Origin of the sequence: Bradyrhizobium sp. USDA 4532 (assembly GCF_024171315.1) — a bacterium.
Taxonomy (GTDB): domain Bacteria; phylum Pseudomonadota; class Alphaproteobacteria; order Rhizobiales; family Xanthobacteraceae; genus Bradyrhizobium; species Bradyrhizobium australafricanum.
Genome location: NZ_JALJZN010000001.1, coordinates 3,396,205 through 3,451,223 on the forward strand (window position 1 = coordinate 3,396,205; position 55,019 = coordinate 3,451,223).

55 protein-coding genes and 1 tRNA gene (1 of these 56 running past the window's edge) are annotated in these 55,019 nt (G+C 64.9%); 31 read left to right on the plus strand and 25 right to left on the minus strand.

Going from position 1 to position 55,019, the window contains the following annotated elements; genetic code table 11:
* The 3 genes from J2R76_RS16060 to J2R76_RS16070 are packed head-to-tail and all read left to right on the plus strand — an operon-like array spanning position 1 to position 3,775.
* Complete coding sequence (locus tag J2R76_RS16060) at positions 1-1,347, plus strand: MFS transporter (protein ID WP_076824407.1); 1,347 nt, start codon at positions 1-3, stop codon at positions 1,345-1,347.
* 3 nt (positions 1,348-1,350) lie between these two features.
* Complete coding sequence (locus J2R76_RS16065) at positions 1,351-2,211, plus strand: sugar phosphate isomerase/epimerase (protein WP_253624163.1); 861 nt, start codon at positions 1,351-1,353, stop codon at positions 2,209-2,211.
* 58 nt (positions 2,212-2,269) lie between these two features.
* Positions 2,270-3,775 carry a hypothetical protein gene (locus tag J2R76_RS16070; RefSeq protein WP_253624164.1) on the plus strand — a complete coding sequence of 502 codons (1,506 nt, stop codon included), beginning with the start codon at positions 2,270-2,272 and terminating at the stop codon, positions 3,773-3,775.
* A 15-nt stretch (positions 3,776-3,790) separates the two neighbouring features.
* On the opposite strand, the gene J2R76_RS16075 is transcribed toward J2R76_RS16070, so the two are convergent.
* Positions 3,791-4,576 carry a division plane positioning ATPase MipZ gene (locus J2R76_RS16075; protein ID WP_253624165.1) on the minus strand — a complete coding sequence of 262 codons (786 nt, stop codon included), beginning with the start codon at positions 4,574-4,576 and terminating at the stop codon, positions 3,791-3,793.
* On the opposite strand from J2R76_RS16075, the gene J2R76_RS16080 reads away from it, so the two are divergent.
* A complete protein-coding gene (locus tag J2R76_RS16080; protein ID WP_168857948.1) occupies positions 4,575-4,811 on the plus strand; it encodes a hypothetical protein in 237 nt (78 codons plus the stop codon). The genes J2R76_RS16075 and J2R76_RS16080 overlap by 2 nt on opposite strands.
* A 6-nt stretch (positions 4,812-4,817) precedes the next feature.
* Here J2R76_RS16080 and J2R76_RS16085 read toward each other — a convergent pair whose 3' ends face one another.
* Complete coding sequence (locus J2R76_RS16085; protein ID WP_253624166.1) at positions 4,818-5,606, minus strand: crotonase/enoyl-CoA hydratase family protein; 789 nt, start codon at positions 5,604-5,606, stop codon at positions 4,818-4,820.
* 104 nt (positions 5,607-5,710) lie between these two features.
* Here J2R76_RS16085 and J2R76_RS16090 point away from each other — a divergent pair, with 104 nt between their 5' ends.
* The 4 genes from J2R76_RS16090 to J2R76_RS16105 all read left to right on the plus strand — a co-directional run bounded on the left by J2R76_RS16090 (position 5,711) and on the right by J2R76_RS16105 (position 9,357).
* Positions 5,711-6,280, plus strand: a complete 570-nt coding sequence (locus J2R76_RS16090) for a TetR/AcrR family transcriptional regulator (RefSeq protein ID WP_057015234.1) — start codon at positions 5,711-5,713, stop codon at positions 6,278-6,280.
* A gap of 37 nt (positions 6,281-6,317) precedes the next feature.
* Entirely contained in the window at positions 6,318-7,076 is a 759-nt protein-coding gene (locus J2R76_RS16095; protein ID WP_057015277.1) for an SDR family NAD(P)-dependent oxidoreductase, read from the plus strand.
* Positions 7,077-7,185: 109 nt separating this feature from the next.
* Complete coding sequence (locus J2R76_RS16100) at positions 7,186-8,109, plus strand: glutathione S-transferase family protein (protein ID WP_253624167.1); 924 nt, start codon at positions 7,186-7,188, stop codon at positions 8,107-8,109.
* A 213-nt stretch (positions 8,110-8,322) separates the two neighbouring features.
* Positions 8,323-9,357: an LLM class flavin-dependent oxidoreductase gene (locus J2R76_RS16105; RefSeq protein WP_253624168.1), complete on the plus strand. Its 1,035-nt coding sequence runs from the start codon at positions 8,323-8,325 to the stop codon at positions 9,355-9,357.
* A gap of 84 nt (positions 9,358-9,441) precedes the next feature.
* On the opposite strand, the gene J2R76_RS16110 is transcribed toward J2R76_RS16105, so the two are convergent.
* The 3 genes from J2R76_RS16110 to J2R76_RS16120 all read right to left on the minus strand — a co-directional run bounded on the left by J2R76_RS16110 (position 9,442) and on the right by J2R76_RS16120 (position 15,220).
* Positions 9,442-11,013: a porin gene (locus J2R76_RS16110; protein WP_057015232.1), complete on the minus strand. Its 1,572-nt coding sequence runs from the start codon at positions 11,011-11,013 to the stop codon at positions 9,442-9,444.
* A 737-nt stretch (positions 11,014-11,750) separates the two neighbouring features.
* Positions 11,751-14,855, minus strand: a complete 3,105-nt coding sequence (locus J2R76_RS16115) for a DEAD/DEAH box helicase (RefSeq protein WP_253626012.1) — start codon at positions 14,853-14,855, stop codon at positions 11,751-11,753.
* A 290-nt stretch (positions 14,856-15,145) separates the two neighbouring features.
* Positions 15,146-15,220, minus strand: a tRNA-Gln gene (locus tag J2R76_RS16120).
* A 220-nt stretch (positions 15,221-15,440) separates the two neighbouring features.
* On the opposite strand from J2R76_RS16120, the gene J2R76_RS16125 reads away from it, so the two are divergent.
* Both J2R76_RS16125 and J2R76_RS16130 read left to right on the plus strand, forming a co-directional pair.
* Positions 15,441-17,219 (plus strand): acyl-CoA dehydrogenase, encoded by a 1,779-nt coding sequence (locus tag J2R76_RS16125; protein WP_057015231.1) that lies wholly within the window; start codon positions 15,441-15,443, stop codon positions 17,217-17,219.
* A gap of 373 nt (positions 17,220-17,592) precedes the next feature.
* A complete protein-coding gene (locus J2R76_RS16130; protein ID WP_253624169.1) occupies positions 17,593-18,810 on the plus strand; it encodes an IS4 family transposase in 1,218 nt (405 codons plus the stop codon).
* Between the two features lie 169 nt (positions 18,811-18,979).
* Here J2R76_RS16130 and J2R76_RS40640 read toward each other — a convergent pair whose 3' ends face one another.
* Together J2R76_RS40640 and rpsU are read right to left on the minus strand one after the other, a co-directional pair.
* A complete protein-coding gene (locus J2R76_RS40640; protein ID WP_256520744.1) occupies positions 18,980-19,102 on the minus strand; it encodes a hypothetical protein in 123 nt (40 codons plus the stop codon).
* Positions 19,103-19,264: 162 nt separating this feature from the next.
* On the minus strand, positions 19,265-19,570 hold the full coding sequence (rpsU, locus tag J2R76_RS16135; RefSeq protein ID WP_076829105.1) for a 30S ribosomal protein S21: 306 nt from the start codon (positions 19,568-19,570) through the stop codon (positions 19,265-19,267).
* A gap of 498 nt (positions 19,571-20,068) precedes the next feature.
* Here rpsU and J2R76_RS16140 point away from each other — a divergent pair, with 498 nt between their 5' ends.
* Complete coding sequence (locus J2R76_RS16140; RefSeq protein WP_057015230.1) at positions 20,069-20,302, plus strand: DUF6894 family protein; 234 nt, start codon at positions 20,069-20,071, stop codon at positions 20,300-20,302.
* Between the two features lie 62 nt (positions 20,303-20,364).
* On the opposite strand, the gene J2R76_RS16145 is transcribed toward J2R76_RS16140, so the two are convergent.
* A complete protein-coding gene (locus J2R76_RS16145) occupies positions 20,365-20,568 on the minus strand; it encodes a DUF6894 family protein (RefSeq protein WP_253624170.1) in 204 nt (67 codons plus the stop codon).
* Between the two features lie 89 nt (positions 20,569-20,657).
* Here J2R76_RS16145 and J2R76_RS16150 point away from each other — a divergent pair, with 89 nt between their 5' ends.
* The gene (locus J2R76_RS16150) at positions 20,658-21,029 is read left to right on the plus strand and encodes a hypothetical protein (RefSeq protein ID WP_253624171.1); all 372 of its coding nucleotides are present in this window, start codon (positions 20,658-20,660) and stop codon (positions 21,027-21,029) included.
* Here J2R76_RS16150 and J2R76_RS16155 read toward each other — a convergent pair.
* From J2R76_RS16155 to J2R76_RS16165, 3 genes are all read right to left on the minus strand, one after another.
* On the minus strand, positions 21,010-21,270 hold the full coding sequence (locus J2R76_RS16155) for a hypothetical protein (RefSeq protein WP_057015228.1): 261 nt from the start codon (positions 21,268-21,270) through the stop codon (positions 21,010-21,012). The two genes, J2R76_RS16150 and J2R76_RS16155, sit on opposite strands and share 20 nt — an antisense overlap.
* A 104-nt stretch (positions 21,271-21,374) precedes the next feature.
* Positions 21,375-21,584: a cold-shock protein gene (locus tag J2R76_RS16160; protein WP_028339489.1), complete on the minus strand. Its 210-nt coding sequence runs from the start codon at positions 21,582-21,584 to the stop codon at positions 21,375-21,377.
* A gap of 291 nt (positions 21,585-21,875) precedes the next feature.
* A complete protein-coding gene (locus tag J2R76_RS16165) occupies positions 21,876-22,868 on the minus strand; it encodes a LysR family transcriptional regulator (protein ID WP_057015227.1) in 993 nt (330 codons plus the stop codon).
* Positions 22,869-22,994: 126 nt separating this feature from the next.
* Between J2R76_RS16165 and J2R76_RS16170 the strand changes: the two genes are divergently transcribed.
* Positions 22,995-23,399 (plus strand): DUF1330 domain-containing protein, encoded by a 405-nt coding sequence (locus J2R76_RS16170; RefSeq protein WP_253624172.1) that lies wholly within the window; start codon positions 22,995-22,997, stop codon positions 23,397-23,399.
* 44 nt (positions 23,400-23,443) lie between these two features.
* Here the strand turns inward: J2R76_RS16170 and J2R76_RS16175 are convergent, their stop codons facing one another.
* Positions 23,444-24,514, minus strand: coding sequence for a lytic transglycosylase domain-containing protein (locus J2R76_RS16175; RefSeq protein ID WP_253624173.1), 1,071 nt, complete (start codon positions 24,512-24,514; stop codon positions 23,444-23,446).
* 75 nt (positions 24,515-24,589) lie between these two features.
* Entirely contained in the window at positions 24,590-25,282 is a 693-nt protein-coding gene (locus tag J2R76_RS16180; RefSeq protein WP_057015224.1) for a VOC family protein, read from the minus strand.
* A gap of 136 nt (positions 25,283-25,418) precedes the next feature.
* On the opposite strand from J2R76_RS16180, the gene J2R76_RS16185 reads away from it, so the two are divergent.
* Together J2R76_RS16185 and J2R76_RS16190 are read left to right on the plus strand one after the other, a co-directional pair.
* Positions 25,419-25,982, plus strand: coding sequence for a DinB family protein (locus J2R76_RS16185; RefSeq protein ID WP_253624174.1), 564 nt, complete (start codon positions 25,419-25,421; stop codon positions 25,980-25,982).
* 103 nt (positions 25,983-26,085) lie between these two features.
* Positions 26,086-26,814, plus strand: coding sequence for an alpha/beta fold hydrolase (locus J2R76_RS16190; RefSeq protein ID WP_028334486.1), 729 nt, complete (start codon positions 26,086-26,088; stop codon positions 26,812-26,814).
* Between the two features lie 89 nt (positions 26,815-26,903).
* Here the strand turns inward: J2R76_RS16190 and paoC are convergent, their stop codons facing one another.
* From paoC to paoA, 3 genes are read right to left on the minus strand one after another with little or no spacing between them, the layout of a single operon-like run.
* On the minus strand, positions 26,904-29,111 hold the full coding sequence (paoC, locus tag J2R76_RS16195; RefSeq protein WP_253624175.1) for an aldehyde oxidoreductase molybdenum-binding subunit PaoC: 2,208 nt from the start codon (positions 29,109-29,111) through the stop codon (positions 26,904-26,906).
* Between the two features lie 45 nt (positions 29,112-29,156).
* A complete protein-coding gene (locus J2R76_RS16200) occupies positions 29,157-30,107 on the minus strand; it encodes a xanthine dehydrogenase family protein subunit M (protein ID WP_229191169.1) in 951 nt (316 codons plus the stop codon).
* Entirely contained in the window at positions 30,104-30,745 is a 642-nt protein-coding gene (gene paoA / locus J2R76_RS16205; protein ID WP_057015220.1) for an aldehyde dehydrogenase iron-sulfur subunit PaoA, read from the minus strand. Before paoA ends, J2R76_RS16200 begins: the two co-directional genes overlap by 4 nt.
* A gap of 394 nt (positions 30,746-31,139) precedes the next feature.
* Here paoA and J2R76_RS16210 point away from each other — a divergent pair, with 394 nt between their 5' ends.
* The 9 genes from J2R76_RS16210 (at position 31,140) to J2R76_RS16250 (ending at position 41,243) form a co-directional block, all read left to right on the plus strand.
* Positions 31,140-31,901 (plus strand): crotonase/enoyl-CoA hydratase family protein, encoded by a 762-nt coding sequence (locus tag J2R76_RS16210; protein ID WP_050387826.1) that lies wholly within the window; start codon positions 31,140-31,142, stop codon positions 31,899-31,901.
* 61 nt (positions 31,902-31,962) lie between these two features.
* Positions 31,963-33,633, plus strand: coding sequence for a bifunctional UDP-sugar hydrolase/5'-nucleotidase (locus tag J2R76_RS16215; RefSeq protein ID WP_253624176.1), 1,671 nt, complete (start codon positions 31,963-31,965; stop codon positions 33,631-33,633).
* Positions 33,634-33,921: 288 nt separating this feature from the next.
* On the plus strand, positions 33,922-34,848 hold the full coding sequence (locus J2R76_RS16220) for a histone deacetylase family protein (RefSeq protein WP_057015218.1): 927 nt from the start codon (positions 33,922-33,924) through the stop codon (positions 34,846-34,848).
* A gap of 127 nt (positions 34,849-34,975) precedes the next feature.
* Positions 34,976-35,227, plus strand: coding sequence for an exodeoxyribonuclease VII small subunit (locus J2R76_RS16225; RefSeq protein ID WP_028334494.1), 252 nt, complete (start codon positions 34,976-34,978; stop codon positions 35,225-35,227).
* 544 nt (positions 35,228-35,771) lie between these two features.
* The gene (dxs, locus tag J2R76_RS16230; protein ID WP_050387827.1) at positions 35,772-37,700 is read left to right on the plus strand and encodes a 1-deoxy-D-xylulose-5-phosphate synthase; all 1,929 of its coding nucleotides are present in this window, start codon (positions 35,772-35,774) and stop codon (positions 37,698-37,700) included.
* Positions 37,701-37,799: 99 nt separating this feature from the next.
* Entirely contained in the window at positions 37,800-38,363 is a 564-nt protein-coding gene (locus J2R76_RS16235; RefSeq protein WP_057015217.1) for a nucleoside 2-deoxyribosyltransferase, read from the plus strand.
* Positions 38,360-39,121, plus strand: a complete 762-nt coding sequence (locus J2R76_RS16240) for a TlyA family RNA methyltransferase (RefSeq protein ID WP_057015216.1) — start codon at positions 38,360-38,362, stop codon at positions 39,119-39,121. The genes J2R76_RS16235 and J2R76_RS16240 overlap by 4 nt, the downstream gene beginning before the upstream one ends.
* Positions 39,114-40,355 carry a methyltransferase gene (locus J2R76_RS16245; protein WP_253624177.1) on the plus strand — a complete coding sequence of 414 codons (1,242 nt, stop codon included), beginning with the start codon at positions 39,114-39,116 and terminating at the stop codon, positions 40,353-40,355. The genes J2R76_RS16240 and J2R76_RS16245 overlap by 8 nt, the downstream gene beginning before the upstream one ends.
* 54 nt (positions 40,356-40,409) lie before the next feature.
* A complete protein-coding gene (locus J2R76_RS16250; protein WP_253624178.1) occupies positions 40,410-41,243 on the plus strand; it encodes a nucleotidyltransferase domain-containing protein in 834 nt (277 codons plus the stop codon).
* Between the two features lie 104 nt (positions 41,244-41,347).
* Here the strand turns inward: J2R76_RS16250 and J2R76_RS16255 are convergent, their stop codons facing one another.
* Positions 41,348-42,199, minus strand: coding sequence for a DUF1194 domain-containing protein (locus J2R76_RS16255; protein ID WP_253624179.1), 852 nt, complete (start codon positions 42,197-42,199; stop codon positions 41,348-41,350).
* Positions 42,200-42,432: 233 nt separating this feature from the next.
* On the opposite strand from J2R76_RS16255, the gene clpS reads away from it, so the two are divergent.
* Both clpS and J2R76_RS16265 read left to right on the plus strand, forming a co-directional pair.
* The gene (gene clpS / locus J2R76_RS16260; protein WP_225645582.1) at positions 42,433-42,738 is read left to right on the plus strand and encodes an ATP-dependent Clp protease adapter ClpS; all 306 of its coding nucleotides are present in this window, start codon (positions 42,433-42,435) and stop codon (positions 42,736-42,738) included.
* A 90-nt stretch (positions 42,739-42,828) separates the two neighbouring features.
* Positions 42,829-43,593, plus strand: a complete 765-nt coding sequence (locus tag J2R76_RS16265) for a hypothetical protein (RefSeq protein WP_233475576.1) — start codon at positions 42,829-42,831, stop codon at positions 43,591-43,593.
* 96 nt (positions 43,594-43,689) lie between these two features.
* On the opposite strand, the gene J2R76_RS16270 is transcribed toward J2R76_RS16265, so the two are convergent.
* The 3 genes from J2R76_RS16270 to J2R76_RS16280 all read right to left on the minus strand — a co-directional run bounded on the left by J2R76_RS16270 (position 43,690) and on the right by J2R76_RS16280 (position 46,765).
* Entirely contained in the window at positions 43,690-44,883 is a 1,194-nt protein-coding gene (locus J2R76_RS16270; RefSeq protein WP_253624180.1) for an adenylate/guanylate cyclase domain-containing protein, read from the minus strand.
* Positions 44,884-44,927: 44 nt separating this feature from the next.
* Positions 44,928-46,016: a chorismate synthase gene (gene aroC / locus J2R76_RS16275; protein ID WP_057015211.1), complete on the minus strand. Its 1,089-nt coding sequence runs from the start codon at positions 46,014-46,016 to the stop codon at positions 44,928-44,930.
* 149 nt (positions 46,017-46,165) lie between these two features.
* On the minus strand, positions 46,166-46,765 hold the full coding sequence (locus J2R76_RS16280) for a histidine phosphatase family protein (RefSeq protein ID WP_168857197.1): 600 nt from the start codon (positions 46,763-46,765) through the stop codon (positions 46,166-46,168).
* 227 nt (positions 46,766-46,992) lie between these two features.
* On the opposite strand from J2R76_RS16280, the gene J2R76_RS16285 reads away from it, so the two are divergent.
* Both J2R76_RS16285 and J2R76_RS16290 read left to right on the plus strand, forming a co-directional pair.
* Positions 46,993-47,481 (plus strand): sigma-70 family RNA polymerase sigma factor, encoded by a 489-nt coding sequence (locus tag J2R76_RS16285; protein WP_016844579.1) that lies wholly within the window; start codon positions 46,993-46,995, stop codon positions 47,479-47,481.
* 67 nt (positions 47,482-47,548) lie between these two features.
* Positions 47,549-48,313 carry an anti-sigma factor gene (locus J2R76_RS16290; protein WP_057015209.1) on the plus strand — a complete coding sequence of 255 codons (765 nt, stop codon included), beginning with the start codon at positions 47,549-47,551 and terminating at the stop codon, positions 48,311-48,313.
* Between the two features lie 385 nt (positions 48,314-48,698).
* Here the strand turns inward: J2R76_RS16290 and J2R76_RS16295 are convergent, their stop codons facing one another.
* Positions 48,699-49,658, minus strand: a complete 960-nt coding sequence (locus J2R76_RS16295; RefSeq protein ID WP_253624181.1) for a DnaJ C-terminal domain-containing protein — start codon at positions 49,656-49,658, stop codon at positions 48,699-48,701.
* 118 nt (positions 49,659-49,776) lie between these two features.
* Positions 49,777-50,184 carry an RT0821/Lpp0805 family surface protein gene (locus tag J2R76_RS16300; RefSeq protein WP_057015270.1) on the minus strand — a complete coding sequence of 136 codons (408 nt, stop codon included), beginning with the start codon at positions 50,182-50,184 and terminating at the stop codon, positions 49,777-49,779.
* A gap of 108 nt (positions 50,185-50,292) precedes the next feature.
* Between J2R76_RS16300 and pdxH the strand changes: the two genes are divergently transcribed.
* Positions 50,293-50,934, plus strand: coding sequence for a pyridoxamine 5'-phosphate oxidase (gene pdxH, locus J2R76_RS16305; RefSeq protein ID WP_057015208.1), 642 nt, complete (start codon positions 50,293-50,295; stop codon positions 50,932-50,934).
* Positions 50,935-51,089: 155 nt separating this feature from the next.
* Positions 51,090-51,842 (plus strand): SDR family NAD(P)-dependent oxidoreductase, encoded by a 753-nt coding sequence (locus tag J2R76_RS16310; RefSeq protein WP_018270354.1) that lies wholly within the window; start codon positions 51,090-51,092, stop codon positions 51,840-51,842.
* A gap of 132 nt (positions 51,843-51,974) precedes the next feature.
* Here the strand turns inward: J2R76_RS16310 and J2R76_RS16315 are convergent, their stop codons facing one another.
* Both J2R76_RS16315 and J2R76_RS16320 read right to left on the minus strand, forming a co-directional pair.
* Positions 51,975-52,196, minus strand: a complete 222-nt coding sequence (locus tag J2R76_RS16315) for a hypothetical protein (RefSeq protein WP_063709281.1) — start codon at positions 52,194-52,196, stop codon at positions 51,975-51,977.
* A gap of 130 nt (positions 52,197-52,326) precedes the next feature.
* Positions 52,327-53,304 carry a magnesium transporter CorA family protein gene (locus J2R76_RS16320; protein WP_168857199.1) on the minus strand — a complete coding sequence of 326 codons (978 nt, stop codon included), beginning with the start codon at positions 53,302-53,304 and terminating at the stop codon, positions 52,327-52,329.
* A gap of 338 nt (positions 53,305-53,642) precedes the next feature.
* Between J2R76_RS16320 and J2R76_RS16325 the strand changes: the two genes are divergently transcribed.
* A complete protein-coding gene (locus tag J2R76_RS16325; RefSeq protein WP_057015206.1) occupies positions 53,643-54,320 on the plus strand; it encodes a L,D-transpeptidase in 678 nt (225 codons plus the stop codon).
* Between the two features lie 17 nt (positions 54,321-54,337).
* On the opposite strand, the gene J2R76_RS16330 is transcribed toward J2R76_RS16325, so the two are convergent.
* Positions 54,338-55,019: the 3' portion of an extensin family protein gene (locus J2R76_RS16330; RefSeq protein ID WP_375166495.1), read on the minus strand. It continues 461 nt past the right edge of the window; the window shows 682 of its 1,143 coding nt (coding positions 462-1,143); its start codon lies off the right edge, out of view; its stop codon occupies positions 54,338-54,340.

The following is a 55,019-nucleotide window of genomic DNA, read 5'->3' on the forward strand; positions in this document are numbered from 1 at the left end:
ATGACCGAGATGGCAAGAGATGGCGCTCGCACATCGCGCCTGCGTGTGATCCTGGCCGCAAGCATCGGCTCCGCGCTCGAATGGTACGACTTCTTCCTGTACGGCACCGCCGCCGCGCTGGTGTTCGGCGAATTGTTCTTTCCGAAGAGCGATCCGGTGGTCGGCACGCTGTTGTCGTTCCTGACCTTCGGCGTCGGCTTCGTGGTGCGGCCGTTCGGCGGCCTTTTGTTCGGCATCCTCGGCGATCGCTATGGCCGCAAGCCGGTGCTGGTCTCCACGCTCCTGATGATCGGCATCGGCACCACCGCGATCGGCTTCCTGCCGACTTATGGGCAGATCGGGATCTGGGCGCCGATCCTCCTGGTCGCGATGCGCGTCATCCAGGGCCTTGGCGCCGGCGCCGAATATGGCGGCGCGGTGATCTATCTGGTCGAGAACGCACCGCCGAAGCATCGCGGCTTCTGGGGCGGCTTCGCGCCGCTCGGCGTCTCCGTCGGAAACCTGCTCGCGGCCGGCGCCTTCGCGCTGGTGACCATGCTGCCGCGCGAGGATTTGATGAGCTGGGGCTGGCGCCTGCCCTTCCTGGCGAGCTTCCTCCTGATCGTGGTCGGCATCTTCGTCCGCATGCGCATCACCGAGACGCCGGTCTACACCGAGGCGGTGGTCGCGCGCGGCAAGGTCGAGAGCAATCCGGCGATGGAGGCATTGCGCCGGCACCCGCGCAACTTCTTCGTCGTGCTCGGCGCCCGCATGGCCGAAAACGGGCTCGGCTATTTCTTCCCGGTGTTTGGGCTGAGCTACGTGATCACCACGCTCGGCGTGCCGAAAGCCGAGGCGCTCAGCGCGCTGATGCTGGCATTCACGGTCGAACTGTTTGCGATCCTCGGCTTCGCGGCATTGTCGGACCGGATCGGACGGCGGCCGGTCTACATGTTCGGCGCGCTGGCCGGCGTGGCGCTCGCCTTCCCGTTCTTCTGGATGGTCGGCACCAAGGAGTGGATCATGATCGCGCTCGCCTTCATCCTGGCGCGCGCCGTGGTGACGGCGGCGATGTTCGGGCCGCAGGCGGCGTATTTCGCCGAGCTGTTCCCGCCGCAACGCCGCTTCGCGGGCTTTGCCTTCGCCCGCGAGCTCGGCTCGCTGCTGTCGGGTGGTCCGGCGCCGTTCGTCGCAACCGCACTGGTGGCGGCCTATGGCACCTGGTGGCCGGTCGCCTGCTACGCGATGTTCCTGTCCGCCTGCACCGTCGTTGCGATCTGGATCGGGCCCGAGACCTACCAGGAGAATATCGCCGCCGACGAAGGCGAACAGGCCGAGCTGCCCACGGCGATCCCGGCGCGGGCCTGACCGGTGGCGCAGCAACTGCGCGTCCTGCAGTCGCTCTGGGCGATGGAGCGACGGCTGGCCGATGAGGGCGAATGGCCGCTGCAAACCCAGCTCGCGATGATCCGCGATGCCGGGTTTGACGGCGCCGGCGTGCGCTTCATCGATCCTGTCTTTGCGCGCGAGGCGACGAGCTTCCTTCGCGCGCATGGCATGATCTGGCAGGCGCAATGCTACCCGAAGAGCGTCGGCGGCCTGAAACCGGTGCTCGAGCTGGTCGCCCGGCTCGGCGCCGATCACGTCAATCTGCAGCCGGACGTTCGGCCGCGCCGGCTCGCGGATTGCATTCCCCTGCTCGAAGGCTGGCGGTGGCTTGCTGCCGAGGCCGGCATCGCCGTGCATGTCGAGACCCATCGCGACCGCATGACGACCGACCTGTTCTTCATGCTCGACCTGCTCGACTGCTTTCCCGATCTGCGGCTCACCGCCGATCTCTCGCATTATCTGGTCGGCCGCGAATTCGCCTGGCCGGTCGATGACGTCAACCACGCGATGATCCATCGCATCCTCGACAATGCCTGGGGCATCCACGGCCGCATCGCGAGCCGCGAGCAGGTGCAGGTCTCGCTCGGCTTTCCGCAGCACCAGGGCTGGGTGTCGCTGTTTATGGGCTGGTGGGACTACGGTATCCGCTCCTGGCGGAAACGTGCCGGTCCCGACGCGACCCTGACCTTCCTGTGCGAGCTCGGTCCCCCGCCCTATGCCATCACCGGGCCCGACGGCAGGGAACTGTCCGACCGCTGGCAGGATGCGCTGGTCATGAAGGACATGATCCGCGCGCTGTGGGATCGTATCGCGAACGAGCCGCAAGGCGCGCTCCCGCATTGATTCAAGCAGGCCGCGGCGGCATCCTGAACGCCCACAATCCGGAACGCCGCGAGGACTTGTGCGCGACCGCTGGGCTTATCCGCTTCGATGCCTCGCCGCCGTCTCGGCCATGGCAGCCTTCGCGCATACCAAGGCGGCCGCGGCAGAGCTCGCCCTGAATGTCGCGACCCTGCCGCGCGTCGCGACCATCGACCCGCGCTTTCAGTCCTACAACGTCGAGATGGTCGAGGTGACCGGCGGACAGTTCTGGAAGCCCTATGCAACCGCCGCCACGCGCCGGCGTGCAGAAACGGAGCGGTTCGCAGCTCGCGCTCCGATCGACCTGCACGATGGCAGGCTGCGCAAGCTCGCCGCAGCCCTCTCACCCGCCTATCTGCGCGTCAGCGGCACCTGGGCCAACAGCACGTTCTTTGCGGATTCCGAGACGCCACCGGCTGCACCGCCGGCCGGCTTCAACGGCGTGCTGACGCGACGGCAGTGGCGGGACGTGATCGAGTTCTCGCGTGCCGTCGACGCTCCGATCGTCACGTCCTTTGCGATCAGCGCGGGCGCGCGTGACGCCGCGGGGCAATGGAGCCCCGAGCAGGCCCGGCAACTTCTCGCTTTCACGCGATCGGCCGGCGGGCGTATCGCCGCAGCCGAGTTCATGAATGAGCCCGATCTGCCGACCATCGGCAGCGCCCCTGACCGCTACGATGCTGCGGCCTACGGCCGGGATTTTGCAGCGTTCCGCGCCTTCATGAAGGACACCGCGCCCGACGTGACGATCCTCGGCCCCGGCACGATCGGCACCGGCGCTGAGGCCCAAGCGCTTTTCGCCGCATCGGCAGCCGGCGTCGACGCGGTCTCCTATCATCACTATGGCGCGCTGTCGGCGCGATGCGGCGGTGATCGCAGGGCAAGGCATGCATTGTCGGACGAATGGATGGCGCGAACCGGCGAGAGCCTCGCCCTCTACGAGACGCTGCGCGACCAGCTTGCGCCGGGCAAGCCGATCTGGCTGACCGAGACGGCCGAGACCGCATGCGGCGGCAATCGCCTGGCCGCGACCTTCACCGACACGTTCCGTTACCTCGATCAACTCGGACGGCTGGCCAAGGCCGGCGTCCAGGTGGTGATGCACAACACGCTTGCGGCGAGCGACTACGGGCTGCTGGACGAGCGAACTCATCTGCCGCGGCCGAACTATTGGGCTGCGCTGCTGTGGCGGCGGTTGATGGGCACCATTGTGCTCGATGCCGGTATCGCGGAGCGTCACGGCTTCCATGTCTATGCGCATTGCGCGCGCGACATGCCTGATGGAATAGCCCTGCTCGTCATCAACAATGACCGGCGGATGCGGCACAAGCTCACGCTCTCAGCCGCCTCGCAACGTTACACGCTCGCGAGCGAAAAGCCTGCCGACGGCAACGTTCAGCTCAATGGCGCGACGCTCTTGCTCGGGACCTCTGACCGTAGCCCCGCCCTCAACAGCGACGCGGCTGTCGCCGGAACGATCGTCTTCGCACCCAGAACGATCACGTTCCTGATCGTCGCCGACGCCGGCAACGCCAATTGCCGGTAGCGGCCCGACGTCGCCTTACGCCGCGTCGCGGCTGGCGTCGGAGGATTCCGGCGGGCGCGCCACCAGATGGCCGAGCATGATGGCAGTCATCAGCCGCTCCATCTCGAGCCGCGCGGTGACATGCGACATGGTCGGCCGGCTACCGAGTGCGAGCTGGCTGACGTCGTCGATCGCCGTCAGTCCGCGCGGATAGAATTCGCGGAAGATCACGCGTTCGGCCAGGCCATCGACCAGGCGGAAATTCAGCGTCTTGGCCAATTCGCTCAAGGCTTCGCCGACCAAGCGCTTGTTGCGTGACCCAAGCGTGGAGAGGCGGTTGCGCAGCACCACCCACTCGAATGCCGGCTGATCGTGTGTGCTGCGCTGGCGCCGCGCCTCCTCCACCATCTTCGCATAGTGGCTGATGCCGGTCACCTTGAACTCGTTCGGATCGACGGTGCCGAGCACGTCGAAATCGAGGAAGCTGTCGTTGAGCGGCGTGATCAACGTGTTCGCCAGCGAATGCGTGAACGTCGTCAGATAGGTGTCATGGCCGGGACAGTCGATGACGACGAAATCGTGCGACCGGCCGAGCCGCTCGACGATCTCGGCAAGCGCGCTGCGCCCGAGCGTCTCGACCTCGCCGCTCCTGCCGCTCACCGTCTCGAAGCACATATGCGCGGGAACGCCGAGATCCAGCGAGGTTTCCCGCGCCCAGTCCCGCCGGTTCTCGACGTAGTGCGTCAGCGACTTCTGCTTGTTATCGAGATCGATGGTAGCGACGCGCTGACCCGCCTTGATCAGCGTGATGGCGATATGCATGGCAATTGTCGACTTGCCCGAGCCGCCCTTGTTATTTCCGACAACTATTACTCGTGCGTTTGTCATGGGAATCCATACCGGACGCTTGAGTGAAAGCAGGACGAAACAGAATTTAATGAATGGATCGAATCTCCCTGATTCGATGAATCTCGACAAGAGTCGCTGCTACATTGTCGTGATCGAAATCAAGAAGCTGCGACATCATTGTCACAGCTTCTTCGAGCACGTATCGTGAACGCAACTAGCGTCCCTGAAACACCGCGGCGCGGCGCTCAACGAACGACTTGATACCCTCGGCCGCATCTGATGTGTTGAGCACACGTTCGCGGATCTGCGGAATGATCGCGATTGCCGCCTGCTCGCCGGCTTCGATGAACTTGCGGCCCGCCTCCTTGGTCACCTGGATTCCAAGCGGCGCATTGCGCGCGATGATCTCCGCGAGCGCCATCGCGCGCTCGACCTGCTGGCCCGCCGGCACGACTTCCTGCACGAGACCGATCCGATGCGCCTCGGCGGCGGTGAACTCGTCGCACAGCAACAGGTGATACATCGCATCGCCCCACCCGGCGCGGCTGATATAGCGGAAATGCGCGCCCGCCAGCGGCGCGATGCCGCGCTTGGCTTCCATCTGGCAGAAGCGGCTGTCGTCCGCGGCGATCACGATATCGCCGGCCAGCATCATCTCGATGCCGACGGTGAACACGATACCCTGCACCGCCGTGACGATCGGCTTCCGGCAGCGCTTCGACAATCCGAACGGGTCGACGTTGCCCTCCGGCAGCGGCTTGCGCGTCGCCGTCGGACCGAAGAATTTCGGCATGTCGAGACCCGCAGTGAAACTGCCGCCGGCGGCGCAGAGCACCCCGACCCAGAGGCCGTCGTCATTGTCGAGCAGCGTCAGCGCGTCGGAAACCTCAGCCATCATCTCCGGACTGAAGGCATTCTTCTTCGCGGGATTGTCGATGATGATCTTGAGGATGTGGTCGTGCCGCTCGTGGCGGACCCGCCCTTCGCTCGCGCTGCCGGACATCAGTTCCTCCCTGCTTTGTGACTGGATAATTTCTGGATGATGGTTGTCATCCAGATGCATGATGGTCATAATCCAGAAAGAGAGTCAAACAGGGGCGAGGCGAGATGGGCCATTCCCAGGCCGACAAGGCCAGGAGCCGTGAGCGTATTCTGAACGAGGCTGCGACGCAGATCCGCGACAAGGGCCTCGACGCGCTCAGCATCGGCGGCCTGATGCAGCAGGTGAAGCTGACCCATGGCGGTTTCTATGGGCACTTCGCCTCGCGTTCCGACCTGATCGCCGCGGCTCTGGAACAAGCGCTGCATGCAGGCGAAGCGTCGGCTCACGCGGCGCGCGATCCCGACAAACCGGGCAATATCAACACATTGGTGCGGAGCTATCTCAGCCGCGCCCATCGCGACTCGCCCAAGTCGGGCTGCGCGATCGGCGCGCTGATCTCGGATGTCGGTCGCGCCGATGCGCAGTGCCGCGCGGTGATGGAGCCGCACATCGAATCCTTCATCGCCAAGGTCGCCGAGACGTTCGGCGACGATGACGACGGCAACGCAATCCTCGCGGTGAGTGCGATGGTCGGGGCGCTGGCGATCTCGCGCGTCCTCACCGACCAGAAGCGGTCCGATGCCGTCCTGCGCACCGTGCGCGACAGCATCATCGCGATGGCGTCCGACGAATGATTTCGCCCGCGCCGCGGGCACCTTGATGGAGCAAGCCATGAACGACCGATCCGCCCTCGAGCCGACCGCCGTACAAGGAAGCGTGCTGATTGCCGGCGTCGGCGCGTCGAACGGCCTCGGCGCCGCGATTGCGCGTCGCTTTGCCGCCGGCGGCTATCCCGTCGCGATCGCCGGCCGCAACGCCGACAAGCTCGCCGCGACCGCGGCCGAGCTGGCCGCAAGCGGCGCAACGGTCGCGCATGTGGTCGGCGACGCCTCCACGGCGGCCGACGTCGCGCGCTTCGTCGCGGCGGCCGAGCGGCTCGCACCGCTCGCGATGGCTGTGCACAATGCAGGCTCCAACCGGCCGGCACCGTTTCTGAAGGTCAGCGAGCAGCGCTTCGAGGAGCACTGGCGCGAACACGCGCTCGGCGGTTTCCAGCTGGCACAGGCCGCGATCCCCGCTTTGCTTGCGCGCGGCGGCGGCACGCTGGTCTTTACGGGCGCCAGCGGTTCGCTGCGCGGCAAGGCCAACTACTCACCGTTCGCCGCCGCCAAGGCCGCGCTGCGCGCGCTGGCGCAGAGCGTGGCGCGGGAATTCGGGCCGCAGGGCATCCATGTCGGCCATGTCGTGGTCGATGGCGGGATCGAGGGCGACCGCCTGCTGAACATGCGTCCGCAATTGAAGGACGAGCGCGGGCCGGACGGCATGCTCAACATCGCGGCCATCGCCGACGCCTATTGGGTGCTGCATCACCAGCATCGCAGCGCCTGGACGCTGGAGCTCGACCTGCGGCCGTGGGCGGAGCAGTTCTGAACGCGCTGCGCCGCCCTCCCGCCCGTGAATATAGGTTGCGATCGGCCGGAATCTTGTCAGCTTATGCGGCAAGGTCCGTCGAGATCGCACCCTGTCCCGGGAGAAGGCCATGTCGCAGCCCACGCCGATCCTGCACCATTTCGATCAATCGCCGTTCTCCGAGAAGATCCGCATCATCTTCGGATTCAAGAAGCTCGCCTGGAGCTCGGTGCGGATCTCGCGGATCATGCCGCGGCCGGACCTGATGCCGATGACCGGCGGCTATCGCCGCACGCCGACGATGCAGATCGGCGCCGACATCTATTGTGACACCCAGATCATCATCCGCGAGCTGGAGCGGCGCTACCCGACGCCGACGCTGTTTCCGGCAGGCAATGCCGGCGTGCCCTGGGCGCTCGGCATGTGGGCCGACCGGCCGTTCTTCCAGAACACGGTCAACCTCGTGTTCGGCTTCGTCGGCGACAGGGTCCCGCGGGATTTCATCGAGGATCGCGAGAAGTTGCGCGGCGGCAAGTTCGACGTCGCCGCCATGACCGCGGCGCTGCCGCAGATGCGCGACCAGTTCCGCGCCAATATCGACTGGATCGAGGCGCAACTCGGCGACGGCCGGCCGTGGCTGTTCGGCGAGTTCAGCCTCGCGGACGTCAGCGCCTACATGAACGTGTGGTACGCGCGGCAGAGCCTCGCCACGATGGACGAGATCATGAATTCCTTTCCGCGCGTTGTGGCATGGGAGGAGCGCATCCGCGCCATCGGCCACGGCACGCGCACCGAGATGTCGTCGGCCGACGCGCTCGAGATCGCGGCGAAGGCGCGGCCGGAGTCGCCCGTGTTCGGCGACCCCACCGACCCGAACGGTCGCAAGCCCGGCGACGTCGTTGCCGTGATGCCGGATGACTACGGCAAGATCCCGGTGCGTGGCGAGATCGTTTCGCTGTCGGCGCAACACATCGCGATCCGCCGGTCGGATGAGCGCGTCGGCGAGGTTGTGGTGCATTTCCCGCGCGCCGGCTTCCTGGTGGTCCCGGGCTGATTGCCGCGGGCTGCTCTATATCGGGCCTGGAAACGCTGCGTTTCGCGGCGTGACCTTGCCGGCCCGCTGAACCGGCAATAGTTCCCATCTATCTCCAACCCAAGGCTCCACAGCGCAGGCTTGCGGATCGATCCGCAGCAACCCGGCCTTTCGGCCTGCGTGCGATGGGTGGCCCGTGGCGGATGCTCCGCCACGCCGACAACCGGACTGACCATGACGACCTCCGTCGAATTCGGGCTTGATACGTTTGGCGACGTCACCAACGACGCCGCCGGCACGCCGCTGCCCCATGCCCAGGTGATCCGCAACGTCGTCGACGAAGCGGTGCTGGCCGATCAGCTCGGGATCGATTTCATCGGGCTCGGCGAGCACCACCGCGCCGATTTTGCGATCTCCTCGCCCGAGACCGTGCTGGCGGCAATCGCGGCACGCACCCAAAACATCCGCCTCGGCTCGGCGGTGACCGTGCTGAGCTCGGACGATCCGATCCGCGTCTTCCAGCGCTTCGCCACGGTCGACGCGGTCTCGAACGGCCGCGCCGAGGTGATCCTCGGCCGGGGCTCCTTCACCGAGTCGTTCCCGCTGTTCGGCTTCGACCTCAGGCAATACAACGAGCTGTTCGAGGAGAAGCTCGATCTGTTCACCGAACTGCTCAAGCAGGAGCCGGTGACCTGGCAGGGCAAGCTGCGGCCACCGCTCAAGAACCAGTCGGTCTATCCGCCGGTCGAGCACGGCCGGCTGAAGACCTGGATCGGCGTCGGCGGCAGTCCCGAATCGGTGGTGCGCGCGGCGCATTACGACCTGCCGCTGATGCTTGCCATCATCGGCGGCGATCCCAAGCGCTTTGCACCTTATGTCGACCTGCACCAGCGGGCCTACCAGCAGTTCGGCCGCGAACCGAAGCCGATCGGCGTGCACTCGCCGGGCTATGTCGCCGAGACGGACGCGCAGGCACGCGAGGAGCTGTGGCCGGACTACAAGGTCATGCGCGACCGTATCGGCAAGGAGCGCGGCTGGCCGCCGATGGGCCGCGACGAGTTCGTGGCCGAGGCCGAGCACGGCTCGCTCTATGTCGGCGCGCCGGAAACCGTTGCTCGCAAGATCGCGGCGACCGTCAAGGCGCTCGGCGCGGCGCGCTTCCAGCTGAAATACTCGGCGGGCCCGCTGCCGCACGACAAACTGATGAAGAGCATCGAGCTCTATGGCCGCGAGGTGGTGCCGATGGTGCGCGACATGCTCGCCGCGTGACGTGCCAGAACCAATATCACAAAGCAAAACCCCCGGCGCTTTCGCGCCGGGGGCTCTGTTAGATCGCAATCAGATCAACCGGTATTACCAGTTGCGCTGAGCGCGGAGCAGCAACATGTAGGTGTTCTGGTCCTTCAGCTCGTAGATTGCGCCGGGCTTGCCGATCGTCGGGCTGCCGGGGAAGGCGACCGTACCGGCGAAGCTCTGGTCCAGACGGGTGTAGGTGAAGTCGGCCGAGAAGGTCAGGTTCTTCACCGGGGTCCACTGGGTCTGCGTGCCGAGCTGCGCGATGCTGTAGTCGGGGTTGCAGGACGTCAGAGCCGAACCAGCACCGAAGAAGTTGCTGAGCGAGCCACCCACGCCGTTGCCGGCCGGACCGCAGATGTAGCCCTTGGCCGTGCTGTTGTAGTTAACCTGGGCCCAGGCACCGTAGATGCTGGTGTTCCAGTTCGGGTTCCAGTTGTGCACGTAGGCACCGCGGAAGCCGTAGGTCGTGATCAGCTGCTGCTGACCGCCGGTCACGAAGATCGAGTCCGGCGCGATGCCGAAGCCGATGCTCTGATAGGCGCCCGGAACGTTGGTTCCGCCGAAGATGGTGTTGCCACCAGCCGAACCGGCGAGGTCCTGGATGTTGTAGCGGGTTGCACCGTTGGTGTAGACACCCTGCAAGTTGATGGTGTCGCCAGGTCCGGTCGGGATGTTCTTGATCGACAAGGCCAACGCACCAGCCCAGCCCCACTTGTCGTCCGGATGACCGGTCAACTCGGTGCCGCCGTAGTAGGCCGCGTGGTTGTTATGCGCGGCGAACGATGCCTGGAACAGACCCCAGGCCTGATCGACGCGCAGCATCGCGACGAGATCCGGAGCGATCGTGCCGGCGTAGTCGCTGATACCGAACACGTTGGTGTTGCCGGGAACGCCGAAGGTGACCGGCGCGCCGAGGTTGACCACGCCAGCCTGATAGTAAGCCGTCTGGTCCTGAGCCGACAAAGACAGCGACACGCCGTTGCCGAACTGCGCGGTGTAGGTGAACTGGTTCACACCAGTGATCGTGCCGCCGCCGCCGACGAGACCGTCGTAGCTGTTGCCCGGGTAGTTGGCCCACGGAGCCGAGAACTGCGAGACCGCCTTACCGATGGTGAAGCCGGCGAACTGAATGAATGCGTAGTAGACACCGACCGTACCAGCGGCGACGTTACCAGAGCCGGCATTGTTCGGAGCCGCAGACGTACCGATCGGCGAGTAAACGGTCGAGCCGTTGCCCAGACCGGCATAGTTGTCTGTCGTCCAGGAGAACGTCGCATCGAAGAAGGTGCGGACCACGCCGTATTCGGTCGCGGTGCGCGTATCGATGTTCAGATCTTCACGCGAACGCCAGGTGTAGCCGTTGGTGAAGCGGTTGTTCGCACCACCAGCACCCGAGGTGTTGCCGGTGTGGTCCGAGTTGGTGTTCGCCAGAACGTCGACGCGCAGGTAGCCGCCCAGCTTGATACAAGTGTCGGTGCCCGGGATGTAGTAGAAACCGGGACCATACAGGGAGCAAACCTTCACGTACTCGACCGCTTTGGCCTTGACGGGAAGATCGGCCGCCTGAGCTCCGCCGACCGCGACGAGAGCCGCCGCCGAGCCGAGGATAAGGCTCTTAACCATCTTCATGTTAAACCTCCAAGTTGCTCTATCTCAGGGAAGGTTCCGGATCCGCCGGGTAAAACACCCTCAGGTTGGTTCCCTTGTCCCTTAAATCCCCGCTTAGTCGCTTCGCGTCTTCGGACACACCCGCATGAACGCGAGGGACTTAAGCGAACCACCTAGAACGGGACGACCTCGGGATGCCCCCCTCCGTCGTAGTTCCATATGAGACAGAAGGCCCCCGATCACGCAACAAAAGACCGCTCGGTTTGGGGCGAGTTGCGGCTGTTTTCGGGCAAATGTTGCACAAATATCACGGACTTTTGAATTGCGGCATTTCCGCAAGCCATTGAAACAAAATACGAATATTTCAGTTACCGCTATCGGGCACAAGATTGGGCAACACCACGCGGAACGGTGTGCAAAACGCGTAGTCCTACTGAGAAAGCGATTGCTGAAGCCGGCTTCGGCAGCGCTGATTCCGGTATCCGGGCACGACGTTTCGGCCCAAAACGCCGCGATTTGAACAACATAACCCGCCCTGAATACCGTCGACTCGCGCCTGGAAGGGCTTTCCGATGGCTCGGAGCAGGCCGAATGACGGCGGGCGGTTCGCCACGCATGTGCAGTAACGATGCTACATGTCACTGGGATGTCAGCGCGCAGAATCGGTCGATTTGTTCTCCGCAGCTCCGGCGCGCTGAAATATCTCTACTGCGCGCGGCGCACCCGCAAGGCTCGTCTCCGACGGAGCCGCGTCGCCCTCACTCGTCCAAAATGTCCAGGAGATCCTCGATCCGCTCGAAAGGCGGCTCGTGTATGTTGTCCGAATAGAACACGCGATCGCCGTCGCGCTGGAGCGAACGTGCTCTGGATTTGGGCAGCCTCCCGGGAAGGAACGTCGCCGCGACGGCCTCCGGGCCGACATCGAGCCTCACGATCCCTCGCCGCTTGCAATCGATCCTGAGCCTCGCCGCGGCGAAGAAGTCCCGCCCCGCCGACGGCAGCCTGCCGAAGCGGCGCGAGGTCTCTTCCTCGAGATCCTCCAGATCGTCTTCGCTCCGGCACCTCGCGGCACGGCCATAGATTTCAAGCCGCACGGATTCCGATTGCACATAGCTCCTGGGCAGCAGATCCGCGAGCGGAAGGTTGAGATCGGGCACCCACATATCGGCGGACCGGTCGTTGGTCTTCTCCGAGGCTTGCTTCAGAAGGTGGCTGTAGAGCACCGGACCGAAAACCTGCACGTGGCCGGATTGCCGCTCCGAAAGCAGATCCCCGGCGCCTCTGAGGTCGAGATCCCGCTCGCTGATCGCAAAACCGGCGCCCGGTCTGCTGAACTCCTCCAGAACGGCCAAACGCCTCCCGGATTGTTCCGAACTGGATTCGGTCAGCATGTATGCGAAGGCTCGTGTCCCGCCGCGTCCCACCCGGCCTCTGAGCTGGTGGAGCTGTGCCAGACCGAACTTTTCCGGCCAGCAGACCACGATGGTGTTCGCCCGGGGGATGTCGAGACCGCTTTCCACGATGTTGGTCGCCAGGAGGACGTCCGCCTCGCCTTCGACGAAGCTCATCATTCGATCGTCGATTTCGTCGACGGGTAGCTTGCCATGCAGGCAGACGATACGGAGCTCCGGGGCCATCGACTGCACGCGCGCCAGCATCGGATCCAGATCCTGGATGCGCGGACAGATCAGAAAGCTTTGCCCGTGACGTCGCTGCTCGCGCAGCAATGCTGCGGCGATGGCGGCGTCCGAGAGCGGAGCGATCTTGGTCGCGACCGGAAGCCGATGAACGGGCGGGGATGCGATCACGCTCAGCTCCCTGAATCCGGCAAGGCCCGCCGCAAGTGTGCGCGGAATCGGCGTGGCACTCATCCACAGCGTATGGGCGCCCTTCGCTAGCCCTGAAAGCTTCGCCTTCTCGGCCGCGCCGAAGTGCTGCTCTTCGTCGACAATGACCAGGCTCAGCTTGGCGAACCTCACGTCCTTCGATGCGATCGCCTGCGTGCCGACCACGACCTTCATCTTGCCGCTTCGCAGGCCCTCCTTGGTCTCCTTCATCTCCGGAGCCGACGTCGCCCGCGACAGGCTTCCCACTTCGATGCCAAGCGGAGCAAACCGTTTGCGGAAGGTTGCAACGTGCTGCCTTGCCAGAACAGTCGTCGGCACGACGACGGCGACCTGCTTGCCCGACAGCGCAACGGCCGCCGCCGCGCGCAATGCCACCTCGGTCTTGCCAAACCCGACGTCGCCGCAGACGACCCGATCCATCGGATGACCGGACGCCAGATCATCGAGGACGTCGCGAATTGCCTTCGCCTGGTCGACGGTCGTGAAATACGGAAAGCGCGCGACGAACCGCTCATAGGCGGGACCGGGAGCGACCAGCTTGGGAGCGCGCCGGCGGCGCCGTTGCGCGATGTGTTTGGCAAGCGCCTTGGCGGCAGTCTGGATTTCCCGCTCCGCCTTGCCACGCCGCGTCCACCACGTACTGCCATCGGCCCTGTCCAATGCCAGCTTGCCGAGCTCCGCGGCATACGGCCAGATCAGCGCAAGATCGGCCGGCGGAACGAGGACGGCATCATCCCCCGCGAATGCCAGCCTGATCATCTCGCGCGATGATCCCTTCCCCATATCGAAGGTCTGCAAGCCATCGAGCACGGCCAGCCCGCGCTGCAGATGCACGACGACCGCGCCGCGCTCCGGCACGTCGGGATGATCGAAAGCCGAGCTCCAGGCTCGCGCCATGGGCTGCGGATGATGCGCCCTGCTGCCGAGCACGTCGGTCGCCGTCACGACGACGAGCGGCTTGCGCCCTGAGCCGATGAAGCCGGTGTCGAAGTCGGCCAGCAGCGCGCCTTCGCCGCCCCGCCCCTTCGCCGCCTCGTTCCAGTCGGCGAAGCGCTCCACCTTGATCCCGCTCATTCGCTCCATCGCGCGCAGGTCATCTTCGACCGCCGCGACAAACAGCAGCCGCGATCCGGCGCGCCCGGTGTCGGCGACAAATGCGCGAAGAGCCTTCCGCGATGAGGCGACCTTCGAGAAATCAGGTGTGGCGGTAAAAGCTGCCTTTCGGGGCAGCGAGCTCATCCGTTTGGTCAGCCGTTTCCAGTCAGCGGGCCCCAGATACTCGCGCTCCGCCTCCCTGCGGCCGGCCGCCTCCTTGATCGTGCTCAGCCAGCTATCGGCGTGGCCCGAAACGCCGGCGTCCGCGATCCAGCGCGCGCGCTGACAATAATCCGGCAGCGCCGCCCGCTGTGCCCGCTTGCCGCCCAACGCGATCCGTTCGGACATCGGGTCGATGTGCAGTTCCTCCGCGTCGAACACGACGTCGTGCTCGTCCGGATCGACACCGGCGATTCTGCGGATCACGCCACCGGAATGCTCAATTCTGAACGGCCCCAGCGCGCCCGCGGGAAATACCTCGAACGTCATTCCGTGGAACAGAGCGCTGCCGGGATAATCCGCCTCTTCGTCGAGATCGTATCCCAGAGCTTCCAGACGATCCTTGAGTTCCTGCTCGGAATAGCCCGCCCCCACCTTCAGGCTGATGCTGAGGCGCGCCGAGCTGGCGGGCAACGGCAACCGCTCCATGATCGCCTCGGCCGTCGACACCAGGAAGACCGGCTTCTTGCTCCGGGCGAGGCGCCTCAACACCGAACTGCGCCGGCCGGCGATCTCTCGTGACGGCTCCAGCCCGTCAAAGGGCAAGGTATTCAGCCTCGGGAACACCAGCACCTCGAGCAAGGGATCGAGCGAATGCAGCACGCTGCCCAGGCGCTCGGCCCTGTTCTCGCTTTCCGCAAGGAAAACGATGCCGTCCCGGCCGGACTTCTTCCATTGCTCGAGAAGATGGAGCGCCAGCATGCCAAGCGGTGAGGAAGACGAGATCCCGGAACGCGCCGCTCCCTTGCTTTTCTTCTTCGCGCCAGCAGCAGCGCGGGCCTTTTTGGTATTCGCCACGTCAGATCCGTCGTTATGTCGTGATTACGATCGCCCGTCGACCTGGATCTCCGGGCGACTCGGGGCTTGTCGCCCGCCGCCATGGAAGCGAAAGCGGCACAAATTTCCAGCCAAGCCGGCCCAATCCGCCCGAAATGGCGGCGGGGGCGGCCGGCAAAAAACGATTCCTCTCTTGAAATCAACGGCTTGCTTGCTGGCTGGGGCGGGAGGGATCGAACCTCCGAATGGCGGAATCAAAATCCGCTGCCTTACCGCTTGGCTACGCCCCAACGCGCCGATCGAAGGCCACGTCGGTCTATAGGGTGAGTCCCGCCATTTCAACAGGGCGGCGATCGAAAAGGCACGAAAGCCGCAGGATGATGACGGTACTCTTATTATAAGGCGACGCCGCGGTGGCCGAAACAGACCGTGCGATGTCCGTTCGGACTGTTGAGAGGCCGCCGGTTTCATGGGATGACAATTTGCAAACGCTTCGTCGGGAGTAACGCCATGACCTACCGTGCGCCGATCAACGATATCCTGCTGTCCCTCAATCACGGTGCGGGGCTCGCTGCCGCCGTGGAGGCCGGCCACTACGGCGATTTCGACGGCGACATCACCGCTGCGGTGTTGGAAGAAGCCGGCAAGTTCGCCTCCGATGTGCTGGCGCCGCTGAATCGTGTCGGCGACGAGCACGGCATCAAGCTCGACAACGGCAAGGTGACGACCGCGCCGGGCTGGCCCGACGCCTACCACCGCTGGACCGCCGCGGGCTGGAACGCGGTCTCAGGGCCGGAAGCATTCGGCGGCCAGGGCCTGCCGCTCGCGGTCAACGCCGCCTGCACCGAGATCTGGAGCGCGTCGAACGTCGCCTTCGGCCTCTGCCCGCTGCTGACGCTGTCGGCAATCGAGGCGCTCGATGCCCATGGCAGCGCCGAGCTGAAGAAGACCTATCTCGAGAAGCTGGTCACCGGCGAGTGGACCGGCACGATGCAGCTCACCGAGCCCAATGCCGGCTCCGACGTCGGCGCGCTGCGCACCCGCGCCGAACGCGCCCCCGACGGCACCTACCGCATCAAGGGCACCAAGATCTTCATCACCTATGGCGAGCACGACATGACCGACAACATCGTGCATTTCGTGCTTGCACGATTGCCCGATGCCCCCTCGGGCACCAAGGGAATCTCGCTATTCCTGGTTCCGAAATTCCTGGTCAATGCCGACGGCTCGCTCGGCGAGCGCAACGACATCCATGCCAGCGGCGTCGAGCACAAGCTCGGCATGCACGCCTCGCCGACCTGCACCATGACGATGGGCGATAAGGGCGGCGCGATCGGTTATCTGATCGGCGAGGAAAACCAGGGCATGCGCTGCATGTTCACGATGATGAACCAGGCCCGCCTCGGCGTCGGCCTCGAAGGCGTCGGCATTGCCGACCGCGCCTATCAGCAGGCGCTGGCCTATGCGCAGGAGCGAAGGCAAGGCAAGGCGATCGGCCACAAGGGCGACGGGATGGATCCGATCATCGTGCATCCCGACGTCAAGCGCATGCTGATGCAGATGCGCAGCATGACGGCGGCGGCGCGCACGATCTGCTACGCCACCGCGGTCGCGCTCGACGTTTCGGTGCGCGCCAGGGACGCCAAGGTGCGCGCCGAGGCCGCGGCCCGCGGCGCGCTGCTGACCCCGATCGCCAAGGCCTTCTCCACCGACATCGGCAACGAGGTCGCCTATCTCGGCGTGCAGATCCACGGCGGCATGGGCTTCATCGAGGAGACCGGCGCCGCGCAGCATTATCGCGACGCCCGCATCACCTCGATCTACGAGGGCACCAACGGCATCCAGTCGATCGACCTCGTCACCCGCAAGCTCGGCGCCAATGGCGGCGCCTCGGTCTGGGCGCTGCTGGACGAGCTCGCTGCCGTCATCAAGCAGGTCGAGACCTCCAACGATCCGGCGTTCGGCACCACGGGCGCCAAGCTGCGCGACGCGCACGCCGCGCTGGAGCGCACCAGCAAATGGCTGCTCGAGCGCCTCGCCTCGGCGCCGAACGAGGCACTGGCCGGCGCAACGCCCTATCTGCGGCTGTTCGCCGCAACGCTCGGCGGCTGCATGCTCGCCGGCGAAGCGCTGGCCGCCAAGGCGAACGGCGAAGCCGAGCCGCAGCGCTATGTCGCGCTGGCGCGCTTCTTCGCCGAGAACATCGCCGTGCAGGCGCCGTCGCTGGAAAAGACCGTGACCGAAAGCGCCGAGGCGGTGACCGGCGCGGATGCGGTGCTGGCGGGATAAGATACCTTCCACCGTCATTGCGAGGTCAGAGGGCCCAAAGCGCTGTGCTCGCCAAAGGCCCTCCTCGCTCGTTTGATGCACATGACGTGCCGCATCACAACTGTCGTCCCTGCGAAAGCACTAGCGTGTCTACACGGTTTTGGGGCGCGACAGATTGACTCGGTGCAGCAAGAAGTGGCGTCTCTGCAGCATGTTGTATGATTCTCTCACTGGCGCTTTGATTCGAAGGAGCGCCAGCGATGCAGCCGGATTTGTCTTTGGGTGAGTTCGGGGACGTTCGTCTCGACAAAAGGGGGCGACGCTTCTCCGGGCTATGCTTTGCACGCGCAGCGTCTGCTTGCGCCAGATGGCCCGGGGCGATTGGGCTGCCAATATGGCGTTCTGGCGGTTTGTGAACAACCCCCAAGTCACGATCGATAAATTGATTGAGGGCTGGAGCACGCAGACGCGGACTGCGGTCAGCGGGCGTCATGTGCTGGCGATCCAGGATACGAGCGAGGTCAAGTTCCAGACCCAGGCGGGACGGCGGCGCGGGCTGGGCAAAGTCGGCAAGGGCAATGCTCGCGGCGTGCTGTTGCATGCGATGATGGCGGTGGATGCCGACAGCGGGGTCTGTCTTGGCCTTACTGGCGGCAACGTTTGGACGCGCAAAGGCAAGGTAAAAATCCCGCATGAGCGGCGCGCCTTGGCCGACAAGGAGTCGGCGCGCTGGGTGACGGCCGCCGAGCAAGGCCGCGACGTCCTGGCAGATGCCCGCATGATCACCGTCGTCAACGACCGCGAGGGGGATTTCTTTGCTCACTGGGCGCTGACGCCAGCTGAGAATGTCCATCTTCTGTCGCGTGCCATGCACGACCATGCGCTGGTCGATGGCGACACACTTTATCAGGCGGTCGAGCGGAGCCGCTTCTGCGACAACGCGGTGATCGATCTGCCGCAGCGAATGGATCGGCGCGGCCGGCAGGCCCATCTCTCGATGCGCTTCGGAACCGTCGTGCTCAAGCGGCCGCAGAGGCCCGGCGTCACCGACTTGGCGGAGGGCATCAAACTCAGCTTCGTAGAAGTGGTCGAGTTGCATCCGCCGAGAGGTGCGGAGCCCATTCGCTGGCTGCTCCTGACCACTCATCCGGTCGCCACCGTTAAAGACGCCTGGCAGATCGTCTCCTGGTACCGCCAGCGCTGGATCATTGAGCAACTCTTTCGCTCGCTGAAGAGCCAGGGTTTGCGCATCGAGGATAGTCAGATCGAGAGCGCCGAAGGCCTGATCAAGCTCGTGGCGGTCGCCATCAGAGCGGCATGTATCGTCATTCAACTCGTTCAGGCCCGCAACAGTGGCGAAGAATTGCCGGCTGAATTTGTCTTCACCGCAGAAGAGATCGAGACGCTCAGGGCCATCAACAAAACCATGAAAGGTCGCACCGAGCTTCAGAAAAACCACCATCGCCCCAACACCCTTGCTTGGGCGGCATGGATCATCGCAAAACTCGGCGGATGGACCGGCTACGCCTCCCACCGTCCACCTGGACCAATCACCTTCCACACCGGAATGGCCCGCTTCCAAATCCTCGCAAATGGCCCGACAAACGTGTAGATGCACTAGTGCGAAAGCAGGGACCCATAACCACAGCCTTCCGTTTTGAAACGAGCTGTGGCTCCAGCGTTGCAAACCAATCGGCACTTGTGGTTATGGGTCCCGGGTAGCGCTTCGCTTGCCCGGGACGACATCGAGTTTTGCGTCTACCGCCGAATCATACGTTTCGTCAGCGATCCGCGCGAAACGCGCGAAATTCCTCCGGGCCGTCGAGCAAGTCACGCTTGCGCGCGGCCTGATCGAACTGGCTGGCGGAATGATCTGCCATTGCGTTGATGGCCGTGCCGGCCAAGTTCTGCGCACGTCGCCGTTGATCGTCGTGCCTCGACCGAATATCCCGATCCACGGCTCGCCGACGACAGATCTCATCGGAGAGACGTTCCTGGAGGCATCCGTTGCCTCGATAAGATCGCTGCGTCATCTTGCACGATCCTTCCAGCAGGATCGGTACGGGCTAGGTCTCCCGTGTGCTGCCTGCTTGCTGTGGCGATTGTGGTGATTGCCTTGGCGCCGAAGGTTTGGACGCCGGGAATTTGGGTTTCCGCGGAGGCGCCGCGATCAATCCATCCCGTATCGCTTGCTTGCGGGCAAGCTTGCGGGCTCGCCGCACGGCCTCGGATTTCTCTCGAGCCCTTTTTTCCGATGGCTTTTCGAACGATCTGCGGCGCTTCATCTCTCTAAAGACGCCCTCGCGCTGCAACCTCTTCTTTAGAACTCGAAGCGCCTGGTCGATGTTGTTGTCCCTGACAAGAACTTGCAACGGATCACCTCTCTCGCGGTACAACGCACTTTGAATGAACAAGACCAGAGCCCGCTCTATCAATGACAGAGCGGGCCGCACTGCCATTCCAGTACATCCGTGGAACGGCAGCCGACCGACAACGTCGCGGAAGCTTCAGCCGCGGTGCTACAAGCACGCGTCCTCGCTTTCATCCGACGATGTCTTTGGAAAAAGGTCCTGGGACCGATCTACAAGGCTCAAGGCCAGTCGATCTAGTACAGTTATGCACTCATCTCAGCTATGCAAGACACAATCGCAGACCGTGAGAATTATATCCGACGGTTCAGCCACGGCGAGATCATGGCTGAACGGCGATGGCGGCTTGACCGCGAACGCGAAAAGCGGTTCCCCAAAAATCTCCATCGTTGCCGAGTAGCAAATTCGCTCCAACAGGCGCAGAGTACGGCGCTGCCGGACGACTGTTGAGCGCCGGCACCTGAGAGCCTGGGCAGCTCCCGCCACCAAAGGGAGCCGAAGATGGCAACCCGCTTCTATTTCGATATCCGCAACGGCGAGCAACTCTATGCCGACAAACAGGGCATCGAGCTACGCGACGAGGAAACTGCCGCGCACGAAGCGATGCAGTCATTGCTCAGCATAGCCAAGGAGAACCTGCCTTTGGATAAACACAGGCTGCTGGCGTTTGAGGTCCGGACGGACGAAGGGCCGCTGTTTCAGGTCAGTCTCAGTCTGGGTATCACAAGGTGCTAACTGCCGCGCTGCGCACCCAAACTCAAGAATCCAGCCGGCAACTGCGCCAAGCGATAGCCACCTCAAGCACGGGGCCCGTCGCCGTCCCGGACCTCGATGGCAATCTGATGGAAATTGTGACCGCGAAAGGAATCCCGAATGACGTCGGCCAAGGCGCGCGCAGCCTCCTCCTGAACCGCACCGAAGTTGGACATCTCCATGCCCTCTTCGTCGATCGCCAGGCCGCCGCCGTCACGAAGATCGAAATAATAGCGCGTCATCGGCATGGTAATTTACCCCGGCTCTCGATTGTTCCTGCGAAGACCGGGGAATGTGGCCGGTGAGGACAGTGGCGCGCGAGCCGTCCGGGTGAGTCATGACCGCAAAAGCGAGAGAGTTCCTTGATTTCTGGATTGAAAACAGCGTCCACGCTGCCGAGCAATATGGAACGCCGGGTGCCTCGCAGGACGTTGCCGAGTTGGCGCGCCGGTGCATCGAGATGGCGGGACAGCAAGGCCTGACGGAACAGGATCTGCGTGATGCGGCCGGCGATATCACTGACTACATCAGGATCAGACGAAGGCGGCGAACAGGAAGGAAGCCGATCGTCCCAAATAGTTCGGGCCACGGCCTGGCTTCGCGGCCTGAACTGGCGGCCGAGGCCGCGAAACAACAGGTCCGCTTCAGCAACGTATCAGCGACGGACTCGACGTGCGTGATTGCGCGGCTTAACGCACGATGCGCTTGACCCGTTTGGTTCTCTTGGCAGCCACAGATGCCGTGCCAGCGGGTGCAGAGCCAGCCTGCGCGGCGGCCGCCTCGGCGTCACGCGCTTCACGGAGAGCCCGCAGACGCACCATGTTCTTGCGCACGGCGATCGCATCGCGCTCGACTTCAGCGATTGCCTGCGCACCGGCCTCGGCGGCAAGCCGCTGGCGTTGGGCCTTGGCCAGGCGCTCGGCAGAGAGTTCTTCCGGCTTCTTGGCCATGAGCGAATGAGCCCTTTGAAAAGCAGCGAGACCCGCTCAACCCATCAGAGGATCGAGCGGGCCGCGGCTGTCATCCCAGTACATCCGTGGAATAACAGATCGATTCAAGCCAGCCGAAGATCTTCGGCGCTGGTCTTGCCACGCATCTTGTCGACCTTGAGTTCGAACGACAGCTTCTGGCCCTCGGCGAGACCGCCAAGTCCGGCCCGCTCGACAGCGCTGATGTGAACGAACACGTCATTCGTGCCATCATCGGGCTGAATGAAACCGAAGCCCTTCTGGCCATTGAACCACTTCACAGTACCTGTAGGCATTTGTCTTCTCCAAAGCGGACGCACGTGAATTCGCGCCTGGTTCCGCATCATCCTTCAACCGACGATGTTCTTTGGAAAAGGGCCGCTTTGACCATTCAACAAGGCACAACGGCAAATCGAACGCTGCAAGCATACACACTTAATCCGCTAGGGCAAGCTCGGAAGCGCCGTCGATGGGGGCGAGCGGAGCTTCACCGAGCTGCCGTTCCGATAAACCGAACCATGTTTCGCGTAAGGGCTTGCGCCGCCGCGCAACTCGGTGATCGGTGACGCGGACGCAAATCGCGATATTCAACCGCCCGAACTTTTCGCCTTGCGTGGAACTCGCTTGGCGCGCGTCTGAACACTTGCTTTTGCCGCTGCCGGTTCCGTCGGGCGCGTGATCGGAAACGTCTCCCGCATATGCGCTGCCAGCATTGCACAGTAATCGGTCGCGAAACGAGGCAACGGACGCCGCTTGTCCCATGAGATGGTCAGAGGCTCCTGCAACACGCGGCGCCTGTGCGTGAGACCAACAATCCTTAATTCGTAGCGCCAGCACTGAAGCTGGGAGGGAACGATCGCGACGCCGTGCCCCGCCTCGGCCAGTGCCAGCAAGGTGTGCGGACTGCGACTCTCGAACGTGATCTTCGGTTTCAGCCCCGCCATACGGCTTGCCGCATCGAAAGCACGCCGAAATCCGAACCCGCTGTCCAGCAGCAGCAACGGAAGTTCGGCGAGGTCAGCGATCTCGATTGTGCAACGGGGACCAAGCGGCATCGACGGATGACAAGCAGCCAGTAACTGTACGGATCCAAGCGGAAGGCTGCCGAAGTGCTGCTCGTTCAGTCTGACGGCGTGCAGCAAATTTTGGCCGAGGTGAACTTCCCCGCGTTCCAGCATCGCCAATATCTCGCTGCCCGTCCCCTCCCTGATCCTGATCTCGACCCTGGGATATCGCTCCGCGTACCGGTGGAGAAAATCTGACAGCACGCTCTCGATGTGTTGCGGCGAGCCGGCGATCCTCAAGACCCCGGTATCTCCTTGGCGAAGCAGCTGAGCCTGCTCTTTCAGCGAATTGACGCTGTTGAGCAGCAGACGGCAGCCCGCAATCAACTGCTCGCCTTCGCCAGTCAATAGAAGCCGGCGCCCGACGCGGTCGAAGAGCTGCAAGCCGAGCTCCCGTTCGAGACCGATGATTTGCCTGGACAGGGCGGGTTGCGCGACACGCAACCGCAATGCGGCCTTTGAGACGGTGCCGAGCTCGGCCACCGTCAAGAACGTGAGGGCCTGTTGAAGGTTCATGCCCGCTTATACCATTCGAGCATAAGATTCGAGAAAATATATGTATTGGACGTATTTCGAAGCCTCGTGAAGAGTCCTGTCAGGCTACGGCTTACGGCATCGGCACTGGCATCGGAGGAAGCTCACATGAACGCTGGAGGCAAGATGGCTCTGGTCATGTTGAGTTGTACCGCTATCGGCGCTCTTGGCACCGAAGCACTGCATGGCGAAGCCAGGCCGCCCGCCTATCTGATCGGCCAAATCGAGGTCACCGACCCCGATGGTTATGCCAGGGAATATCTCCCGAAGGCGAAGGAGATCATCAAGGCGCATGGCGGCAAGCTGATCGCGGCTGCCGGCGCGGCGGCAACCGGTTCGCAGGTCGTTGCCGTCGATGGAGATCCACCCAAGCGCGTCGTCATCTACATGTATCCGAGCATGGAGGCGCTTTGGGCCTGGCGACACGATCCGGCCTACGTGCAGGTTCGGGCGGTCGGCGAGAAATACGCGAGGTACCACACATTTGCGGTCGAGGGCTCCGTCGCCAATTAGCCCTCATCACGCCGTCGGTCGCTGCGACCTGCAACGTGCGCCACCTAATTCCGAAACACCAGGCAGCGCCCGCCGACTGCCTCCAACCGGGCGCACAGCTGACTAGCTCGCTCACGGGTCGTCTCGGCGACCCGGAGCAGATACCAGGTGGCCGAGCCTGGCCCGGCCATGCGCGATCTCAGAACGAGCGGTGCGCGATCGCCGAGCACGGATGCAAATCGTTTCTGAAGTTGCTGGTAGTCGGCGAGTACGCGCGATTGCGACGGGCCGCCGGCCAATTGAAGTCCCCAGGGCCCCCACGCAGCTTGCTGCGCGATTGTCACAGACTCTCTTGGGCCCGCGGGAAGCGCCCGAACGAGCATGCCGCGCACGATGTCACCGCAGGCCATGGCCGCGTCGGTGTGGACCCGATCCTCAAGCGAACCCTGCGCCCATTCCTCGGCGGACTTGCCGGTGATGATCCTGACATAGGCGCGCGTTTCGCCCGGCAGGTTTCCACGCCCCGCCAACCAATCCTGAACGCGCCGCGGGCCACCATTATAGGCGGCCGCCGCAAGGCCGAGATTGCCGAACTGCGCGCGCAGTTCGCGGAGCCAGCGCGCGGATTCCTGCAAGGCAGGCAATGGCTCGAACGGGTCGGCCAGACCGCGCCACCGCGCAGTACCGGGCATGAACTGGGCGATCCCCTGGGCACCGGCCGAACTGACCGAGTTGGGATCGAAATTGCTTTCCTGCCAGATCAGCCGGACGAAGAAATCCGGCGGCAAGCCGTTCTCCAATGCAGCCTCCTCCAACGCCTTGCAGTACTGCTGCGGCCCATCGAGCTTTGGACGCAAAGCTGTCGGCGCCGGCGACGGAACGGATGACGATTGCTGATCGGACGCCGACCGATCGGCCTCAGCGTTGCGCACTCCGGCGTTGCTATCCGGACGAGACGTTTCTGTTTGCGATGTTTGTGCCTGCGCCAGCTCTGCGCGCTGCGCGGAGGGCGTTACCGCTGGATTGCCGGGAGGTTGGGCGTTTGCGACGGGGACGAACAGCAGCAGGCAAGCCGAGCCGATAGCCGTTGGCAAAATCGATCGATGAACCCGCCGCGGCCCGAAAATCGACTGCATAAAGCGATCATCAAATTGGATGCATTCGCAGAATCATATCATCGGTGCCGACCGGGCGGCCAGAAAATTTGCTGCCTAGCGGTTGGACAGGCTTCCAACGATCGATGCGCGGCGGGACAGTTCGATCCAGTTGCCATCGGGATCGAGGATCATGGAGATCCGCGCGACCTCGCCGAGCGTCACCGGCGCAAGGCCTTCCCGCACGCCCTTGGCGCGCAACTCGTCATGCACGGCGTCGATGTCGGCGACCTGCAGCGTGATGTAGCGCCAGCCGCGCGCACCCCGAACCGGATCGATGGTTGCGGCGCGATCTTCCCTGAGCAGGATCAGACTGTCGCCGAGGCGAAACGCCGGACCATCAGACCATGACTGCTCGGTGAAGCCGAGGATGTCGCCGTAGAACCTGCGATGCGCGGCAAGGTCGCGCACCGCCATCGTGACGGCGATCTGGGTGATGCCGTCATGTCCGGGCGCAACCAGGCAAACGCTGTTGCCGTCGGGGTCGGCCATGCGTTGCGGTGCGTCGACGCCCGCGCGCGCAATGATCAGTTCGCGATAGCCGCTCGGCGCCGCATCCGGCAGCGGCTCGACATGATGGTTGAGCTTGATGACCGAACCTTGCGCGTCGTGCCGGTACTGCTTCTGCCCGCGGCGGATCGGCTGCACATGATCGAAGCGAAGTCCGGCCTCCTGCTGCCAGAACCGCAGCATCGGTTCGAGATCGTTGAAGGAAAGGCCGACGTCGATCACGTTCTTTGCCAGTTGCATCTGCTCCCGCCTTCGGATGAAGTGCACCACGATGGATTAGCTATGCGAGGATCAAGTCACCAACGCAAGCACCACGATCACTGTCGCGGGTCGGCCGGTGCACCTGCCTGAAACAGTCAATCCAGTGAGGACCGATATGCAAGCAGGCCTCGTTCAGACCTTTCGCGCTTTTGCGTACAATAATGCCTGGGCCAATCACCGCCTGCTCACGGCCTGCGCCGGTCTCAGCCAGGCGGAGTTCGCCGCCGCGCGGACCGGGTTCTTCCCGAGCCTGCAGGCGACGCTCAACCACATTCATGTCATCGATCTCTTCTACATTGATGCGCTCGAGGGCGGCTGGCTCGGGCCGAAGGCGTGGGCCAACGAGGTGCCCTACCCGTCAGTCGCCGCGCTGAAAGACGCCCAGCGCGCGATCGATCAGCAGCTGATCGTGCACTGCGATGCGCTGACGGCTGAGCGGCTCGATGATGTGGTGAAGATCAATCGCGACACGAGCGTGCAGACCGAGCGGCGCGACCGCCTCTTGATGCATCTGTTCCAGCACCAGATTCATCATCGCGGCCAGGCCCATGCGATGCTCTCGGAGACCACGGTGAAGCCGCCGCAGCTCGACGAATTCTTCGCCGCCGGCGAAGCCCCGCTCCGGGCAGCCGAGTTCAGGGATCTCGGCTGGAGCGAAGCCACCGTGTGGGGCGGCTGATGGTTCCGCCCGCCATCGGCGATGCGATTCCTGATCCGGAACGAGGTCTTGAAACCCGGCGCCTCCACGCTCACCTCTGGTAAAACGTGGGGAACTCTATCCGATGCCATTCGCCAATCACCGGGGCCAGCGTATCCATTACACCGTCGAGGGATCCGGGCCGCTGATCGTGCTGCAGCACGGTCTCTTGCTCGACGCCGCGAGCTGGAAACAATGCGGCGTGGTCGACGCGCTTGCCGATCGCTTTCGCGTCGTCTGCGTCGATTCGCTCGGACATGGCCTGAGCGACAAGCCCGCCGATCCGGCGCTCTATAATCAGGCGCAGCGTGCCGGCGACATCGTCGCCGTGATCGACGATCTCGGCGACGAGCGCGCCCACGTGGTGGGACATTCGATGGGCGGCTGGGTCGCGGTCGGTGTCGCCCGGTTTTTCCCGGCACGGCTGGCGTCGCTGGCGATCGGCGGCTGGGACTTTCTCACCGGACTGCCGCGCGGCAACGCCGGCCCGCTGACCTATGGTGCCTTCATCACCTTTGCCCGCCGCACGGTGCCGGAGCTCGCCGAATGGGTGACGCCGGATCTCGAAGGCGGCGTGCGCGCCTGCTTCAATGCGCTCGGACAGGTCGATGGCGCCAAGGACGCGGTGCTGTCCTCGCGCGTGCCGGTGCTGCTTTGGAACGGACAGGACGACGGGCCGCATGCGCCGATGCAGCGCTTCGCCGCGGAGAACGGCCTCGATGCGATGTCGGTGCCCGGCGATCACCTCGGCGCGCTGTTTCAGCACGGCGCCGCGATCGGCCGGGGCATCGGCTCGTTCGTCGGTCGCGGTTAGAGCGTTTAGGTAGAACAGCGCCCCCGACTCCGCTGTGCTCCCTCTCCCCGTTCTTCACCCGCTTGCGGGGCGAGGTGAAGCGTCCCGCGCTACGCCGGCTCCGGCATCCCTGCCAGCAACTTGTCGAGCGTGATCGGATAGTCGCGCACCCGCACGCCGGTCGCATTGTGGACCGCATTGGCGACCGCGGCGGCGACGCCGCAGATGCCGAGTTCGGCGACGCCCTTGGCCTTCATCGGCGATGAGATCGGATCGATCTCGTCGAGGAAGATCATCTCCTGATGCGGGATGTCGGCATGGACCGGCACCTCATAGGCAGCAAGGTCGTGATTGATGAACAGGCCATGACGCCTGTCGACGACGAGATCTTCCATCAGCGCCGCGCCGACACCCATGGTCATCGCGCCGATCACTTGGCTGCGCGCCGCCTTCGGATTGAGGATGCGGCCCGCCGCGCAGACCGCAAGCATCCGCCGCACCCGGATTTCAGCCGTGTCGGCGTCGACGCCGACCTCGACGAAATGCGCGCCGAAGGTCGACTGCTGGTAGGTTTTCGCGAGATCGCCGTATTCGATGGCATCCTCCGCCACGAGGTCGCCGCCGCCGGCGGCCTGCGCCAGCGGCACGCTGCGATTGCCGGAGCGGACCACGCCGTCGGCAAAAACCGCCTCCTCGGAATTGAAGCCGAGCTTCTGCGTAATGGCCTCGCGCAGCTTGGTGCAGGCGGCATAGACGCCGGCGGTGGAATTGTTGCCGCCCCACTGCCCGCCCGAGCCGCAGGACACCGGGAAGTCGGAATCGCCGAGCCGCACCGCGACCTTCTCGAGCGGCACGCCCATCATCTCGGCCGCGGTCTGCGCGATGATGGTGTAGGAGCCGGTGCCGATGTCGGTCATGTCGGTCTCGACGGTCACGATGCCGTTCTGGTCGAGACGAACGCGTGCCGCCGACTTGGTCACGAGATTGTTGCGGAACGCCGCGGCGACGCCCATTCCCACCAGCCAGCGCCCGTCACGGACGGCGCCGGGTTTCGGATTGCGCTTGTCCCAACCGAACCGCGCCGCGCCATCGCTCAGGCACTGCACCAGTTGCCGCTGCGAAAAGTGCCGCTCCGGATGCTCGGGGTCGACCTGGGTGTCGTTGCTGATGCGCAGCACGACCGGGTCGATGCCGAGCTTCTCGGCGAGTTCGTCGATCGCGATCTCGAGCGCCATCATGCCGGAGGCTTCTCCGGGCGCGCGCATCGCATTGCCCTCCGGCAGATCGAGCGCCGCAAGCCGCGTCGCCGTCATCCGGCTGGCGCCGGCATAAAGCAGCCGCGTCTGGCTCACCGCCATCTCGGGCTCGCCGTCCTTGACGTTGCCAGACCAGCTTTCGTGGCCGATCGCCGTGATCTTGCCGTCGCGCTCGGCGCCGATGCGGATGCGCTGGATCGTCGCCGGACGGTGCGTCGTGTTGTTGAACATCAGCGGACGTTGCAGCGCGACTTTGACCGGTCGGCCGGCCGCGCGGGCGCCGAGCGCGGCGAGCAATACCTCGGCGCGCAGGAACAGCTTGCCGCCGAAGCCGCCGCCGATATAGGGCGACACCAGACGGACATTCTCCTTGGCGATGCCAAGCGTCTTCGCCATATCCTCAGCGCCCCAGGCGATCATCTGGTTGGAAGTCCAAACCGTGAGCTTGTCGCCGTCCCAGGCCGCGATCGAAGCATGCGGCTCCATCATCGCGTGGCCCTGATCGGGCGTGGTGTAGGTGGCATCGAGCTGCACGGGCGCACCAGCGAAGGCGGCGGCGAAATCGCCGACGGCGGTATCGGCCGGGCCGCCGAATGACGGGTGCGGCGTGACGCCCTTGTCCCGCTCCGCGGCGAGATCGAACTTGCCGTCGCCCTTGACGTAGTCGATCCGGACCAGCTGCGCCGCGGCCCGTGCCTGCTCGAAGGTCCCGGCGACGACGACGGCGACGGCCTGGTGATAATGCGCGATCTCCGGCCCGCCGAGCAGCGGCGCCGCATTGCGCTCTCCTTTGCCAAGCTTGCCGGCATTGTCCGCTGTGACGATGGTGAGCACGCCCGGCGCAGCCTTCGCCGCCTCGAGATCGATCGAACCGATCCGCCCCTTGCCGATCGCCGAACCGACCACGTAGCCATAGGCCTGGTTAGCCGCGACGTCATGCCGCTCATAGGCGTAAGGCGCGGTGCCGGTGGTCTTCAGCGGTCCCTCGATCCGGCTGGTCGGGTGGCCGATCACCTTGAGTTGGTCGATCGGATTGAAGGTGGCGGGATGTTCAAAACGCATGATATCAGGCCCTCATCTTAAGCCTTGGATCTTAAGCCTTGGATCTCAAGCCCTGGCCTCGCGCAGCACCGCCGCCAGCGTTCGCTCGGCGAGCGGCAGCTTGTACGCATTGTCCTTGGTCGGCTTCGCATCGGCGAACAGGCGCGCGGTGACGGCCTTGGCGCCAGCAGGCAATTCCGCCTCCGCCGCCTCGACGCGCCACGGCTTGTGCGCCACGCCGCCGAGCGCGACGCGGCCGGTGCCGTCGCGCTGCACGATCGCGGCAACCGAGACCAGCGCAAAGGCATAAGAGGCGCGGTCGCGCACCTTGCGATAGGCCTGCGCGCCGCCGACCGGTTTCGGCAGCACCACCGCGGTGATCAGCTCGCCCGACACCAGGCTGGTTTCGATCTCGGGGCTGTCGCCGGGCAGACGATGCAGCTCGGCGATCGGGATGCTGCGCGTGGTGCCGTCGGGCCGCACCGTCTCGACGACGGCGTCGAGCGCGCGCATCGCCACCGCCATGTCGCTCGGATGGGTCGCGATGCAGGCGTCGCTCACACCGACCACCGCATGCTGGCGGCTGAAGCCGCCGATCGCGGCGCAGCCGCTGCCGGGCTTGCGCTTGTTGCAGGGCAGATTGGTGTCGTAGAAATAAGGACAGCGCGTCCGCTGCAGCAGATTGCCCGCGGTCGTCGCCTTGTTGCGTAATTGGCCGGAGGCACCGGCGAGCAGCGCGCGCGACAGCACGCCGTAGTCGCGCCGCACGCGTATATCGGCGGCGAGATCGGTGTTGCGCACCAGCGCGCCGATCCGCAAGCCGCCGTCCGCGGTCTCCTCGATGCGGTCGAGCGCCAGGTCGTTGACGTCGATCAGATGCGCCGGCGTCTCGATCTCGAGCTTCATCAGGTCGAGCAGATTGGTGCCGCCGGCGATGAACTTGGCGTTCGCGGTGCCGGCGGCGGCTGCGGCCGCCGCGCCCGGCGAGGCGGCGCGCTCATAGCTGAATGATCTCATGCGCTCCTCCCGGCGACCTCGCTGATCGCCTCGGCGATGTTGGAATAGGCGCCGCAGCGGCAGATATTGCCGCTCATGCGCTCGCGGAGCTCGGCATTGGTCAGTCGCAGCGGCGCATTCAGATCCGCCGTGACATGGCTCGGGATGCCGGCCTTGACCTCGGCAAGCACGGCGACCGCCGAGCAGATCTGGCCGGGCGTGCAATAGCCGCACTGATAGCCATCATGCTCGACGAATGCCGCCTGCAGCGGATGCAGCCCGTCCGGCGTGCCGAGCCCCTCGATCGTCGTGATCTCGTCGCCCTGATGCATCACGGCGAGCGTCAGGCAGGAATTGATCCGCCGGCCGTCGACAATCACCGTGCAGGCGCCGCATTGGCCGTGGTCGCAGCCCTTCTTGGTGCCGGTCAGATGCAGGTGCTCGCGCAGGGCATCGAGCAGCGTGGTCCTGGTGTCGAGCTCGAGCTGGTGGGTTTCGCCGTTCACGTCAAAGGATACTCTCGTCATCACGGGCGCTCCGGTCGGGGCAGATTGGGCGGCCGCAGGCGGAGGCGTCGCGATCGACGACGCCGCAAGCGAGGCGGCTCCAACAATCAACAGATGGCGCCGCGATAGTTCCAAACGTCCGGAGATCTGCATGCCGCTGCTCTCCTCAAGTCAGCCGGACGCGGAACCACGACAACGACGTGTCGAGGTCTGCTCGGCCTGTCAGCAAAGGGGGAATGCTGCGAACAGCGGAATGTTTCTCGCGGGGAAGTTAAACTCGTCGCGAGCGCTACGGGCGCGGCGGGCGGGCAGCATCGGCGCCATCGTGGCGCGGGCGGAAGGCAGCATCGCCGTGCGCCTCCGCGCCTACGACCAACGTCCCCTGCCCGGAATCGCAAGATTTATCTGCATTGCGCCGTTCTCATGCTCGCCCACAGGGAAAAGCGGCCCGGAACACGCTGGACCTCTTGGGGCTTGCACCGGATCATGTAGGATAGCGGGTACGACCTCCGCCGGCGACGATGCCGGCCGACCCTGGGACCGCTCGATGACCGCGCATGTCATAGTGACCGACGAAGCCGCCACGCGCGTGATCCGGCTGCGCAGGCCCGAGAAGAAGAACGCGATCACCCAGGAGATGTTTCGCGCGATCAGCGACGCGATCGACAAGGCGCAGAACAATCCGAAGATCCGCTGCCTGATCATCACCGGCGGCTCCGGCGTGTTCACCGCGGGCAACGACATCGAGGACCTGCTCGCGCAGGGCACCTCGACCGGTGAGACGCCGCCGGCCTCCGACCTCGTCAAATTCCTGTATTCGCTGGCCCACAATGTGAAGCCGATCATCGCCGCCGTCGACGGCGTCGCGATGGGCATCGGCACCACCATGCTGTTTCACTGCGACTATGTGCTCGCCAGCAAGACCGCGCTGTTCTCGACGCCGTTCTCGAATTTCGGCCTCGTGCCGGAAGGCGCCTCGAGCCTGTTGATGCCGCGCATGATGGGCCACCAGCGTGCCTTCGCGATGCTGGTGATGGGCCGCACCATGTCGGCCGACGACGCCCGCGTCGCCGGCTTCGTCAATACCGTGGTGGCGCCGGGACATGCCGAGGTGGAGGCGCACAAGGTGGCGCGCGAGATCTGCGCGCTGCCGGCCGAGGCGGTGGCGATCTCGCGGCGCCTGATCCGGCTGCCGCCGGAGGACGTCACCCGCCGCATCGAGCAGGAGAACCATCTGTTCAGCGAACGGATGCGCTCCGAGGAAGCAGTCGAGGCGTTCAAGGCATTCATGGCTCGCCCGAAGGATTGAAACGAAGCGTCGCAAAATTGTAGTGGCGCGGCGCCATGATCCCGTGCTCCATGGACAGGTCATGAGACAGCCCCGCCTTTCCCCTCTCGCCGCGCTCTGCGCGTTCGGACTGGCCGCAGCAAACCCCTGCCCGGCGCAGGCCGCGGAGCCGGTGAGCCTGCGCATTCTCGCGATCAACGATTTCCACGGCTATCTGCGGCCGCCGCCGGGCGGCATCCGCATCACCGACCCCGCTGACGCGACCAGGAAGATCATGGAGCCCGCCGGCGGCGCCGAGCGGATGGCCACCGTCGTCAAGCAGCTGCGCGAGGGCCATAAGAACAACATCTTCGTTGCGGCCGGCGACCTGATCGGCGCAAGCCCGTTCCTGTCGGCGATGTTTCATGACGAGCCGACCATCGAGTCGCTCTCGCTGATGGGGCTTGCGATCTCCTCGGTCGGCAATCACGAATTCGACGAGGGCAAGGACGAGCTGCTGCGGATGCAGAATGGCGGCTGCCATCCGATCGACAAATGCCAGGGGCCGCACCCGTTCACAGGAGCCAAATTCCGCTATCTCGCCGCCTCCACGATCGAGAAGGCGACCGGCAAGCCGGTGTTTCCGCCCTACGAGATCAAGCAATTCGACGGCATTGCAGTGGCCTTCATCGGGCTGACGCTGAAGAACACCCCGAACCTGGTGTCGCCGGCCGGCGTCGCGAGCCTCGACTTTCGCGACGAGGCCGAGACCGTCAATGCGCTGGTCCCCGAGCTGAAGGCGAAGGGCGTCGAGGCGATCGTGGTGCTGATCCACGAAGGCGGCTTTCCGACCGGCGACTATAATGAATGTCCAGGGATCTCCGGGCCGATTGTCGACATCGTCAAGAAGTTCGATCGCGCGGTCGACGTCGTGGTCTCCGGCCACACCCACCAGGCCTATGTCTGCGAGATCGACGGACGGCTCGTCACCTCCGGCGACAAATACGGCACCCTGGTCACCGCGATCGACCTTCAGCTTGATCCGAACAGCCATGACGTGATCAGCGCCAGGGCCGCCAACACCATCGTGCGGATCGCCGGCACGGCCAAGGATCCCGAGCAGAGCGCGCTGCTGGAATCCTACGACCGGCTGGCCGCGCCGATCGCGAGCCGCGCGGCAGGCTCGGTCACCGAAACGCTGTCGCGTACACCTGCCGAAACCGGCGAGAGCCCGCTCGGCGACATCGTCGCCGATGCACAGCTGCTTGCAACTAGCGCCGAGCCGAATGGCGGCGCGCTGATCGCCTTCACCAATCCCGGCGGCGTGCGCACCGACATCGTCAAGCGCGAGGACGGCGCGGTGACCTATGCCGATATCTTCGCAAGCCAGCCGTTCCGCAACCAGCTCGTGACGATGACGCTGACCGGCAAGCAGCTCAAGGACGCACTGGAGCAGCAATGGGCCGATCCGAAGCGGCCGCGCGCCCTCCAGGTCTCGAAGGGGTTCTCCTATGCGTGGGATGCGAGCAAGCCCGATGGCGCGCGCATCATTGCCGCACGGATGTCGCTGGACGGCAAGCCGATCGACCCGGCCGCGAGCTACCGCGTCACCGTGAACAATTATCTCGCCGAGGGCGGCGACGGCTTCACGGTATTCAAGCAAGGAACCGCGCAGCAGTTCGGCATCTACGACGTCGATGCGCTCTATGCCTACTTCAAGGCCAACAGCCCGGTAGGCCCAACGGCAGGCAAGCGGATCGAGCGGATCAATTGAGCGAGGTCTAGGGGTGGCGTACGCAGCTCCTCACGTCATTACGAACGGAGCGAACCAATCCATTGTCTCCGAGCATGCGACGGCATGGATTGCTTCGCTCCGCTGGCAATGACGCGGAAAACACCCCGGCTTTGGAAGGACGGGAACAGGGATGATGTCGGCCCTTTCCGGAACGCCGCTAACGGCCTAGATTAGGGCCTGCTCTTGCATGATCTTGGTCGGAAAACCGCCGCGCACTTTTCCGGATCATGCGTCCTCGCACGCGCATCGATTGCGCCGGGAATCTGCATGACACTGCTTCTGACGCATTCCGCCTGTCTCGACCACCTGACCCCTCCCGGACATCCCGAACGCCCCGACCGGCTGCGGGCGGTCGCCGAGGTGCTCGGCGAGGATCGCTTCAAGGCGCTGGTGCGCGATTCCGCGCCGGAAGGCGACCTCGACACCGTGCTGCTCTGTCACGGTGAGCACTATGTCGGCGAACTCCGCCACATCGCGCCGACCTCCGGCATGATCTATATCGACGGCGACACCTCGATGTCGCCGGGCACCTGGGAAGCGGTGATGCGCGGCGTCGGCGGCGCGGTGGCCGCCGCCGATGCGGTGATGGAGGGCAAGCATCAAAACGCGTTCGTCGCGGTGCGCCCGCCCGGTCACCACGCCGAGAAATCGACGCCGATGGGCTTCTGCTTCTTCGACAATGCCGCGATCGCTGCCCGCCACGCGCAGCGCAAATACGGCATCAAGCGCGCCGCAATCATCGATTTCGACGTCCATCACGGCAACGGCACGCAGGATATCTTCTGGGCCGACCCGACCGTGATGTATTGCTCGACGCACCAGATGCCGCTGTTCCCCGGCACTGGGGCCGCCGGCGAGCGTGGCGAGCACGACACTGTCGTCAACGCGCCGCTGGCGCCCGGCGACGGCGGCGCCAAGTTCCGCTCCGCTTTCGAGAACCTGATCCTGCCGCAGCTGGAGAAGTTCTCCCCCGAACTTATCGTCATTTCGGCGGGCTTCGACGCGCATCACCGCGATCCCTTGGCCTCGATCAACCTGACGGGCGAGGATTTCGGCTGGGTCACGCGCAAGCTGATGGATCTCGCCGACAAGAGCGCCGGCGGCCGCGTCGTCTCCGTCCTGGAAGGCGGCTACGACCTGCAGGGCCTGAAAGAGTCGGTGGCATCTCACGTCACCGCATTGATGGACGGGTAAATCCCCGCCACAATACGCCCGCAAAAATTCGATTGATTCTGCGCCGGGGCGAGCATGGCCTGCGACAGGTCATGTTTGGACGACAAGATCAGGTTGCGATCTGATCCACGCAATCGGGAACGCAAGAATGGCCGAGAATACCCAAGCCGACGTGAAGAAGCTCTCCTTTGAACGCGCGATCGAGGAACTCGAATCGATCGTCAAGCGGCTCGAGGACGGCAAGGTCCCGCTTGAGGAATCGGTCGCGATCTACGAGCGCGGCGAGGCGCTGAAGCGGCGCTGCGAGGAATTGCTGCGTCAGGCCGAAGCCCGCGTCGACAAGATCACCACCGACGCCTCGGGCCAGCCGACCGGCACCGAGCCGCTCGACGTGCAGTAGCGCTACCGACCACGTCGATCGTGCGGCGCGATGTCCGCCACGGCGGGCAATTGTTGCTGTGCATTTCCAGCCACCCGTAAACCTCCGGGGCTACCCGCGGGGTCGGGTACGGCTGCGAATCAGGCCGAGCCGGCCCGGCCGGCTGCCGCCAAATTAGGCGAATTGGAACCCAGCTCCCACCCGACTATTGAAAAGACTAGGTTTTTCGGCGCGCCGCATAGGAACCTTGCGGCCCCTATCGGGTTGGCTTTGGCGGCGGCTTTGGTGTAATGCTTCCAGTTCTATGGGCATTTGAGAGTGGCGGGCAGCCCGACTTTTCGGGCGGCATGCATCTCAAATGGTTCGACAAAACTGAACCGGGACGGGTGAAGAGCGACCAAGGTGATGCATATCACGTGGTCCAATCCGGAGTGAATCTAGGCTTACAACCAGGCACCGGCCTGCCGGGGCGGCACCCAGTGTCTGGCATTCGCTGCGCGGTGTGCGCGCCATCCCATCTCGCGTCGGGCGGTTCGTTCCGACAGGCAAAAATTGGAAATTCGCTGTGACCACATTTAGTAAGACGCCGCTTCTTGACACTATTCACACGCCGGATGACCTGCGCAAGCTGAAGGTCGAGCAGGTGCAGCAGGTTGCCGACGAGCTGCGCCAGGAAACCATCGACGCGGTGTCGGTGACCGGCGGCCATTTCGGCGCCGGCCTCGGCGTGGTCGAACTGACCACCGCCATCCACTACATCTTCGACACCCCGCGCGACCGCCTGATCTGGGACGTCGGCCACCAGGCCTACCCGCACAAGATCCTGACCGGACGCCGCGACCGCATCCGCACGCTGCGCACCGGCGGTGGTCTCTCCGGCTTCACCAAGCGCACCGAAAGCGACTACGATCCGTTCGGCGCCGCGCACTCCTCGACCTCGATCTCGGCCGGCCTTGGCATGGCCGTGGCGCGCGATCTCTCCGGCGGCAAGAACAACGTTATCGCCGTGATCGGTGACGGCGCGATGTCGGCGGGCATGGCCTATGAGGCGATGAACAACGCCGGCGCGATGAACTCGCGCCTGATCGTGATCCTCAACGACAACGACATGTCGATCGCGCCGCCCGTCGGCGCGATGAGCGCCTATCTGTCGCGCCTGTACTCCGGCAAGACCTACCGCTCGCTGCGCGAGGCCGCCAAGCAGATCAACAAGCGCCTGCCGAAGATCCTCGCCAACCGCGCCAACCGCGTAGAGGAATATTCCCGCGGCTTCATGATGGACGGCGGCACGCTGTTCGAGGAACTCGGCTTCTACTATGTCGGCCCGATCGACGGTCACAATCTCGACCATCTGCTGCCGGTGCTGAAGAACGTCCGCGACATGGAGACCGGCCCGATCCTGGTTCACGTCGTGACCCAGAAGGGCAAGGGCTACGGCCCGGCCGAAGCCTCCGCCGACAAGTACCACGCCGTGGTCAAGTTCGACGTCGCGACCGGCACCCAGGCCAAGGCCAAGCCGAATGCGCCGGCCTACCAGAACGTGTTCGGCCAGAGCCTCGTCAAGGAAGCCGAGAAGGACGACAAGATCGTCGCCATCACCGCGGCGATGCCGTCAGGCACCGGCGTCGACATCTTCAACAAGGCGTTCCCGGACCGCACCTTCGACGTCGGCATTGCCGAACAGCACGCGGTGACCTTCGCCGCCGGCCTCGCCACCGAAGGCTACAAGCCGTTCTGCGCGATCTATTCGACCTTCCTGCAGCGCGGCTATGACCAGGTGGTCCATGACGTCGCGATCCAGAGCCTTCCGGTCCGCTTCGCGATCGACCGCGCCGGCCTGGTCGGCGCCGACGGCGCGACGCACGCGGGTTCGTTCGACAATGCTTATCTCGGCTGTCTGCCGAACATGGTGATCATGGCCGCCGCCGACGAGGCGGAACTGGTCCACATGGTGGCGACGCAGGTTGCGATCAACGATCGTCCGAGCGCGCTGCGCTATCCGCGCGGCGAAGGCCGCGGCATCGAGATGCCGGAAGTCGGCGTTGCCCTCGAGGTCGGCAAGGGCCGCATCATCCGTGAGGGCAAGAAGGTCGCGCTGCTGTCGTTCGGCACCCGTCTCGCCGAGTGCGAGAAGGCGGCCGACGAGCTCGCCGCGCACGGCCTTTCCGCCACGATCGCCGACGCGCGTTTCATGAAGCCGCTCGACGAAGAGATGATCATGAAGCTCGCCCGCGACCATGAGATCCTGATCACGATCGAGGAAGGCTCGATCGGCGGCTTTGGCTCGCATGTCATGCAGTTCCTGTCGGACAACGCCATGCTCGACAGCGGCATGCTCAAGTTCCGCTCGATGATCCTGCCCGACGTGTTCCTCGACCACGACACGCCGGCGGCGATGTATGCCCGCGCCGGTCTCGACGCCAAGAGCATCGTTGCCAAGGTGTTCGAAACCCTCGGCAAGGACTACAAGGCCGAGACCGTCAAGCTCGCCTGATCGTGACGGGCGGCGCTCACTGGAGCATTTTCGGTTCTGATTGAATCAGAACCGAAGCTCCAGGTTGTCGCTCGAAAACGCACCAGCCCCGGCAAGTCCATGAAGATCTATCTGGCAGGTCCTGACGTGTTCCTGCCGGATGCCGTGGAGATCGGCCGCCGCAAAGCGGAGGTTTGCGCCTATCACGGGCTGACCGGGCTGTATCCGCTCGACAACAGCATCGATCCCACCGCCGCCGGCGTCTCGCTCACCATCTTCAAGAGCAACGAGGCGATGATGGAGTCTGCCGACGCCATCATCGCCAACTTGACGCCGTTTCGCGGCCCCAGTGCCGACGCAGGCACGGTTTACGAACTCGGCTACATGGCGGGACGCGGCAAACTGTGCCTCGCCTATTCCAACGATCCCACGTCCTACGCCAATCGCGTGGCGCGGCTCAGCCAGGTCGTGCCGGCATCCGACGGACGCCTGATCGATGCGGAGGGGCTGACGGTGGAAGAGTTTGGATTGCCGGACAATCTGATGATGATGCACGCGCTCGACCTGCACGGCAGCCCGCTGGTGACCCCGCGCGAGCCGTCGGCCGACCTATGGCACGACCTCACCTCCTTCGAGGCCTGCGTGCGGCTCGCTGCCGCGCAGCGCCGGCAGGCGGCGAAGTGACCAGAGCGGGCGACAACGACAACGACGCATCCGCCGGCAAACGCATCGACGTGCTGCTGGTGGAACGCGGCCTGTTCGAAAGCCGGGCGCGAGCGCGCGCCGCCATCGACGCCGGCCTCGTCACCGCCGACGGCAGGCAGATCGCGAAGGCGTCCGAGATCGTCGCACCGGGCGCGGCCCTCTCGGCCGAGCCGGCGCATCCCTATGTCTCGCGCGGCGGCGTCAAGCTCGCCGGCGCGCTCGAGCACTATCCGATCGACGTCGAGGGCCATGTCTGCCTCGATGTCGGCGCCTCGACCGGCGGCTTCACCGAAGTGCTGCTCGCCAATGGCGCGAGCCTCGTGTTCGCCATCGATGTCGGCCACGGCCAGCTGCATCCCTCGCTGCAGGGGCATCCGAAAATCGTCTCCATGGAGGCGACCGACATCAGGAGTTTCGAGGGCAAGCGCCTGCCGGCGCGGCCCGACATCGTGGTGATCGACGTCAGCTTCATCTCGCTGAAGCTGGTGCTGCCGGTTGCGCTGTCGCTGGCGGCCGCCCCGATGCATCTCTTGGCGCTGATCAAGCCGCAATTCGAGGCGGCGCGCAAACACTCCAAGCGCGGCGTGATCCGCAACGCGATGGTGCACCAGGAGATCTGCGACGACATCGCCGCCTTTGCCGCCTCGCTGGGCTGCACCGACATCCAGGTGTTCCCGTCCTCGATCCCGGGCGGCGACGGCAATATCGAATTCTTCCTCGGCGCGCGCCGTGGCTGAGCTTCTCACCATTGACCATGTCGGCCACCGCGGCGACGGCGTCGCGATCGAGGGATCGCAATCGATCTTTGTGCCTTATGCGCTGGCCGGCGAAACGGTCGAGGTCGACGACGTCCCGGGCAATCATCCCGACCGGCGGCGGCTGCTGCGGATCGCGCAGGAAAGCCCCGAGCGCATCGCGCCGTTCTGTCCGCATTTCGGCGTCTGCGGCGGCTGCGCGATCCAGCACTGGAACGATGCGCCCTACCACGCCTGGAAGCGCAACATCGTGGTCGAGACGCTGGCGCAGGCGAAGATTGCGGCGGACGTCGCAGCGCTGATCGATGCCCATGGCGCGGGCCGTCGCCGCATCACGCTGCACGGGCGCATGGGCACCCATGACGTCCTCAAGGTCGGCTACGCCGCGGCAGGTTCGCACGACATCATCCCGGTCGATCGCTGCCCGATCCTCGATCCTGCGCTCGACGGCGCGATCGAGGCGGCCTGGGCCACCGCCGAGCCGCTGATCGCGATCGGCAAGCCGCTCGACATCCAGGTCACCGCAACCGTCAACGGACTCGACATCGACGTGCGCGGTTCCGGCGCGCTGCCGACCAGCCTGATCACCACTTTGTCGCGCGTTGCGGAGAAGCACCGGCTGGCGCGGCTGACACGCCACGGCGAGCTGGTGCTGCAGCGTGCCTCTCCCGAGATTGCGATCGGAAAGGCGAAGGTCGTGCTGCCGCCCGGCTCGTTCCTGCAGGCGACCGTCAAGGGCGAGGAGACGCTGGCCGCGCTGGTTCGCGAGCATTGCGGACGCGCCAAGCATATCGCCGACCTGTTTTGCGGCGTCGGTCCGTTTGCGCTGCGCCTCGCGGAGAAGGCGCGGATCGCCGCCTTCGACAGCGACACGGGTGCGATCACCGCGCTGCAGAAGGCCGCGCAATCGACGCCGGGGCTGAAGCCACTCAAGGCCGAGGCGCGCGACCTGTTCCGCCGTCCCCTGATGCCGCAGGAGTTGCGCGACTATGACGCCGTCGTGTTCGACCCGCCCCGCCAGGGCGCGCAGGCGCAGGTCACCCAGCTGGCGGCGAGCAAGGTGCCGGTGATCGTCGCGGTGTCCTGCAACGCCGCGACGTTTGCGCGCGACGCGAAAGTCCTGATCGACGGCGGCTACAAGATCGCAGCCGTCACGCCGGTCGATCAGTTCCGCCACACCCCCCATGTCGAGCTGGTGGCGCGGTTCGCGCGCTGACAGGACGCAGAGACTATCGCTGAGCGCCGGAAGTCTCGCTATAGTCTGCACTCCATGTCCGACGATCCGCTGCTCGCACGCATCATCCCCGTTATCGCCGCCGTACCGGGCGTCGCCGCCATCGTGCTCGGCGGCTCGCGGGCGCGCGGCACGGCGCATGACACCTCCGACACCGATATCGGCCTCTACTATCGGGATGGCGCCGCGCCGGATATCGATCGGCTGCGCGAAGCTGTAACGGGTCTGGTCGACGACCCCGCCGCTGCGCATGTCACGCCGGTCGGCGAATGGGGACCGTGGATCGTCGGCGGTGCCTGGCTCACGATCGGCGGCCGCAAGGTCGACCTGCTCTATCGCAGCACCGATCAGGTCTCTGCTGTCATCGATGCTTGCCGGAACGGCGAGATCAGCATGCACTACCAGCCGGGCCATTCGCACGGCTTCTGCTCGGCGATCTGGATGGGCGAGGTCGCGCTGTGCCATCAGCTGCACGATCCCGACGGCCTCGTCGCGGCGCTGAAGGCGAGGACTGTGCCCTACCCGCCGGCCCTGCGCGATGCGCTGATCCGGCGCTTTCAATGGGAAGTCCTGTTCAGCATCGAGAATGCAGAGCTTGCTCTGCCGCGCGGCGACGGCACGCATGTCGCCGGCTGCGCCTATCGCGCGCTGGCCTGCCTCGCACAGGTGCTGTTTGCGCTGAACGGGCAATATCTGATCAACGAAAAGAGCGCACTGGCGCAGGCCGCGAATTTTCCGGTGACGGTTCGCGGCCTTGCTGGCCGCGCCGCAGAGGTCTGGCGGCAGATCGGTGCGACCGAGCATGCCGCCGCGTTGCAGATGCTGCGCGCGATAGAGAGTGAGCTCCAGAAGATCTGTAGGGCGAGTTAGAACCGTAGGATGGGTAGAGCGCAGCGAAACCCATCATTCGCGCCATAGACATGAATTGATGGGTTTCGCTGCGCTCTACCCATCCTACGAGGTCCACATGATCGCTACCGCCCCCAGCGGTCCTGCCAGATCTTCTCGCCGATCAGGCAATTGACCCGCGGCTCCTTCTCGGCGGCCCGCATGATGGGGCGCTCGGGGGTGCGGCCGGCAACTTCGAGCAGCAGCTTGGTGCGGATCGCCTCCTTGAACTTCTCACGATCCTTGATCGTCACCACGAAGGAGCCCGGTCCGCCGATCACGCAGTCCTCGTAGTAATAGTCGAGATTCTCGATATCCATCGTCGAGTAGGACGGTTCCTTCACCATGATCGGCAGACCGTTGATGACGATGCCCTTGTCGAGCGCCGCATCGCGCGCGGGCGTGATCGGCGTGCCGTTGTTGTTGGGCCCGTCGCCGGAAATATCGATCACGCGGCGCAGCCCGCGATGCGGATTCTCGTCGAACATCGGGATCGCGAAATAGATCGCGCCGGAGATCGAGGTGCGCGAGGCGCGGCGCACCGGCGTCTTCATGATCTCGGCGGCGACCGCATCGGCGGATTCAGGGCCGTCGATCACCCGCCAGGGGATGATGATCTTCTGATCGTTGGAGGCGGCCCATTCGAAATAGGTGATCGAGATCTTGCCGTTCGGACCGGCCTTCAGCGCCTGCAGGAAATCCTTGGAGACGATCGCCTGCGCATAGCCCTCGCGCTGGATCGCGAGCTCGTCCATGTCCATCGAATAGGAAACGTCGACCGCGATGATCAACTCGATGTCGACGCTCGGTGTGGATTCCTTTTCAGCCAGGCGATGGCCGGGCTGGGTTCCCGGGCCGGGCGCGGCAACACCGGCCACATCGCCGCTGGCCAACATGCCCGCGACAAGCACCGCTCCGATCGAGACATACCAGCGCATTGCGGCCCTCCCGTCGTATGAGTGTCATGGTGACACGCAATTCAGGCGGCGAAAAGCGCAGATATCAGCTGTCCTTCACATTCAGGTTAGACGTCCACACTCAAGTCAAACTTCGTTTGTCTCGAATGCGGCAACGCGCGCCGTGCCGTTGCCGCAATGACGCCGTGCAAATCGAACGGTTCCAAGGCGCGCCTGAAGACGGTATTCTTACGGGGCAATCGCGAGGGAGTGCGATGCCAGATACCGTCGTCAAGCCGAAAACCAGGACGAAGACCAAGGTCGAGCAGCCGCGCCTGCACAAGGTGATCCTGGTCAACGACGACTACACGCCGCGCGAATTCGTCGTCACCGTGCTGAAGGGTGAATTCCGCATGACCGACGACCAAGCCTACAAGGTGATGCTGACGGCGCACCAGCGCGGCGTCTGCGTCGTCGCTGTCTTCACCAGGGACGTCGCCGAGACCAAGGCGACGCGCGCCACCGACGCCGGCCGCGCCAAGGGCTATCCGCTGCTGTTCACCACCGAGCCCGAGGAATAGCGCGCCAGCGCCAGATTGCCACAGGCCTTGCCGCGAATTTTAGCGATCGCGGCGACCGGTGCTTTAGGGATCGCATGGCATGAACGCGGCATGTCCGTCGCACTGCGCCAACAGCTTTCACTGCGGAAGACCCGCCCAGAAACCTCGTTCGGGCCGTTTCGCCCCCTGCCCGCTCTGCCCTGGCTCGTCATGGCGGCGGCGCTGCGGATCGTCGGTTTCGGCAGGCCCGGCCTGACGCTGCCCGCGCTGGTGCTGGCCGACATCTGCGTGCTGCTCGCCTTCTTCGCGACAGCGCGGGACTCGATCCAGGCTGCCGGAGGCCAATCGTCGCTCGGCGAATGGACCCTGGCCGAGCAGACCAGACTGTCGGCGTCGATCCTGTGGCGGATCATGCTCGTGATGATCGTGGCATCAGTCGGCACCGCCGCGGTCGGCTTCACGTCGTTTGCTCCGCATTTGATGTGGGGCCTCGACGGCATGGCCTTCGATCAGGACTCCGATCTCGGCCGGTTCTGGAGTGCGGCGATCGCAGCGCTGGTGCTCTTGATCATCGTCAATGCGGAAGGCAATGGCGGCCGTGTCGCACTGTTTGCCGCCGTCAAGGATCTGGGCCGGCATGCGCTGTGGCTCGGCGCCGCGGTGCTGGTGCTCGGTGCGATCAACGTCGCGCTGGGCTACGGTCAGGAGCTTGTCCGCACCGCGATCTGGCACTTCTGGCAGACCGCGACGGTGGGCCAGCCGCTCAAGAACCTGGTCTACGTCGTCTTCATCTTCGGCTTCGCCATGCTGCGGCTGTGGATCACGCTGTCGATCCTGACCTTCGGCCTGAAGCAGTCTTACGCCCGCGGCGGCTAAGGCGCGATGAGATTAGGTTGAATCGTCATCGCGCCTTAGCTCTTTGTTTGAGCATGATCTTTCGGAAAACCGCTTCGCACTTTTCCGGATCATGCTTTAGCTCGTAGCAGCGACCGGCGCCTCGTCGTACAGGCCGTAGACCCGTTCGGCCTTGGCAAATCCAGCGATAGGAAACTCGCCGAGATCGCTCCAGCCGCCGTCGCTGATGCCGGCGAAGCGCTCCGAGGCCACCACGGTGCGGCCAAGACGGCCGGCGATCTTCTCCAGCCGCGCGGCGAGATTGACCGCCGGACCGATGCAGGTGAAGTCGAGCCGGTTGCCGCCGCCAATATTGCCGTAGAGCACGCGCCCGAGATGCAGCGCGAGGCCGAAACGGAAGCGTTCGACGGCATCGCCATTGGCGAATTGCAGCGCCTCGACGCCGGCGCGGGACGCGCGCGCAGCTTCCAGCACCCGTGAGCAGACCTGCACCTCGTCGCCGAGATATTCGTCGACCGGGAACACCGCGAGCAGGCCGTCGCCCATGAATTTGAGCACTTCGCCGCCATGGTCGCGGATCGCGGTGACCTGGCAATCGAAGTAGAGGTTGAGGATTTCCACCACCGTCTCGGCCGGCAAGCGGTCCGACAGCGCGGTGAAGCCGCGCAGGTCCGACAGCCAGATCGCGGCATCCATCGTATCGGCATGGCCGCGCCGGATCTGGCCGCCCATGATGCGCTCGCCGGCACGGTTGCCGACATAGGTGTCGAGCAAGAGCGAGGCGGTGCGGCGCAGGGTGATGATCTCGATATAGCGCGCCAATGGCACGGTGATCGACCGGATCGCATCGAGCTGCTCCTCGGTGAAGCCACCCGGCTGCCTGGTGGTCCAGCTCGAGGCATTGACGAAGCCGTCGGTATAGACCAGCGGCACGGCGATGTAGTCGGTGACGCCTTCGGCCTGCAGGTCCACGACGATCGGAAACCGGGCGCTTGCGGGATCGTCGAGCCGCGCGCGTACTTCAACACCCTGCCTGAACACGGTCGACAGCGGGCTGACGGCAAATTCCGGGGAGTCCAGGATGTTGTGATCGACGGTGCCGGTTTCGACCTCGGCGCCGGGCTTCCAGAAGAAATGGCGGCCATAGATCTCCGGATGCAGCGTGCGCACGAAGACGCCGATGCGCCACAGCGGCAGGCCGGCCCGCACCAGGCGCTCGCAGCATTCCGCCATCATCTGCGGCGGGGTCGGCGCCGACCGCGCGCCGCCGATCATCCATTCGATGATGTCCCGAAGCTCCGACGCGTTCATGGCATTCCCCCAGGGCGGTCTGGCGACCGCCACTATATAAGGGATCAGCGCCCGGTCTGCCCGCGGTCGCGCAGAAAATGATCGGCCAGCACGCAGGCCATCATGGCCTCGCCGACCGGTACCGCCCGGATGCCGACGCAGGGGTCGTGGCGGCCCTTGGTCAGGATGTCGGTATCCGCGCCCTTGCGGTCCACGGTCCGGCGCGTGGTCAGGATCGAGGACGTCGGCTTGACCGCAAAGCGCACCACCACCGGCTGCCCGGTCGAGATGCCGCCGAGGACGCCGCCGGCATGGTTGGACAGGAAACGCGTTCCGTTGTTGCCGGTCCGCATCTCGTCGGCGTTCTCCTCGCCCGACAATTCGGCGGCGCCGAAGCCGGCGCCGATCTCGACGCCCTTGACCGCGTTGATGCTCATCATCGCCGCCGCCAGGTCGCTGTCGAGTTTGGCGTAGATCGGCGCGCCGAGGCCGGCTGGCACGCCCTCGGCGACGACCTCGATGACGGCGCCGATCGAGGAGCCGCTCTTCCTGATGCCGTCGAGATAGCTTTCGAAGAACGCCGCCTTGTCCTTGTCGGGACAGAAGAACGGGTTGTTCGCAATCTCGTCCCAGTCCCACTTCTCGCGGTCGATCTTGTGCGGCCCCATCTGCACCAGCGCGCCGCGCACCTTCACCTCGGGCAGCACCTTGCGCGCGATCGCACCGGCCGCGACGCGGGTCGCGGTCTCGCGCGCGGAGGAGCGTCCGCCGCCGCGATAGTCGCGCAGGCCGTATTTCGCTTCATAGGTGAAGTCGGCATGGCCGGGCCGGAACTTGTCCTTGATCTCGGAATAATCCTTCGAGCGCTGGTCGGTGTTCTCGATCAGCAGCGCGATCGGCGTGCCGGTCGTCACCTGCGCGCCGGTTTCCGGATGCGCCATCACGCCGGACAGGATCTTGACCGCATCCGGCTCCTGGCGCTGGGTGGTGAAGCGCGACTGGCCGGGGCGGCGGCGGTCGAGGTCGTGCTGGATCTCCTCCGCGGTCAGGGGGATCAGCGGCGGGCAGCCGTCCACGACGCAGCCGATCGCGACCCCATGGCTCTCGCCGAAGGTCGTGACGCGGAACATATGACCGAAAGTATTGAAGGACATGGCGTGTCGTAACGCGCAGAGGCAGCGGGGTCAAACAGCCAAGCTGTCATTCCGGGGCGATGCGGAGCATCGAACCCGGAATCTCGAGATTCCCCGGGGCGCAATTGCGCCCCTGAGGTTCGCTTCGTGCCCCAGAATGACAGTGCGAGTTAACTATGCTTCCGCAGCCCCTGCTCACCGAATACGTAGACCGCCCCCTGCTCGATATAGAGTTCGGCGGCCGAGGCCGGCGTCTCGAAGCCGAGCGCCACCATCAGCGCCCGCGCCGTACCGCCATGGGCGACCGCGACCGTGTCCGACGTCACCGAGCGGTACCAGTCGGTCATCCGCACCTGCACGTCGACATAGCTCTCGCCGCCGGACGGCGACACCGTCCACTTCTCGGCCAGGCGGCGGGCATACAGCGCGGGGTCCGCAGCCTGCGCCTGCGCCAAGGTCGAGCCCTCCCACGTCCCGTAGCCGATCTCGCGCAGCCGCGCGTCGAGCGCGTAGTCGCCCGGCGGCAGGCCGAGCTCGGCGCGCACCAGCTCCATGGTGGCACGCGCCCGGATCAGCGGGCTTGCGACGAACGGCAGCGTCGCCTTGTCACGGCGGTCGCGCGCGAGGAGATCGCCGAGGATGCGCCCGGCATGCGCGGCCTGGGCGCGACCGCGCTCATTGAGGGCGATGTCCTGCACGCCCTGGAGCCGCCCTTCGGCGTTCCACGCGGTCTCGCCGTGGCGGATGTAATAGATCGTCGGTACCGGCATTCCCGTAACGGCTGGTCCCTGCTGCGCGAGAGGTCGGCCGCCTCAAGGCTTCCACGCTCCGAATTTTTTCGGCTCGGAGGTACACCAGCACTTCGGCTGGCGACAAGCCCAAATCGGCCGCAGCTTGGGCGGTATGCGCGCAGATCGGCGCAGACGGAATAGCCACGCCGCCAGGGTGTTATGTTGGACAAGGCGGCTATCGCCGAGACCATCGAAGACTGGGATGCATGACCGCGTTTCGTCAAAGTGTCGAAGCCATGATACCGGCGCTGCGTCGCTATGCGCGCGCGCTGGCGCGTGACACGGATATCGCCGACGATCTGGTGCAGGACACGCTGGTGCGGGCGCTGCGCTCGGAGCGGCTGTTTCTCGGCGGCGACGTCAGGAGCTGGCTCTACACGATCCTGACCAATCTGAACAAGAACCGCCGGCGCTCGCTGGCGCGGCGGCCGGCGTTCGTGCCGCTGCTCGATAACAATGCCGACGCCAGCGGCACCGAGGCCGAGGGACGCGACATCGAACGCGCGCTGTCGACGCTGGTCGAGGAACAACGCTCGGTGCTGCTGCTCGTCATGCTGGAGGGCATGAGCTACCGCGAGGTCGCCGATATCCAGGGCGTGCCGATCGGCACGGTGATGTCCCGCCTCGCCCGCGCCCGCGCCCATGTCCGGGCCTCGATCGAGGGCCAGCGCCCGGCGCTCCGGCGGGTGAAATGATAATGTGCGCGATGGCCGGCGTTATGCATGAACGATTTTCGAACAAGATTTGGCAGAGACGACTGATATGACCGACCCGAACATTCCCGTCACCGAAGACGAGTTGCACGCTTACGTCGACAACGAGCTGCCAGCCGAACGCCGCGGCGATGTCGAGGCGTGGCTTGCCGCGCATCCCGACGACGCGGCGCGGGTGCAGTCATGGCGTGCGATGGCCGAGACACTGCATGCACGCTACGACACCGTGCTGGACGAGGCGGTGCCGAAACGGCTCGAACTCGAGCGGCTGGTGCGCCAGCCGCGCCGCTGGGTCTATGGCGCGGTGGCGGCGACGGTCATGGCCTTCGTCGCCGGTGGCGGCGCCGGCTGGATCGCGCGCGGAGCGGCGGCGACGCCGTCGGCATTCCAGAGCTTCACGGTCGATGCCCTCGATGCGCATCGGCTCTACGTGGTCGAGGTCCGGCATCCCGTCGAGGTGCCCGGCAGCGAGCGCGACCACCTGCAGCAATGGCTGACCAAGCGCTGCGGCTGGGACGTCCGCGCGCCGGAGCTGACCGGGCTGAAGCTGGTCGGCGGCCGCCTGCTGCCCGGACCGAGCGGCCCGGCGTCGTTCCTGATGTATGAGAGCACGTCGGGTGAGCGGTTCACGGTCTATACCGCCAAGGTGAAGACCGAGGCGACCCAGATGCGCTATGCCGTGCAGGGCAGCGACGGCGCGCTGTTCTGGGCCGATCGAGGCGTCGCCTATGTCGTCAGCGGCGGCACCGATCGCACGCGCCTGACCCAGGTCGCGCAGGCCGTCTACGATCAGATGGAGAAGAGCGGCGGGTGATCTTCCGTAATTTTACGGAAGATCAGGTCGTCGAAATTGCGTCATTTCGAGCAAGTGAATCCAGCCTCACTCAGCGTCCCAATTCCGACATCGAAAACTTCGATTCGCGTCATCGACGCGTCTCATTATCGCACCGGATGCTCACGCGAAGATGATCCGCGCCCGATCCGCCGATCGGCGCACGCGGCCTCGATTGGGGTTTTGTGTACCGCGCTGGTCCCCCTCTCGAGGCCGCACTCCTTTTCCGTCATCCGGTCTGCACGCCGCAGACCTCGGACGGCCCGTCATCCTTTGTGACGCGCTCACGATGCCCGCGTCTACCCCGATAGAGTCCGGGGTAGTGCAGTTTCGCGTCTTCGCGTCTTTTGGGGCGCGTTATCGGCGGTCAGCCGAGATCGCTACGCGGATTGTAGGGTTTTTGATCCCGCCACGTCTGCATCAATGCCTCAAGCTCGGCATCGTTCCCGTCGGGAAGGATGATGCGGGTCGTGACATAGAGGTCGCCGGTCGCGCCCGCCTTCGACAGCCCCTTGGCCTTGAGGCGGAAGGTACGGCCGCTCGAGGTGTTCTTCGGGATCGACAGTTCGACCGCGCTGCCGAGCGTCGGCACGCGGACCTTGCCGCCCAGCACCGCCTCGTAGAGGGTGATGGGCAGGTCGATCCTGAGGTCGTTGCCGTCGACCTTGAAGAACGGGTGCGGCGCGACCGAGATCGTGATCAGGAGATCGCCGGGCGGATGGCCTTGCGCGGTCTCGCCCTGCCCCTTCAGCCGGATCTGCTGACCCGCAGCAACCCCGGGCGGAATCTTGACGTTGAGCTCGCGGCCGGTCGGCAGGCGGACGCGCTTGTCGCCGCCCCTGACCGATTCCTCCAGCGACACCGTCATAGCGACCGAAAGATCGAGGTCGACGCCGACCCCGCCGCCGTCAAACTCGAACGGACTGGCCCGGCCCGCGCGGCTGCCGCCTCCGCGAGCCGCATTGCCAAACATGCTGTTGAGGATGTCCTCGAAGCTGCCGCCGCCCATGCCGCCGCCGGGCCCGGAGCGGAAACTGTACTCGAAGCCGCCCGGACCGGCACGGCCGCCGGCACCGCTGCCGCCAGGGAAACCCTGGAAGCGCGGCTTGCCTTCGGCATCGATCTCGCCGCGGTCGAACTGCTTGCGCTTGTCCTCGTCGCCGACGATCTCGTTGGCCGTGTTGATCTCCGCAAAGCGGGCCGCCGCCTTCGGGTCGTTCTTGTTGTTATCAGGGTGATGCTTCTTGGCGAGCTTGCGATAGGCGCTCTTGATCGTCGCAGCGCTGGCGCTCCGCTGCACCCCCAAGACCTCATAGGGGTCGCGCATCCGTCACGTCTCCTTCACGGGAAAAATCAGTCCTGGCCGGGAACCCGTCCGGGCCCACTTTACCTTGATGTGGGGGCTCAGTGGCATTTTTGCAACTAGTCCGGCTTCGCCGGAATTCTCAGGATTTTCTCCAGGGCTTCAGGCTATGGATTTCCCACCGCCCTTGTCCAGCCTTGCATGCGGCGCCCTGCAGCCAGCTCTCGGTGGCTCCGTTGACGTAGCTGGCAAGGAAATCCCGGCACGTCTTGCCGTCCTCGCCCGAATAGGCCTGGGCCAGCGGCGTCACCGAGCCGCGCGCGCCGGTTTCAGGATTTTCCCAGGGCTGGCTGGAATCCTTGTCGCCCTTGGTCAGCACGTCGGAGGCGGCATTGCGGGCGAAGGCGAGATCGCTGTCGGTCGGCATCACCGCATTGATCTGGGTCGGCCTGATCGAGCCCGTCACATCCTTGTCGTCCAGCTTGGCGAAGGCGTCGCTGCGCGACAGGCTGCAGCCGCTTGCGCCGACGCCGATCAGGATCAATGTCACCACCGCGCCTGCGGGGTGGATCGCCGATAGGCCAACGCGCCCCCATGCCCTATATAGGGCTAGTAACGCGCTTTCAGACGCGGGCGGATGCAAATCGGGACTCCTGACATGACCGACACGACCTCCATCAAACACCCGACACCGTTAACATCGGGTGATTTCACCGCGGCGGAGGAGCCGTTCGCCCTGTTCGCCGAATGGTTTGCGGAGGCGATCAAGTCCGAGCCGAACGATCCGAACGCGATGGCGCTTGCGACCGTCGATCCCGACGGCCTGCCCGACGTGCGGATGGTGCTGATGAAGGGCTTCGATGCCGACGGCTTCGTGTTCTACAGCCACATTGCGAGCGCTAAGGGCCGCGAATTGGCCGCAAATCCCAAGGCTGCTTTACTCTTCCACTGGAAATCGCTGCGCCGCCAGGTGCGCATCCGCGGGCCGGTCACGCCGGTGACCGATGCCGAGGCCGACGCCTATTTCGCCACCAGGCCGAAGCAGGCGCAGATCGGCGCCTGGGCCAGCAAGCAGTCGCAGCCGCTGGAGAGCCGCTTCGCATTCGAGCAGGCGATCGCCAAGACCGGTGCGAAATACGTCATCGGCGAGGTGCCGCGGCCGCCGGGCTGGAGCGGCTGGCGGATCACGCCGCAGCGCTTCGAGTTCTGGCACGACCGCCCGTACCGCCTGCACGACCGCATCGAATTCCGCCGCGACGGCGCCGGCAGCGCCTGGTCGAAGGTGCGGCTCTATCCCTGAAAGCTGCGACCGTCATGGCCGGGCGAAAGCGCGAAGCGCATCTTCGTGTAAGATGACCCGGCCAGCGACGTCTTGATCCCAAGTCATCCCAAGTCGTTCGAAGGCGTGGATGCCCGGCACGCCGCCGCGCATGACGAAAACGAAAGAAACCGTCGATGCCCCACCCATCCAATGCGCCGCGGCGCACGCTGCTTCTGACCGGCGCAAGCCGCGGCATCGGCCATGCCACCGCGATCCGGTTCTCGTCCGCCGGCTGGCGCGTCATCACCCTGTCGCGGCATGCGTTTCCCGAGGTCTGCCCCTGGGGCGCCGGGCCGGAAGACCACATCGAGGTCGACCTCGGCAGCCATGACGACACCGTGCGCGCGATCTCCGAGATCCGCAGGCGGCTCGAGAACGATGAACTGCACGCGCTGGTCAACAACGCCGCGATCTCGCCGAAGGCTGCGGGCGGCGGCCGGCTCGGCACCATGGACACCGACATCGAGACCTGGACCCACGTCTTCCACGTCAACTTCTTCGCACCGATCATGATCGCGCGCGGGCTGATCGAGGAGTTGAAACACGCCAAGGGCGCGGTGGTGAACGTCACCTCGATCGCCGGCTCGCGCGTGCATCCGTTTGCCGGCGCGGCCTATGCGACGTCGAAGGCCGCGCTCGCGGCGCTGACGCGCGAGATGGCATCGGACTTCGGCCGCGTCGGCGTCCGCGTCAACGCGATCGCGCCGGGCGAGATCGATACCTCGATCCTGTCGCCGGGCACCGAGAAGATCGTCGACCAGCAGATCCCGATGCATCGCCTCGGCACGCCGGACGAGGTCGCCAAGATCATCTACGTTCTCTGCACGGAGACCAGCTCTTACGTGAACGGTGCGGAGATCCACATCAACGGTGGTCAGCACGTCTGAGCTTGGGAAGAGCCGTATTTCGGGGAAGGAAGTTTTGAGGCGATCCCGGCCGCCGCCGCGGCCGTCATTGGGATTGCTTCACTTGCAGGCGTAACAACGCAAACGAGGCTTCTGCCTCCGAGGCTTCGGCCTCTAGTCTGCGTAGAACCGACGCGACTTCTTCTCGGGCTGCCGCAGCGCGACGTCGTTCAGCGCGCTGGAGCATTCGTCTTCGTCCTCGCCATCCAGCAACGCAGCGCCACAGTAACGGCAAAGTCTCGGCGAGATCGCCTGCACCTTGCCTGCTGCGCGGTCCTGTTGATAGCGCGCAAAGTCGATGACGTTACGCCGTGGCGTTATGATCTTCTCAACCATTGCTGTCCTCCGGCTTCGAGGCGGGCGTTATCGCAGACAAGTTTCGCCCAAACGTTCAGCGCAACGCTCAAATTTTAGCAGAGGAAATAAGGCAGGATGCGCGTCCCAAAACGCGACGCGTGGAACCGGTCTACAGCCACTTCTTCCACTTGAAGATCCAGTACGGCACGACAGCCGCGATCAGCATCAGTACCAGTGCATACGGATAGCCGTGCGCCCATTCGAGTTCCGGCATCACCTTGAAATTCATGCCGTAGATCGAGGCGATCAGCGTCGGCGGCATCAAGACCACCGCCATCACCGAGAACAGCTTGATGATGTTGTTCTGTTCCAGATTGACCACGCCGAGCATGGCGTCGAGCACGAAGGTGATCTTGTTGGAGAGATAGGAGGCGTGGTCGGTCAGTGAGGCCACGTCACGCTGCATGGTCTTGAGCTGCTCGCGCATGTCCTTGGACCATTTCACGCCCTCGACCACCGCGGAGAGAAAGGTGACGAGGCGGCCGATCGAGACCAGGCTTTCGCGAACCTTCGAGGTCAGGTCGCCCTTGCGGCCGATCGCGATCAGAATCTGCGAATATTGCTTGGCGTGGCCGTGGCGCTCGCTCTCCGGCTCGAAGATGTCGTGGGACACCTGGTCGATATCGGCCCCGCAGCGCTCCAGAATGTCGGCGCAACGGTCGATCACCGCGTCCAGCAGTTCCATCAGCACCTGCTCCCCGGTGATGCTGGGGGAACAGGCGCGCGCCAGCTTGTTCTCGACCAGCGCGAACGGCTTCGGCAGGTCGTAGCGCACCGTCACCAGCCGATGACCGGTGAGGATGAAGGTCACCGCCGTGGTGCGCGGCATGTCGGTGTCGGACTGGCACATCAGCGTCGCGGTCATGTAGCGCGCGCTGTTCTCGATATAGAGGCGGCTGGAGATCTCGATCTCCTGCATGTCTTCCCGGGTCGGCACCGCGATCCCCGCGAGCTTCTCGACCGCCCGGTCCTCCTCAACGGTCGGATTCACCAGATCGACCCAGACCGCTCCCTCGGGCAGCGCGCCGAGGTCGGTCGCCGTGGCCTTCTTGAGCGAAAACTCGGACGGAACGAACACCGACAGCATCACGAACTCCACGAAACAGGGCTGGCAGGACCCGCCGACTTAGCGCGATTCTGGGGGGCGCTTCATGACCGGGGTATTAACCGGGCATCCATACTTGTGGCGGCCAAGCGGCAGCGACGTGACGCCGACTCGTCGACCGTTGCCTGTTTGCACAAAAACCAACCCGGCACCAGAACAGTTGCGGCAAAAAAGCCACAGACAGCGTCCCGCGATGCGGGAAAGGCATCTAGACTCTGGGAATAATGGCACGTTTCGGCAATAATGCAGGTAATGGAATCGTGGCGTTTGGGGCGTAATAGTGGCGCTTTCGGGCGCGGATTTTCGATTGGAATGTAATCATGTCGTCGCTCAAAGTTACCCTCGGGATCCTGGCCGCGGGCCTGATGTTGTCGGGCTGCATGCAGGCCACAACCTATGAGGCAACCAACACCGCGAACTTCAAGCCGCGTGACAAGGAACTCCTGGCCAAGACCACTTACGTCAAGACGCCGGTCGCTGAACCGTTCCGCCGCGCCATCGTCGAGTATCACCGCAAGGAAGCCCCCGGCTCGATCGTGGTCGATTCCGACAACCATTACCTCTATTACGTGCTGAACGACGGCAAGGCGATCCGCTACGGCATCACTGTCGGCGAGGAAGCCATGGCCTGGTCCGGCATCGCTAAGGTCGGCAGCATGACCGAATGGCCGGCCTGGCACCCGACCCCCGGCGAAATCTCGCGCCTCGGCGTCCCGACCTTCGTGGCCCCGGGCCCGGACAATCCGATGGGCTCGCGCGCGATGTATCTCTATTCGGGCGGCAAGGACACGCTGTTCCGCATCCACGGCACCAACCAGCCGGAATATATCGGCGCGTCGATCTCCTCGGGCTGCATCCGCATGACCAACGAGGACGTCATCGACCTCTACAACCGCGTCAAGCTCGGCACCATCGTCGTGGTGCTGGAGCCGAAGCACGGCGACTCGCCCTACAAGCCGCAGATGGCGCTGCAGGGCGGCGGCGGCACGACCTACTGATCCAATCGCAATCGCGATCAAAAGCGCCGGCTTTGCCGGCGCTTTTTTGTTGGCTGCGGTTTGGTCTCGGCGCTGCGGTCGGGCGCGGCCGCGTCATCTGATTTTGTGGCGTCCGGCTTGCCGGTGTCAGACTTGCCGTGGTCAGCTTTGGATGTGTCCGCTTTCGGCGCGTCGGATTTGGCGGCGACCTCGCGCGGCGGCGCCTCTTCGGGGCGCTCTGCCGGCAACAGCGGCGCGACTTGCGGCAGCGGGTCGTCCACGTTCCACTGGCAGATCCGGTAATTGTTGCGACGCTCGATCAGGTCGAGATGGATGTGGTCCTCGTGGTACCAGTCCGAGCCCGGGCCGAGCACTGTGGAGAAGCGGGCGCAGACCGAATGCAGCACGGTCTCGCGCAAGGTCCGCGGCACGCTGCGGTCGGTCAGCGAGATCGACTTGCCGTTGGCGAGACCGAGCGCGCGGACGTCGAGCGCATTGGCGCGGCCGTGCTCGGAGAGCTGCGCTCCGGCGACCCGATTGCGGCCGCGGCATTCGAACGAGTCGAAATTGTCGAGATTGCTGATCCCGCCCCCGAGGCTCTGCGCGAGCGGCGCGATATCGGTGCGGACCCAGTCGGCGACCGCAGCGGCCATCTTGCAGCGGAGGATGGCGGCGGGCTTGACCACGACCTTGCGCTTGTCCGGCAGCACGATCGCCTCG

Excerpts from the sequence above, each read along its gene's own strand:
- J2R76_RS16060 (WP_076824407.1), top strand. The coding sequence starts at position 1 with ATGACCGAGATGGCAAGAGATGGCGCTCGCACATCGCGCCTGCGTGTG.
- J2R76_RS16080 (WP_168857948.1), top strand. The coding sequence starts at position 4,575 with ATGGCAATTGTCGACTTGCCCGAGCCGCCCTTGTTATTTCCGACAACT.
- J2R76_RS16075 (WP_253624165.1), bottom strand. The coding sequence starts at position 4,576 with ATGCATATCGCCATCACGCTGATCAAGGCGGGTCAGCGCGTCGCTACC.
- J2R76_RS16085 (WP_253624166.1), bottom strand. The coding sequence starts at position 5,606 with ATGTCCGGCAGCGCGAGCGAAGGGCGGGTCCGCCACGAGCGGCACGAC.
- J2R76_RS16090 (WP_057015234.1), top strand. The coding sequence starts at position 5,711 with ATGGGCCATTCCCAGGCCGACAAGGCCAGGAGCCGTGAGCGTATTCTG.
- J2R76_RS16095 (WP_057015277.1), top strand. The coding sequence starts at position 6,318 with ATGAACGACCGATCCGCCCTCGAGCCGACCGCCGTACAAGGAAGCGTG.
- J2R76_RS16100 (WP_253624167.1), top strand. The coding sequence starts at position 7,186 with ATGTCGCAGCCCACGCCGATCCTGCACCATTTCGATCAATCGCCGTTC.
- J2R76_RS16105 (WP_253624168.1), top strand. The coding sequence starts at position 8,323 with ATGACGACCTCCGTCGAATTCGGGCTTGATACGTTTGGCGACGTCACC.
- J2R76_RS16110 (WP_057015232.1), bottom strand. The coding sequence starts at position 11,013 with ATGAAGATGGTTAAGAGCCTTATCCTCGGCTCGGCGGCGGCTCTCGTC.
- J2R76_RS16115 (WP_253626012.1), bottom strand. The coding sequence starts at position 14,855 with ATGCTGGCGCTCCATCTTCTCGAGCAATGGAAGAAGTCCGGCCGGGAC.
- J2R76_RS16125 (WP_057015231.1), top strand. The coding sequence starts at position 15,441 with ATGACCTACCGTGCGCCGATCAACGATATCCTGCTGTCCCTCAATCAC.
- J2R76_RS16130 (WP_253624169.1), top strand. The coding sequence starts at position 17,593 with ATGGCGTTCTGGCGGTTTGTGAACAACCCCCAAGTCACGATCGATAAA.
- J2R76_RS16140 (WP_057015230.1), top strand. The coding sequence starts at position 20,069 with ATGGCAACCCGCTTCTATTTCGATATCCGCAACGGCGAGCAACTCTAT.
- J2R76_RS16145 (WP_253624170.1), bottom strand. The coding sequence starts at position 20,568 with ATGCCGATGACGCGCTATTATTTCGATCTTCGTGACGGCGGCGGCCTG.
- J2R76_RS16150 (WP_253624171.1), top strand. The coding sequence starts at position 20,658 with ATGACCGCAAAAGCGAGAGAGTTCCTTGATTTCTGGATTGAAAACAGC.
- J2R76_RS16155 (WP_057015228.1), bottom strand. The coding sequence starts at position 21,270 with ATGGCCAAGAAGCCGGAAGAACTCTCTGCCGAGCGCCTGGCCAAGGCC.
- J2R76_RS16160 (WP_028339489.1), bottom strand. The coding sequence starts at position 21,584 with ATGCCTACAGGTACTGTGAAGTGGTTCAATGGCCAGAAGGGCTTCGGT.
- J2R76_RS16165 (WP_057015227.1), bottom strand. The coding sequence starts at position 22,868 with ATGAACCTTCAACAGGCCCTCACGTTCTTGACGGTGGCCGAGCTCGGC.
- J2R76_RS16170 (WP_253624172.1), top strand. The coding sequence starts at position 22,995 with ATGAACGCTGGAGGCAAGATGGCTCTGGTCATGTTGAGTTGTACCGCT.
- J2R76_RS16175 (WP_253624173.1), bottom strand. The coding sequence starts at position 24,514 with ATGCAGTCGATTTTCGGGCCGCGGCGGGTTCATCGATCGATTTTGCCA.
- J2R76_RS16180 (WP_057015224.1), bottom strand. The coding sequence starts at position 25,282 with ATGCAACTGGCAAAGAACGTGATCGACGTCGGCCTTTCCTTCAACGAT.
- J2R76_RS16185 (WP_253624174.1), top strand. The coding sequence starts at position 25,419 with ATGCAAGCAGGCCTCGTTCAGACCTTTCGCGCTTTTGCGTACAATAAT.
- J2R76_RS16190 (WP_028334486.1), top strand. The coding sequence starts at position 26,086 with ATGCCATTCGCCAATCACCGGGGCCAGCGTATCCATTACACCGTCGAG.
- paoC (WP_253624175.1), bottom strand. The coding sequence starts at position 29,111 with ATGCGTTTTGAACATCCCGCCACCTTCAATCCGATCGACCAACTCAAG.
- J2R76_RS16200 (WP_229191169.1), bottom strand. The coding sequence starts at position 30,107 with ATGAGATCATTCAGCTATGAGCGCGCCGCCTCGCCGGGCGCGGCGGCC.
- paoA (WP_057015220.1), bottom strand. The coding sequence starts at position 30,745 with ATGCAGATCTCCGGACGTTTGGAACTATCGCGGCGCCATCTGTTGATT.
- J2R76_RS16210 (WP_050387826.1), top strand. The coding sequence starts at position 31,140 with ATGACCGCGCATGTCATAGTGACCGACGAAGCCGCCACGCGCGTGATC.
- J2R76_RS16215 (WP_253624176.1), top strand. The coding sequence starts at position 31,963 with ATGAGACAGCCCCGCCTTTCCCCTCTCGCCGCGCTCTGCGCGTTCGGA.
- J2R76_RS16220 (WP_057015218.1), top strand. The coding sequence starts at position 33,922 with ATGACACTGCTTCTGACGCATTCCGCCTGTCTCGACCACCTGACCCCT.
- J2R76_RS16225 (WP_028334494.1), top strand. The coding sequence starts at position 34,976 with ATGGCCGAGAATACCCAAGCCGACGTGAAGAAGCTCTCCTTTGAACGC.
- J2R76_RS16235 (WP_057015217.1), top strand. The coding sequence starts at position 37,800 with ATGAAGATCTATCTGGCAGGTCCTGACGTGTTCCTGCCGGATGCCGTG.
- J2R76_RS16250 (WP_253624178.1), top strand. The coding sequence starts at position 40,410 with ATGTCCGACGATCCGCTGCTCGCACGCATCATCCCCGTTATCGCCGCC.
- J2R76_RS16255 (WP_253624179.1), bottom strand. The coding sequence starts at position 42,199 with ATGCGCTGGTATGTCTCGATCGGAGCGGTGCTTGTCGCGGGCATGTTG.
- clpS (WP_225645582.1), top strand. The coding sequence starts at position 42,433 with ATGCCAGATACCGTCGTCAAGCCGAAAACCAGGACGAAGACCAAGGTC.
- J2R76_RS16265 (WP_233475576.1), top strand. The coding sequence starts at position 42,829 with ATGTCCGTCGCACTGCGCCAACAGCTTTCACTGCGGAAGACCCGCCCA.
- J2R76_RS16270 (WP_253624180.1), bottom strand. The coding sequence starts at position 44,883 with ATGAACGCGTCGGAGCTTCGGGACATCATCGAATGGATGATCGGCGGC.
- aroC (WP_057015211.1), bottom strand. The coding sequence starts at position 46,016 with ATGTCCTTCAATACTTTCGGTCATATGTTCCGCGTCACGACCTTCGGC.
- J2R76_RS16280 (WP_168857197.1), bottom strand. The coding sequence starts at position 46,765 with ATGCCGGTACCGACGATCTATTACATCCGCCACGGCGAGACCGCGTGG.
- J2R76_RS16285 (WP_016844579.1), top strand. The coding sequence starts at position 46,993 with ATGACCGCGTTTCGTCAAAGTGTCGAAGCCATGATACCGGCGCTGCGT.
- J2R76_RS16290 (WP_057015209.1), top strand. The coding sequence starts at position 47,549 with ATGACCGACCCGAACATTCCCGTCACCGAAGACGAGTTGCACGCTTAC.
- J2R76_RS16295 (WP_253624181.1), bottom strand. The coding sequence starts at position 49,658 with ATGCGCGACCCCTATGAGGTCTTGGGGGTGCAGCGGAGCGCCAGCGCT.
- pdxH (WP_057015208.1), top strand. The coding sequence starts at position 50,293 with ATGACCGACACGACCTCCATCAAACACCCGACACCGTTAACATCGGGT.
- J2R76_RS16310 (WP_018270354.1), top strand. The coding sequence starts at position 51,090 with ATGCCCCACCCATCCAATGCGCCGCGGCGCACGCTGCTTCTGACCGGC.
- J2R76_RS16315 (WP_063709281.1), bottom strand. The coding sequence starts at position 52,196 with ATGGTTGAGAAGATCATAACGCCACGGCGTAACGTCATCGACTTTGCG.
- J2R76_RS16320 (WP_168857199.1), bottom strand. The coding sequence starts at position 53,304 with ATGCTGTCGGTGTTCGTTCCGTCCGAGTTTTCGCTCAAGAAGGCCACG.
- J2R76_RS16325 (WP_057015206.1), top strand. The coding sequence starts at position 53,643 with ATGTCGTCGCTCAAAGTTACCCTCGGGATCCTGGCCGCGGGCCTGATG.